Annotated in this window: 53 protein-coding genes (2 of these 53 running past the window's edge); 33 read left to right on the forward strand and 20 right to left on the reverse strand. The window is 46.3% G+C overall.

Going from position 1 to position 57,671, the window contains the following annotated elements; genetic code table 11:
* The 4 genes in view from QUE60_RS07480 to QUE60_RS07495 are tightly spaced (at most 57 nt apart) and all read left to right on the forward strand, a layout consistent with a single transcriptional unit that may run on beyond the window.
* Window positions 1-4,079, forward strand: partial view of a YhdP family protein gene (locus QUE60_RS07480; RefSeq protein WP_286226587.1) — the 3' portion only. The gene continues 76 nt to the left of window position 1, outside the view; only the last 4,079 of its 4,155 coding nucleotides appear in the window; the start codon falls outside the window, past its left edge; it ends in the stop codon at window positions 4,077-4,079.
* A 26-nt stretch (window positions 4,080-4,105) separates the two neighbouring features.
* Window positions 4,106-4,927, forward strand: coding sequence for a carbon-nitrogen hydrolase family protein (locus tag QUE60_RS07485; protein WP_286226588.1), 822 nt, complete (start codon window positions 4,106-4,108; stop codon window positions 4,925-4,927).
* Between the two features lie 7 nt (window positions 4,928-4,934).
* Window positions 4,935-6,422, forward strand: a complete 1,488-nt coding sequence (gene tldD / locus QUE60_RS07490) for a metalloprotease TldD (RefSeq protein ID WP_286226589.1) — start codon at window positions 4,935-4,937, stop codon at window positions 6,420-6,422.
* A 57-nt stretch (window positions 6,423-6,479) separates the two neighbouring features.
* Window positions 6,480-7,601: a 3-deoxy-7-phosphoheptulonate synthase gene (locus tag QUE60_RS07495; protein WP_286223452.1), complete on the forward strand. Its 1,122-nt coding sequence runs from the start codon at window positions 6,480-6,482 to the stop codon at window positions 7,599-7,601.
* 48 nt (window positions 7,602-7,649) lie between these two features.
* On the opposite strand, the gene QUE60_RS07500 is transcribed toward QUE60_RS07495, so the two are convergent.
* Complete coding sequence (locus tag QUE60_RS07500; protein ID WP_286226590.1) at window positions 7,650-8,222, reverse strand: cob(I)yrinic acid a,c-diamide adenosyltransferase; 573 nt, start codon at window positions 8,220-8,222, stop codon at window positions 7,650-7,652.
* 34 nt (window positions 8,223-8,256) lie between these two features.
* Here QUE60_RS07500 and QUE60_RS07505 point away from each other — a divergent pair, with 34 nt between their 5' ends.
* Genes QUE60_RS07505 through proC form a run of 5 tightly spaced genes read left to right on the forward strand, consistent with a single transcriptional unit; the run spans window position 8,257 to window position 13,721 of the window.
* Window positions 8,257-9,753 carry an FAD-linked oxidase C-terminal domain-containing protein gene (locus QUE60_RS07505; protein WP_286223454.1) on the forward strand — a complete coding sequence of 499 codons (1,497 nt, stop codon included), beginning with the start codon at window positions 8,257-8,259 and terminating at the stop codon, window positions 9,751-9,753.
* 2 nt (window positions 9,754-9,755) lie between these two features.
* Window positions 9,756-10,889, forward strand: coding sequence for a glycolate oxidase subunit GlcE (gene glcE / locus QUE60_RS07510; RefSeq protein ID WP_286226591.1), 1,134 nt, complete (start codon window positions 9,756-9,758; stop codon window positions 10,887-10,889).
* A 2-nt stretch (window positions 10,890-10,891) separates the two neighbouring features.
* Complete coding sequence (gene glcF / locus QUE60_RS07515; RefSeq protein ID WP_286226592.1) at window positions 10,892-12,145, forward strand: glycolate oxidase subunit GlcF; 1,254 nt, start codon at window positions 10,892-10,894, stop codon at window positions 12,143-12,145.
* A complete protein-coding gene (locus tag QUE60_RS07520; protein ID WP_286223458.1) occupies window positions 12,142-12,876 on the forward strand; it encodes a YggS family pyridoxal phosphate-dependent enzyme in 735 nt (244 codons plus the stop codon). The genes glcF and QUE60_RS07520 overlap by 4 nt, the downstream gene beginning before the upstream one ends.
* Window positions 12,873-13,721 carry a pyrroline-5-carboxylate reductase gene (gene proC, locus QUE60_RS07525; protein WP_286226593.1) on the forward strand — a complete coding sequence of 283 codons (849 nt, stop codon included), beginning with the start codon at window positions 12,873-12,875 and terminating at the stop codon, window positions 13,719-13,721. The genes QUE60_RS07520 and proC overlap by 4 nt, the downstream gene beginning before the upstream one ends.
* 1 nt (window position 13,722) lies before the next feature.
* Here the strand turns inward: proC and ubiA are convergent, their stop codons facing one another.
* The 3 genes from ubiA to recG are packed head-to-tail and all read right to left on the reverse strand — an operon-like array spanning window position 13,723 to window position 17,628.
* Window positions 13,723-14,583 (reverse strand): 4-hydroxybenzoate octaprenyltransferase, encoded by an 861-nt coding sequence (gene ubiA / locus QUE60_RS07530; RefSeq protein ID WP_353506051.1) that lies wholly within the window; start codon window positions 14,581-14,583, stop codon window positions 13,723-13,725.
* Window positions 14,583-15,509: a LysR substrate-binding domain-containing protein gene (locus tag QUE60_RS07535; RefSeq protein ID WP_286226595.1), complete on the reverse strand. Its 927-nt coding sequence runs from the start codon at window positions 15,507-15,509 to the stop codon at window positions 14,583-14,585. Before QUE60_RS07535 ends, ubiA begins: the two co-directional genes overlap by 1 nt.
* A 10-nt stretch (window positions 15,510-15,519) precedes the next feature.
* Window positions 15,520-17,628: an ATP-dependent DNA helicase RecG gene (gene recG / locus QUE60_RS07540; RefSeq protein ID WP_286223462.1), complete on the reverse strand. Its 2,109-nt coding sequence runs from the start codon at window positions 17,626-17,628 to the stop codon at window positions 15,520-15,522.
* Between the two features lie 30 nt (window positions 17,629-17,658).
* Here recG and queA point away from each other — a divergent pair, with 30 nt between their 5' ends.
* From queA to secF, 5 genes are all read left to right on the forward strand, one after another.
* The gene (gene queA, locus QUE60_RS07545) at window positions 17,659-18,720 is read left to right on the forward strand and encodes a tRNA preQ1(34) S-adenosylmethionine ribosyltransferase-isomerase QueA (RefSeq protein ID WP_286223463.1); all 1,062 of its coding nucleotides are present in this window, start codon (window positions 17,659-17,661) and stop codon (window positions 18,718-18,720) included.
* 12 nt (window positions 18,721-18,732) lie between these two features.
* Window positions 18,733-19,887, forward strand: a complete 1,155-nt coding sequence (gene tgt / locus QUE60_RS07550) for a tRNA guanosine(34) transglycosylase Tgt (RefSeq protein WP_286223464.1) — start codon at window positions 18,733-18,735, stop codon at window positions 19,885-19,887.
* Between the two features lie 88 nt (window positions 19,888-19,975).
* Window positions 19,976-20,305 carry a preprotein translocase subunit YajC gene (yajC, locus tag QUE60_RS07555; protein ID WP_108508995.1) on the forward strand — a complete coding sequence of 110 codons (330 nt, stop codon included), beginning with the start codon at window positions 19,976-19,978 and terminating at the stop codon, window positions 20,303-20,305.
* 40 nt (window positions 20,306-20,345) lie between these two features.
* On the forward strand, window positions 20,346-22,205 hold the full coding sequence (gene secD / locus QUE60_RS07560) for a protein translocase subunit SecD (protein WP_286226596.1): 1,860 nt from the start codon (window positions 20,346-20,348) through the stop codon (window positions 22,203-22,205).
* 3 nt (window positions 22,206-22,208) lie between these two features.
* Entirely contained in the window at window positions 22,209-23,183 is a 975-nt protein-coding gene (gene secF / locus QUE60_RS07565) for a protein translocase subunit SecF (protein WP_286226598.1), read from the forward strand.
* Here the strand turns inward: secF and QUE60_RS07570 are convergent.
* Window positions 23,161-24,537, reverse strand: a complete 1,377-nt coding sequence (locus QUE60_RS07570) for a 3-deoxy-D-manno-octulosonic acid transferase (RefSeq protein WP_286226599.1) — start codon at window positions 24,535-24,537, stop codon at window positions 23,161-23,163. The two genes, secF and QUE60_RS07570, sit on opposite strands and share 23 nt — an antisense overlap.
* The gene (gene purB, locus QUE60_RS07575; RefSeq protein WP_286226600.1) at window positions 24,534-25,919 is read right to left on the reverse strand and encodes an adenylosuccinate lyase; all 1,386 of its coding nucleotides are present in this window, start codon (window positions 25,917-25,919) and stop codon (window positions 24,534-24,536) included. Before purB ends, QUE60_RS07570 begins: the two co-directional genes overlap by 4 nt.
* An 80-nt stretch (window positions 25,920-25,999) precedes the next feature.
* Here purB and QUE60_RS07580 point away from each other — a divergent pair, with 80 nt between their 5' ends.
* Window positions 26,000-26,614 carry a glutathione S-transferase family protein gene (locus QUE60_RS07580; protein WP_286226601.1) on the forward strand — a complete coding sequence of 205 codons (615 nt, stop codon included), beginning with the start codon at window positions 26,000-26,002 and terminating at the stop codon, window positions 26,612-26,614.
* 7 nt (window positions 26,615-26,621) lie between these two features.
* On the opposite strand, the gene mnmA is transcribed toward QUE60_RS07580, so the two are convergent.
* Window positions 26,622-27,731 carry a tRNA 2-thiouridine(34) synthase MnmA gene (gene mnmA, locus QUE60_RS07585; RefSeq protein ID WP_286226602.1) on the reverse strand — a complete coding sequence of 370 codons (1,110 nt, stop codon included), beginning with the start codon at window positions 27,729-27,731 and terminating at the stop codon, window positions 26,622-26,624.
* A 200-nt stretch (window positions 27,732-27,931) separates the two neighbouring features.
* Here mnmA and QUE60_RS07590 point away from each other — a divergent pair, with 200 nt between their 5' ends.
* The 9 genes from QUE60_RS07590 to QUE60_RS07625 all read left to right on the forward strand — a co-directional run bounded on the left by QUE60_RS07590 (window position 27,932) and on the right by QUE60_RS07625 (window position 35,939).
* Window positions 27,932-29,068, forward strand: coding sequence for a Re/Si-specific NAD(P)(+) transhydrogenase subunit alpha (locus tag QUE60_RS07590; protein WP_286226603.1), 1,137 nt, complete (start codon window positions 27,932-27,934; stop codon window positions 29,066-29,068).
* A gap of 17 nt (window positions 29,069-29,085) precedes the next feature.
* On the forward strand, window positions 29,086-29,421 hold the full coding sequence (locus QUE60_RS07595) for a proton-translocating transhydrogenase family protein (protein WP_286226604.1): 336 nt from the start codon (window positions 29,086-29,088) through the stop codon (window positions 29,419-29,421).
* A 14-nt stretch (window positions 29,422-29,435) separates the two neighbouring features.
* Window positions 29,436-30,800 carry an NAD(P)(+) transhydrogenase (Re/Si-specific) subunit beta gene (locus QUE60_RS07600; RefSeq protein WP_286226605.1) on the forward strand — a complete coding sequence of 455 codons (1,365 nt, stop codon included), beginning with the start codon at window positions 29,436-29,438 and terminating at the stop codon, window positions 30,798-30,800.
* Window positions 30,801-30,882: 82 nt separating this feature from the next.
* Entirely contained in the window at window positions 30,883-31,869 is a 987-nt protein-coding gene (locus tag QUE60_RS07605) for a site-specific integrase (RefSeq protein WP_286226606.1), read from the forward strand.
* Between the two features lie 223 nt (window positions 31,870-32,092).
* On the forward strand, window positions 32,093-34,132 hold the full coding sequence (locus QUE60_RS07610) for an AAA family ATPase (RefSeq protein WP_286226607.1): 2,040 nt from the start codon (window positions 32,093-32,095) through the stop codon (window positions 34,130-34,132).
* A 252-nt stretch (window positions 34,133-34,384) separates the two neighbouring features.
* Window positions 34,385-34,744 (forward strand): hypothetical protein, encoded by a 360-nt coding sequence (locus QUE60_RS07615; protein WP_286226608.1) that lies wholly within the window; start codon window positions 34,385-34,387, stop codon window positions 34,742-34,744.
* A 17-nt stretch (window positions 34,745-34,761) separates the two neighbouring features.
* Window positions 34,762-35,298 carry a hypothetical protein gene (locus QUE60_RS07620; protein ID WP_286226609.1) on the forward strand — a complete coding sequence of 179 codons (537 nt, stop codon included), beginning with the start codon at window positions 34,762-34,764 and terminating at the stop codon, window positions 35,296-35,298.
* 231 nt (window positions 35,299-35,529) lie between these two features.
* Window positions 35,530-35,703 carry a sigma factor-like helix-turn-helix DNA-binding protein gene (locus QUE60_RS09190; RefSeq protein ID WP_353506034.1) on the forward strand — a complete coding sequence of 58 codons (174 nt, stop codon included), beginning with the start codon at window positions 35,530-35,532 and terminating at the stop codon, window positions 35,701-35,703.
* A 29-nt stretch (window positions 35,704-35,732) separates the two neighbouring features.
* The gene (locus tag QUE60_RS07625) at window positions 35,733-35,939 is read left to right on the forward strand and encodes a hypothetical protein (RefSeq protein WP_286226610.1); all 207 of its coding nucleotides are present in this window, start codon (window positions 35,733-35,735) and stop codon (window positions 35,937-35,939) included.
* Here the strand turns inward: QUE60_RS07625 and QUE60_RS07630 are convergent.
* A complete protein-coding gene (locus QUE60_RS07630) occupies window positions 35,936-36,181 on the reverse strand; it encodes a helix-turn-helix domain-containing protein (protein WP_286226611.1) in 246 nt (81 codons plus the stop codon). The genes QUE60_RS07625 and QUE60_RS07630 overlap by 4 nt on opposite strands.
* A 75-nt stretch (window positions 36,182-36,256) precedes the next feature.
* Between QUE60_RS07630 and QUE60_RS07635 the strand changes: the two genes are divergently transcribed.
* Window positions 36,257-36,499, forward strand: a complete 243-nt coding sequence (locus QUE60_RS07635) for a hypothetical protein (protein WP_286226612.1) — start codon at window positions 36,257-36,259, stop codon at window positions 36,497-36,499.
* A complete protein-coding gene (locus tag QUE60_RS07640) occupies window positions 36,500-36,856 on the forward strand; it encodes a hypothetical protein (protein ID WP_286226614.1) in 357 nt (118 codons plus the stop codon).
* A 654-nt stretch (window positions 36,857-37,510) separates the two neighbouring features.
* On the opposite strand, the gene QUE60_RS07645 is transcribed toward QUE60_RS07640, so the two are convergent.
* Genes QUE60_RS07645 through QUE60_RS07660 form a run of 4 tightly spaced genes read right to left on the reverse strand, consistent with a single transcriptional unit; the run spans window position 37,511 to window position 41,231 of the window.
* Window positions 37,511-38,485 carry a Bug family tripartite tricarboxylate transporter substrate binding protein gene (locus QUE60_RS07645; RefSeq protein WP_286226615.1) on the reverse strand — a complete coding sequence of 325 codons (975 nt, stop codon included), beginning with the start codon at window positions 38,483-38,485 and terminating at the stop codon, window positions 37,511-37,513.
* A gap of 22 nt (window positions 38,486-38,507) precedes the next feature.
* Entirely contained in the window at window positions 38,508-39,563 is a 1,056-nt protein-coding gene (locus QUE60_RS07650; protein ID WP_286226616.1) for an Ldh family oxidoreductase, read from the reverse strand.
* Window positions 39,560-40,318, reverse strand: a complete 759-nt coding sequence (locus tag QUE60_RS07655) for a GntR family transcriptional regulator (protein WP_353506036.1) — start codon at window positions 40,316-40,318, stop codon at window positions 39,560-39,562. Before QUE60_RS07655 ends, QUE60_RS07650 begins: the two co-directional genes overlap by 4 nt.
* Window positions 40,305-41,231, reverse strand: coding sequence for an SMP-30/gluconolactonase/LRE family protein (locus QUE60_RS07660; RefSeq protein WP_286226619.1), 927 nt, complete (start codon window positions 41,229-41,231; stop codon window positions 40,305-40,307). Before QUE60_RS07660 ends, QUE60_RS07655 begins: the two co-directional genes overlap by 14 nt.
* Before the next feature lie 156 nt (window positions 41,232-41,387).
* Here QUE60_RS07660 and QUE60_RS07665 point away from each other — a divergent pair, with 156 nt between their 5' ends.
* Window positions 41,388-42,323, forward strand: a complete 936-nt coding sequence (locus QUE60_RS07665) for a 3-hydroxyacyl-CoA dehydrogenase family protein (RefSeq protein ID WP_286226620.1) — start codon at window positions 41,388-41,390, stop codon at window positions 42,321-42,323.
* Here QUE60_RS07665 and QUE60_RS07670 read toward each other — a convergent pair.
* The gene (locus QUE60_RS07670) at window positions 42,310-43,461 is read right to left on the reverse strand and encodes a mandelate racemase/muconate lactonizing enzyme family protein (RefSeq protein WP_286226622.1); all 1,152 of its coding nucleotides are present in this window, start codon (window positions 43,459-43,461) and stop codon (window positions 42,310-42,312) included. The genes QUE60_RS07665 and QUE60_RS07670 overlap by 14 nt on opposite strands.
* 31 nt (window positions 43,462-43,492) lie before the next feature.
* On the opposite strand from QUE60_RS07670, the gene QUE60_RS07675 reads away from it, so the two are divergent.
* Together QUE60_RS07675 and QUE60_RS07680 are read left to right on the forward strand one after the other, a co-directional pair.
* The gene (locus tag QUE60_RS07675; RefSeq protein ID WP_286226623.1) at window positions 43,493-44,455 is read left to right on the forward strand and encodes a Bug family tripartite tricarboxylate transporter substrate binding protein; all 963 of its coding nucleotides are present in this window, start codon (window positions 43,493-43,495) and stop codon (window positions 44,453-44,455) included.
* A gap of 25 nt (window positions 44,456-44,480) precedes the next feature.
* Window positions 44,481-46,028, forward strand: coding sequence for a UxaA family hydrolase (locus QUE60_RS07680; RefSeq protein ID WP_286226624.1), 1,548 nt, complete (start codon window positions 44,481-44,483; stop codon window positions 46,026-46,028).
* 69 nt (window positions 46,029-46,097) lie between these two features.
* On the opposite strand, the gene groL is transcribed toward QUE60_RS07680, so the two are convergent.
* Window positions 46,098-47,753: a chaperonin GroEL gene (gene groL / locus QUE60_RS07685; RefSeq protein WP_286226625.1), complete on the reverse strand. Its 1,656-nt coding sequence runs from the start codon at window positions 47,751-47,753 to the stop codon at window positions 46,098-46,100.
* A gap of 26 nt (window positions 47,754-47,779) precedes the next feature.
* The gene (gene groES, locus QUE60_RS07690) at window positions 47,780-48,070 is read right to left on the reverse strand and encodes a co-chaperone GroES (RefSeq protein ID WP_108509006.1); all 291 of its coding nucleotides are present in this window, start codon (window positions 48,068-48,070) and stop codon (window positions 47,780-47,782) included.
* A gap of 330 nt (window positions 48,071-48,400) precedes the next feature.
* Here groES and QUE60_RS07695 point away from each other — a divergent pair, with 330 nt between their 5' ends.
* Genes QUE60_RS07695 through QUE60_RS07705 form a run of 3 tightly spaced genes read left to right on the forward strand, consistent with a single transcriptional unit; the run spans window position 48,401 to window position 52,244 of the window.
* Window positions 48,401-49,237 (forward strand): diguanylate phosphodiesterase, encoded by an 837-nt coding sequence (locus QUE60_RS07695; protein WP_286226626.1) that lies wholly within the window; start codon window positions 48,401-48,403, stop codon window positions 49,235-49,237.
* Window positions 49,238-49,260: 23 nt separating this feature from the next.
* Entirely contained in the window at window positions 49,261-49,884 is a 624-nt protein-coding gene (locus QUE60_RS07700; RefSeq protein ID WP_108509008.1) for a response regulator transcription factor, read from the forward strand.
* Between the two features lie 17 nt (window positions 49,885-49,901).
* Complete coding sequence (locus QUE60_RS07705; RefSeq protein ID WP_286226627.1) at window positions 49,902-52,244, forward strand: ATP-binding protein; 2,343 nt, start codon at window positions 49,902-49,904, stop codon at window positions 52,242-52,244.
* Between the two features lie 44 nt (window positions 52,245-52,288).
* On the opposite strand, the gene QUE60_RS07710 is transcribed toward QUE60_RS07705, so the two are convergent.
* Entirely contained in the window at window positions 52,289-52,567 is a 279-nt protein-coding gene (locus tag QUE60_RS07710; RefSeq protein ID WP_108509010.1) for an HU family DNA-binding protein, read from the reverse strand.
* 143 nt (window positions 52,568-52,710) lie between these two features.
* On the opposite strand from QUE60_RS07710, the gene dacB reads away from it, so the two are divergent.
* Window positions 52,711-54,279, forward strand: coding sequence for a D-alanyl-D-alanine carboxypeptidase/D-alanyl-D-alanine endopeptidase (gene dacB, locus QUE60_RS07715; protein WP_286226628.1), 1,569 nt, complete (start codon window positions 52,711-52,713; stop codon window positions 54,277-54,279).
* Here dacB and QUE60_RS07720 read toward each other — a convergent pair.
* The 4 genes in view from QUE60_RS07720 to QUE60_RS07735 are tightly spaced (at most 60 nt apart) and all read right to left on the reverse strand, a layout consistent with a single transcriptional unit that may run on beyond the window.
* Window positions 54,225-55,301, reverse strand: a complete 1,077-nt coding sequence (locus tag QUE60_RS07720; RefSeq protein WP_286226629.1) for an L-threonylcarbamoyladenylate synthase — start codon at window positions 55,299-55,301, stop codon at window positions 54,225-54,227. The two genes, dacB and QUE60_RS07720, sit on opposite strands and share 55 nt — an antisense overlap.
* A gap of 8 nt (window positions 55,302-55,309) precedes the next feature.
* Complete coding sequence (locus tag QUE60_RS07725) at window positions 55,310-56,509, reverse strand: 5-(carboxyamino)imidazole ribonucleotide synthase (RefSeq protein ID WP_286226630.1); 1,200 nt, start codon at window positions 56,507-56,509, stop codon at window positions 55,310-55,312.
* A gap of 21 nt (window positions 56,510-56,530) precedes the next feature.
* Entirely contained in the window at window positions 56,531-57,019 is a 489-nt protein-coding gene (gene purE / locus QUE60_RS07730) for a 5-(carboxyamino)imidazole ribonucleotide mutase (RefSeq protein ID WP_286226631.1), read from the reverse strand.
* Window positions 57,020-57,079: 60 nt separating this feature from the next.
* On the reverse strand, window positions 57,080-57,671 hold the 3' portion of the coding sequence (locus tag QUE60_RS07735; protein ID WP_286227510.1) for a phosphoribosylaminoimidazolesuccinocarboxamide synthase. Its footprint extends 305 nt past the window's final position; only the last 592 of its 897 coding nucleotides appear in the window; its start codon lies off the right edge, out of view; it ends in the stop codon at window positions 57,080-57,082.

The following is a 57,671-nucleotide window of genomic DNA, read 5'->3' on the forward strand; positions in this document are numbered from 1 at the left end:
GGTCGCGCCGTCTGGTAATTTTGACTCTCGTTACAGTCGGACTCATGATTCTTGGACATCTGGTAATCCGTTTCATCATTTGGCCCCAACTCGAAACCTCAAAACCCGCTGTCGAAAAGTTACTGTCACAACGCATTGGCGTTGAGGTCAAAATCAATGAACTCAATGTCTACTGGCAAGGGATCCGTCCAGTCTTTGATATTCGCGACCTAGAATTTGTGGTCGATTCCAAACGCAATCCGACGACGATTGCAGATGCACCTCCTCTAAAGATCGCTGACATCCGAGGAGAACTCAGTTGGTCATCGTTTTATCACCTCAAACCCTATTTCACAAAATTACATGCCAGCAATGCAGTGATTCAAGTAACACGTGACTCACAAAAACGTTTGTATGTCGCTGGCATTCTTGCGGGTGATGGCGGCGATGATTTCCATCTCGAAAATTGGTTGTTTAAACAGGGTGATTTAAAGATTTCTGATATCAATATTCTTTGGAAGGATTTCTCAAAGTCCAAAGCAGATGCCGCAGATCTACGCATCGAGTCCATGCAACTACGAAATGGAATTCGGCAGCATGAACTTGATGCCGCTATTTATAGCCCATGGCATCAAGGCACCCTAACTCTCTCGGGAAAATTTTCTCACCGTCTTGGTGGGCAAGCGGGTCATTGGCGTGATTGGATTGGCGACTTTCAGTGGAAGGTCGCACAACTCAATCTCGGCCAATTTAGTCGTGATTTTGAAATCCCTTTTAAACAACTCAGTGGGGTGCTGGACTCATCAGGGTCGATTGCCTTAAATAAAGGCATCCCCGATGGTGGACAGTTCAAACTAGCAATCGAGCAACCCGTCTTTCAACAATTAAAGAGCAATCAGGCGCTTGAGTTTGGACGTTTGGAAATGGAAGCGAAGCAATTCACCTCTGGAAAGTTCATTTCGCTTGGGGTGCAGCAATTTGCCTGGTTAAACAAGAATCAAAAACCAGGAACCCCCATGGAATCTCTGGCACCCATGACTTTTGGCTGGCAGGCGCCCAAAGGCGATGGGGAGCTTGAGAGGTTTGCATTCTCTTCGGCAAAAATTAGTCTTGAGAACCTCAGTCTGTTTGCATTGAACCTGCCCATTCCCAATCGAATCCGCCAGGTTTTAGAACAAACCGAACCTCGTGGTGAACTGATCGATGTTGATATCACATGGGCCGAACCAAAATCCAATATTCCCCTGATCGGTGGCCTCTTAAGTGGCCAAGGACCTAAATTTACTATTACCGGCACCCTCAATCAGGTGGGCATCAAGGCTTACCGGGACACTATCCCAAGCATTGCCAATTTAAGCGGCACGATTACCACCAATCAAAACCAAGGCAGCATCAAACTCAACTCACAAAATTTGCGATTAGTAATTGCCGACTTTTTAGCAGAGCCACGCCTGCAGTTCGATAGTGCAAGTGGAGCGCTTAGTTGGTCATTAAAAAATAAACAATGGCAAATCGGCTTTAACCAGCTCTCCGTTAACAATCCGGATATCGCATTAATTGCTGATGGTAATTACCTAATTGGTAAAGAAAAGGCACCGGATACTTTAGATCTAACCATTCAGTTTCCTAGAGCAAAGGCACAAACAATCTACCGCTACCTCCCTGCAGAAATGTCAAAGGACGCGCGTGCCTATATTGAAAAGGCATTCATTGGGGGCGAGATTAATAATGGGCGCCTCAGAATGAAGGGGGATCCTAATTTGGCCCCTTATGATGCTCCAGGAAGCAGCGAATTTGCATTAAATCTACCGATTTCTCAAACGGTTTTTCGACCAGCCCCCTTGTTTCCATCCACAAAAGGCAGCTGGCCTGAATTCACGGAAGTAAATGGTGTCGTTTCTATGCAGCAAGCCAAGCTGATGGTGGCTATCAAAGATGCTCGCTACCAAGGTCTTCAAATTCAAAATGTCAATGCAGAAATTCCAAATGTTTCTAGCGCAAAGCCTGTCCTCAATCTCAAAGGAAACATCACTGGCCCGATGAATGACATGATGGACTATCTCAGGACAACACCAATTCTTCTCACGCGTCCAGAATTAGCAAAGAATCTGAAGTTATCAGGCCCAGCAAAACTTGATCTAGATCTCCTTTTGCCCCTACAAAATACAGATGACGTTAAATTAAATGCTTTGCTGAACTTAGATAACAATGTTGTCGTTTGGTCTGATCTTGCTCCTTTTAATCAAGTACGAGGCAGCATTCGCATTACCGAAGATCTACCTCGCTTTGAACAGGTAAGCGCTGAATTCTTTGGTGGCACGATCAATATTCGACAAAACACGGCGCAATCGCAAACCAAACAAGATCTTTATGATCTCAATGGAACAATTGATCTTGAACGCCTTGAACGTCACTATGCCAATCAAGTAGGTCGCCAATCTCAGCAACTCTTAAAGGCACTGGATGGTAAGGCTGCATTTAAAGGCAAACTAGGTATTACTAGTAACACCACAGATCTCAATCTCGACTTAGATTTCAATGCTCTAAGCACCACCCTTCCTGAACCCCTCAGTATCAAGAAGGGCAACAAACTAAACGGGATTTTTCGTTATCAGTCCAACGCCAGCGAGGGAGCGCCCAAGCGAATTGCACAATGGTCCGCACAAATTGGGAAATCAATCACCCTACAAGGAAAGCAAGGTCCAGATGGGATTGTGGCGCAAGGAATTGGAATTGGTGCCCCAGCCATCATCCCTGAGCGTGGCTTGGGTCTCAATTTGCAAGCAAGCGATCTCAATATTGATGCCTGGCACCGCCTTTTATTTTCGAACGATGGGGTAAATAACAAACCCGAGGCTGCCAATATGGCTAGCTCTACAGATGGTGTCAATGGCCTTCAAGTATTTACAGCACGCGTCAATCAAGCGATTGCCATGAATCGCTCCTGGCCCAATCTTGCCGTAAGCGCCAAATTAGGGGGTGATACTTGGCAGCTGAATTTGAAATCTCCCAATCTTGAGGGTGACATTCAGTATCAGGAAAGAAAAAATTCCGATCTTCTCAAAGGCAAATTGCTTCGTTTGCATATTCCTCCAAGATTACAAAATCTGACAAATTCAAGCGCATCCGCTGACAAAGAGGTATCACTTAATGCGATTCCTGAACTGGATCTAAGTATTGATGACTTTAATTTCAATCAATACAAACCAGGCGCGATCGCAATCAAGACACGTAATAGTACAAATCGCATCACGATTGAAAGTCTCAAAATTAACAATCCAAGTTCGTCATCAACGGTCACTGGCGAATGGACAAGCGATGCCCAAGGCAATAATGAGCGCGTCATCATCGATACGACATCACAGGTTAAGGATCTGGGAACCGTGGTTGCCTATTGGGGCAATCCCAAAGCAGTTGAAGGCGGGAAGGGAACAATCAACGCCAAATTGGATTGGAGCGGTCCTCCCTACAATCCCTCCTTTGATACCCTGGCTGGCAATGTCAAGATCAATCTAGAAAATGGTCGCTTACTTCAAGTGGACTCCGGTTTTGCCAAAATTATTGGGGTGTTCAGTTTGCAAAGCTTATTAAAGTTTGCAACCTTTGATATTCAAGGTAGCCTTGGTAGTGTAGTTACCTCGGGAACCGCTTTCAACACTCTTTCTGGTGATTTTGTTTTGCGCAACGGTGTCGCCCGAACACAAAATTTCACGATGCAACTCAATCAAGCTCGCGTTGCCACTAGCGGTCTCGTGAATATTCCCAAGCAAACCCAAGACTTACGAATCACCATCTTCCCAACGATTGATGCAACAGCAGGCGCTCTTGCGCTCTTCGCAGTCAATCCGATTGTTGGCGCTAGCGCTCTGATTGGGCAATATTTAATCAGCAATCAACTAAACCGCACACTTCAGACCGATTACCTAGTTCAGGGAAGCTGGGATAAACCTGATGTAATCCCGCTGGACCAAAATGGCCAGCCTTTAGATCCAAAAGTGCTTGAGACCATCCGCTCTCGAAATTTATTGCGTGAGCAAAAGATGCCGCCAGCACCAAGCCCATCAAAGCCAGTCCCCACCACCCCAGCGCCTGCCAATTAACTACTAAAGCTTTAGTATTTAGTGGTATGGCAAATAAATTAACAGTAGCAGCAATTCAGATGATTTCATCTGCGAATTTGGCAGACAATCTGAGCACTGCTGAACGTCTAATCAAAAACGCGTCTGACCAAGGTGCAGTAGTGCTTGCGCTACCTGAGTATTTTTGCCTAATGGGCCTTGCGGATACCGACAAGGTCAAAGTGCGGGAGACCTTTGGTCGTGGTCCGATTCAAGACGCGCTTCAAGGCTTTGCTCAAAAGTATCAGATCTTCTTAATTGCAGGAACCATTCCCCTCGAGGCGAGTGATCCCCAAAAGGTGCTAAATGCGAGCTTAGTATTTAATCCTGATGGTCAGTGCATTGCCCGTTACGACAAGATCCATCTATTTGGTTTTCAGACGTCTAATGAGCGCTACCAAGAATCTGAAACGATTGAGGCGGGCAACCAACCTACAACGGTTCGCATTTTGTATGAGGGCAAGGAGTGGGTGTTTGGTTTAAGCATTTGCTACGATCTTCGTTTTCCGGAACTCTATCGACAGCAGGCTGGAGTTGACTGCCAAGTGATTCCAGCTGCATTTACCCACACCACAGGCAAGGATCATTGGGAGATTTTGCTCCGTGCCCGGGCTATTGAAAACCAGTGCTATTTTTTAGCATCTGCCCAAGGTGGGCTTCATCAAAATCAACGTCGTACTTGGGGTCAATCCATGCTGGTCGACCCCTGGGGCAATATTGTTTCTGAACTCGCCACTGGCGAAGGCTGCGTGCTTGGTGAGCTAGACTCAACTGCACTCGAAGAGGTGCGCTCTAAGCTACCCGCCCTAAACCATCGTAAGCTTATTTAAAAGAACCATGAACTCACTCGCTATCCCAAACCTTGCAACAACTGCAAGCCCACAAGAGGCTCTCGACATTGCCCATTCTTTTTTACTCAAGCCCAATGGCCTCAGTCCTTCTGATCTTGATCAACTGTTTGGGGTGATGCATGCGCATCGCTTAGATGATGCGGATTTATATTTTCAGCACACACGTAGCGAACAATGGAGTTTAGAGGAAGGGATTGTCAAATCCGGTAGTTTCAATATTGATCAAGGTGTTGGTATTCGTGCGATTTCGGGGGATAAAACGGCATTTGCTTACTCGGATGTGATTAGCTCTGAAGCTTTATTAAAGGCTGCCCATGCTACTCGTGTGATTGGCCCCAAGGGTGGCAAGATTAAAGTCCGCGCCCCACTTTCTGCATCGACCCATACCAATTCAACTCTATACAGCGCCCACAACCCTCTGGACTCATTAACGCCCCCAGAAAAAATTGCGCTCTTAGAGGGGATTGAGCGGCGCGCGAAGGCACGTGACCCACGCATCATTCAGGTGATGGCTAGTCTTGCGGGTGAGTTTGATGTCGTCATGGTAGCTCGCTCGAATGGCTTATTAGCTGCCGATATTCGCCCGCTTGTACGAGTATCCATCCATGTCATTGCCGAGCAAAATGGTCGTCGAGAATCCGGCTCTGCCGGCGGTGGAGCACGCGCCGACTACGGTTTTTTTGATACCCAGCGTATCGATCAGTGGGTCGACGAAGCAGTTGATCAGGCCCTCCTAAATCTCGATTCCCGTCCAGCACCTGCAGGTCCAATGACCGTTGTGATGGGGCCGGGATGGCCCGGTGTACTGCTGCATGAAGCCATTGGTCACGGCCTCGAAGGAGACTTTAATCGCAAAGGATCTTCTGCGTTCTCTGGACGCATTGGTCAGCGTGTAGCCGCTAAGGGTGTCACGGTGGTTGATGATGGAACACTCAGCGGACGTCGCGGCTCTCTCAATATGGATGATGAGGGTACACCCACGCAATGCACCACCCTGATTGAAGACGGTGTTTTAAAGGGCTATATTCAAGATAGTCTGAATGCACGCTTGATGGGAATGCCACTAACAGGCAATGGACGGCGTGAGAGCTTTGCCTCGCTGCCCCTACCCCGTATGACCAATACCTACATGCTATCTGGTCAATATGACCCAGAAGAGATTGTGGCCAGCATTGATCGAGGTCTCTATGCTGTGAACTTTGGTGGTGGGCAAGTTGATATCACGAGTGGCAAATTTGTATTCTCTGCCTCGGTGGCGTATTGGGTGGAAAAAGGCAAGATCCAATACCCCGTCAAAGGCGCAACCATTATTGGCAACGGCCCAGAATCTCTCAAGCAAGTGAGCATGATCGGCAACGACCTTCGTCTAGATAGCGGGGTGGGCGTATGCGGCAAAGAAGGGCAAAGCGTCCCGGTTGGTGTGGGTCAGCCAACCTTGCGCATTGATGAGATGACCGTTGGGGGCACGGCTTGATTTGCATGCGTTTGTATTGGATCGCACCGACCTCTATGAGGCTTTAGAATAGAGGGTATGAGTACAAAACCCCATACCCCCCAAGAAAACTGGTACGCAAGCTTAGATAAAACCTCTGCGACCGATGATCAACGTGTCGGCAACATTACTGTTTTGCCGCCTCCCGAGCATTTAATTCGGTTTTTTCCAATCGTAGGTACTCCAACTGAAAAATTAATCGGGCGTACTCGGGACAAAATACGGAACCTAATTCATGGCAAGGATGATCGCCTCCTAGTAATCATTGGTCCTTGCTCGATCCATGATCCTTCCGCAGCATTGGAATATTGCCAACGCCTCATGAAAGAGCGTACTCGCTTAGCAGACGATCTAGAAATTGTCATGCGCGTCTATTTTGAGAAACCCCGCACGACAGTTGGTTGGAAGGGACTCATCAACGACCCCTATCTCGATGAGAGTTTTAAGATTGAAGAAGGCCTGCGTATTGCGCGCCAAGTACTCATGGAAATTAATCGCTTGGGCATGCCAGCCGGCAGCGAGTTCCTGGATGTGATCTCGCCTCAATACATTGCCGATCTAATTTCATGGGGTGCAATCGGCGCCAGAACGACAGAGAGTCAAGTTCATCGCGAACTGAGTTCTGGATTATCTGCGCCAATCGGATTTAAAAACGGTACTGATGGCAATATCAAAATTGCAACCGATGCGATTCAAGCGGCGCATCGGCCACATCATTTTTTATCGGTACATAAAAATGGTCAGGTTGCAATCGTTGAAACTAAGGGCAATAAAGACTGTCACGTGATTCTGCGCGGTGGCAAAGAACCCAATTACGAAGCAAAGTATGTTGAGGCAGCGTGTGCTGAACTAGAAGCTGCAAAGTTACCAGCCTCTTTGATGGTTGATCTATCGCATGCCAATTCAAGTAAACAGCATCAACGGCAAATCGATGTTGCTAATAATGTTGCTGAACAAATCGAGCGTGGATCCCGTAAGATTTTTGGGGTGATGATTGAAAGCCATCTAAACGCCGGCGCTCAGAAGTTCACACCCGGCAAGGATGATCCAAAACAGCTGGAATATGGCAAGAGTATTACCGATGCCTGCATTAACTGGGATGATTCTGTGAAGGTGCTTGAACGTCTTGCCCAAGCGGTTCGCAAGCGGCGGCGCGCCTAGTTATGTTTTATTTATTAGGAACGCGGCTTTAGGCCGCGTTTTTTCTTTCTAGTTGTCTTGTGCTTTATTTTGATTCTTCCACAGTACGTCTTGACCACCAGCGGCTTGGTTTAAAACCCGGGCAATCACAAATAGAAGGTCGGATAAGCGATTCACGTATTGACGCGGCGAGTCCGCAATTGGGTCAACCCAACCCAACTTAACAATCGAGCGTTCAGCGCGTCGACAAACCGTTCGACAGACATGCGCTTGAGCTGCTGCACGGCTTCCTCCTGGCAAGATAAATTCTTTTAGCGGAGGCAGATTGGCGTTGTAGTAAGCTAACCAAGTATCGAGCTGTTCGACTTGCTCAATTTTTAATAGGGTGTAATTAGGAATACAAAGCTCTCCACCCAAGTCGAATAAATCATGCTGGACTCGCAGGAGTAATGCCTGAAGATCAGAAGCAATTGATGGAGGGAGATCTTCGGTCATCAAAACCCCAATTTGGGAGTTGAGCTCATCCACATCGCCCATCGCACAGATGCGTAAATGATCTTTTTCAACTCGGCTACCGTCACCAAGGCCAGTCATACCGGCATCACCAGTTCGGGTTGCAATTTTTGATAGTCGATTTCCCATGAACAGATTATAGGTAAATGGCTAAAATAGACGAATGAATGCCCCCGCTTCTTCTGCTGAAATCCAATCTCTACAGGCCAAACAGGCTATCTTGGTCGATGCCTTACGGCCATTTCTAGGGGATGATGCCCTGCTTTGGCAGCCCGAGGACACCATTCCCTATGAATGCGATGGCTTGGCGGCTTATCGCAAAATGCCCCTAGCAGTAGCGCTTCCTGAGAATGAAGAGCAAGTGGTGAATATTCTGAAGGTCTGCAAAGCCCTGGGGGTTCCTGTAGTACCCCGCGGCTCGGGCACCGGTCTCTCAGGTGGTGCAATGCCAATTGAACAAGGCTTGGTTTTATCGTTAGCCAAGTTCAAAAAGATTTTGCAGGTCGATCCCTTTACACGCACTGCGGTCGTACAACCAGGTGTCCGTAACCTGGCAATCTCAGAAGCGGTCGCAAAGCATGGTTTGTACTATGCGCCTGATCCATCCTCGCAAATTGCTTGCTCGATTGGCGGAAATGTCAATGAGAACTCAGGTGGCGTGCACTGCTTAAAGTATGGCTTGACGCTTCACAATGTATTGCGAGTCCGTGCCGTCCTCATGAATGGTGATGTGGTGGAATTTGGCAGTATGGCACCAGATTCACCAGGTTTGGATTTGTTAGCTGTATTGATTGGTAGCGAAGGAATGCTCGGTATCGTCACAGAAATTACTGTGAAGCTCGTACCAAAACCAAAATTAGCACGCGTCATTATGGCCAGCTTTGATGATATTGAAAAAGGTGGTAATGCAGTCGCCGCCATCATTGCTGCGGGGATTATTCCAGCTGGTTTAGAGATGATGGATAAACCAACCACGCGTGCTGTTGAGGAGTTTGTGCATGCTGGTTATGACCTCAACGCAGAAGCAATCTTATTATGCGAATCGGATGGAACCCCCGAAGAAGTCGAAGAAGAAATCGCACGCATGAATGCCGTGTTAGAAAAGCAAGGGGCTAGTCGCATTCAAGTGTCTGAAAGTGAGGCAGAACGTTTGCGCTTTTGGAGTGGACGCAAGAATGCCTTCCCCGCCGCTGGTCGGATTGCGGCAGATTATTACTGCATGGATGGAACCATTCCAAGGCGTCATATTGCAACTCTACTCAAGCGCATCAAAGGCATGGAGGCCAAATATGGTCTGGGCTGTCTCAATGTCTTTCATGCGGGAGATGGCAATATGCACCCCCTCATTTTGTTTAATGGTGCCGATCTGGATGAGTGGCATCGGGCTGAAGAGTTTGGTACTGAAATCCTTGAGGCCTGTGTTGAGCTCGGGGGCACCATCACCGGTGAACATGGTGTGGGGATCGAGAAGATTAATTCCATGTGTGTTCAATTTGGCGAACAAGAGCGTGAGCGTTTTTGGGGGGTTAAAGCAGCATTTGATCCAGATCGTCTTTTAAATCCTGATAAAGCCATTCCAACTCTTAATCGCTGTGCCGAATATGGACGGATGCGTGTCAGCGGTGGTGTATTGCCCCACCCCGAATTGGAGCGCTTCTAGGCATGAACGAAACCGTACTATCCCAGTTTCGTGAGCAAATTATTGAGGCTGGTAAACAGAATCAGGTGCTATCGATTCAAGGTGGTAATACAAAATCATGGTACGGCAACCCAAACCAGTCTCCCATTTTGAGTACGAAACCGTATCAGGGGATATTAGATTACCAACCTGAGGAGTTAGTAATCACGGCGTGCGCTGGCACACCGATTGCAGAAATCGAGTCAACCTTGGCCAAAAATAATCAGATTCTGCCGTTTGAGCCGCCCCACTTTGGAGAAGATGCGACTTTTGGGGGTGTGATTGCTGCGGGCCTCGCTGGCCCTGCTCGCATTAGCTCCGGAAATTTACGGGACTTTGTTTTGGGAACTCGACTCATGGATGGTCGCGGTGAAGACCTATCCTTTGGCGGCAAGGTCATGAAAAACGTCGCCGGTTACGATGTCTCGCGCCTGCTACCGGGTTCACTAGGAACGCTCGCTCTGCTTTTGGAGGCCTCTGTAAAAGTACTGCCAAAGCCCGCTGCCACTGCGAGTCTACGCTGCAAGACGGGCGCTGCCAATGCATTAAAAGTACTCAATGAATGGGCTGGACAACCTTTACCGCTCAACGCCAGCGTATGGATCGGTCATGCAGGTGATGAAGGCGAGCTAACGATTCGATTGGCAGGCGCTAAGGCGGCGGCCACCTCTGCTAGTCAAATGATACAAGATCGACTTGGCGCTACCGTACTCGATGATTTAGAGGCTGATCTATTTTGGCGTAATCTTCGTGAGCAGCAGCTTTCTTGGTTTACTCAAATGCCAAATCATCATGCACTTTGGCGACTCTCCTTGCCTGCCAACTGCCCAGTGCTGGAGATACCTAAGGATTGCTCACCAGCAATCATGATGGAGTGGCATGGACAAGAGCGTTGGATTCAAGGTCCTGCTAATCAATCAACGGCGAACGTGTTACAAAAACTCGCACTACAGCATGGCGGGCATGCGACCTGCTTTCGATCCTTGAATGCCGATGGGTTTGAACGCTTTACATGTTTGGAATCCAATCCACTAACTGCCGGATTAGAGGCTGTACAAAAACGCTTGCGCCATTCCTTTGATCCCTTTGGCGTATTTACCACTGGGCGCCTACCTTAAGTATGGAAACAAAATTAGCTCCTGAGTTCATCAATACTGTTGATGGTATTGAAGCAAAACGTATATTAGGCAAATGCGTACATTGCGGGTTTTGTACAGCAACTTGTCCAACCTATCAACTTTTGGGTGATGAGTTGGATGGGCCTCGTGGTCGCATTTATTTGATCAAACAAATTGCTGAAGGTCAGACTCCCACGGAAAAGACCCGAACCCATTTGGATCGTTGTTTAACGTGTCGAAATTGCGAAAGCACCTGTCCCAGCGGTGTGGAGTATGGCAAGTTAGTTGATATTGGCCGTAAGTGGGCCGAAGAAAAGACAGCCCCTCGCCCCGTTGGGCAGAAGTTAACGCGTTGGCTATTAAAAGAAGGGTTAACTAACAAACCTTTATTTGATTCAGCGATGCGCATTGGTCGCATCATGCGTCCACTGATGCCCGCCTCCCTGGCTCGTAAGGTTCCCAATGGCTTGCCAGCAGGTCCAAAGCCCAATCAACAGCACAACCGCAAAATGCTCATGCTCGATGGCTGTGTTCAGCCTGGCATGCTACCTAACATTAACCATGCCACACTACGGGTGTTTGATGCTTTAGGTGTTCAGTTAATTAGTGCCCCCAAAGCGGGTTGCTGTGGTGCGCTACGGTATCACCTCAATGATCAAGTCGGCGGTCTGGCGGATGCGAAACGCAATATCGATGCGTGGTGGCCATTCATTGAGAATGGCAAGGACTCAGTAGAAGCGATTGTGATGAATGCGTCGGGCTGCGGAGTGATGGTCAAAGACTATGGTCATTTATTGGCGGATGATCCTGTCTATGCAAACAAAGCAGAGCGTGTCTCGCAATTATGTAAAGATGTTTCGGAGCTCTTACCTGAGTTTAAAGACGCATTAATTAGTCGAATTGGCGCACATCCAAAACCTGGTGTGGTTTACCATCCTCCATGCACATTGCAGCATGGTCAACAAATTCGCGGGAAGGTAGAAGGTCTTCTCGAAAGTCTGGGGATTTCAGTGCATTTATGTGCTGACAGCCATCTATGCTGCGGCTCAGCGGGTACATACTCGATTTTGCAAGCCAATCTTTCTGAGCAATTACGGGCTCAGAAACTTCAAAATCTTGAGGCCGCCTGTACGCAATCAGGATCTAAAACAATCGTCTCTGGCAATATTGGCTGCATTAGTCATTTACATCAAGATGATCTACCTGTGCGCCATTGGATTGAAATCATCGATCAATTGTTGCCAAAAAACCCATGAGTCGGATTACTGATCGCCTGATGGCTGTTCGGCATCGCATTGATGCAGCCGCTGAACACTGTGGTCGGGATCCTGAGTTAATTGAATTAATTGCTGTTAGCAAAACCTTTCCGGCGAGCGCGATTGAGGAAGCGATGCATGCTGGTCAAAAAGCCTTTGGTGAAAATTATGTCCAGGAGGCAGTCGAAAAGATTCAACGACTCGATCAACTGCGTCCATGGCTGGAGTGGCATTTTATTGGTCCGCTGCAAAGTAATAAAACATCGGATATCGCCCAACACTTTGATTGGATTCACACCATTGATCGCGAGAAAATTGCGCAACGGCTCTCGGATCAACGACAAGCCCATAGTCGTCTGGGCCCCCTTCAGGCATGCGTTCAGGTCAATATCAGTCAAGAAGAAAGTAAGTCGGGTGTAATGCCAAGCGATACCTTGCAACTGTGTAAGGTGGTAGCTTCGCTTCCGGGCTTGGTATTGCGAGGTCTTATGGCTATCCCAGCTCCCAGTTCCAATGAGGCCGAGCAGCATGAAGCTTTTGCAGCAATGCGGCACTTGTTTGAGGATATTCGGATGCAAACTCAAAGAGTGGCTGGTTTTGAAGACTTTGATACCCTTTCCATGGGAATGTCCGACGATCTTGAGGCGGCGATTGCTGAGGGTGCCACGATGGTGCGCGTTGGTAGTGCAATTTTTGGAGAGCGCAAACAAAGCGCTAAGATAGAGTCATGACAAATATCCAACCGATGAATACCGTATTTATTGGTGGTGGCAATATGGCCAGAGCGATTATTGGTGGTCTCTTGCAGCAAGGGGCCAACTCAAAGTCCATTTGCGTGATTGAACCTCAAGCACAAACTGCCAAACTGCTTGAGAATGATTTTTTGATTCCAACCTATGCGGCTGTAAGCGATGCGCGTCAGAAAATTGATACAGCACACATCATTGTTTTAGCCATCAAGCCCCAAGACTTTAAGACCGCAGCCACTGAACTAAGTAAGTATTTGCAAGCTGTTGCTCATGGCCCCGTGATCCTGAGCATTGCAGCCGGAATCCAAATTGCTGATATGTCACGCTGGCTTGAATACTCCGCATGCATTCGTGCCATGCCCAATACCCCTGCCCTGATTAATCAAGGGATCACCGGTTTATTTGCACCAGCTTGCGTCAGTGAGCAGCAACGCAAATACGCTCAAATGATTGGCTCCGCTGTTGGTAAAGTCATTTGGGTCTCTGATGAATCCCAAATGGATGCGGTGACCGCCTTATCAGGAAGCGGCCCGGCATATGTATTTGCTTTTTTAGAAGCCCTTCAAGCTGGGGGGGAGAAGATGGGGCTTGCGCCAGAGATCGCTCGTGAGTTGGCTAATCAAACTCTGATGGGCGCGACCACCCTTGCTCTCCAGTCTTCCGAATCCCCCGCGAGTCTTCGTCAAAAAGTAACCTCCAAAGGTGGAACTACTGCTGCTGCACTTGATGTCCTTGATCAACGGCAGTGGGCAGCGATTTTGCAAGACGCCCTACTGGCTGCTCAAAAACGTGGGGCGGCCATGGCGAAAGAATTTGGGCAATCCTAGACTACGAGCGCAGCGCTAGCCCAAGCACAATTCCTAAAAAGAGCGCAGCCCCCAACCAATTGTTGTGTAAGAAGGCTTTAAAGCATGCTTCGCGCTGCCGGGTGGCGACTAATCGCAGTTCGTAAATAGCGCAACCGAGCGCTAAGAACCAGCCCACATAGAACCAAGAACTCAGGTCAATCATCTCGGCCACCCAAATTTGGGAGGCCAACAAGAGCCCATAACAAATCGAGATTGCCGTTACATCAAACCGCCCAAAGGTAATGGCAGACGTTTTAAGTCCCAAGCGTAGATCATCATCGCGATCGACCATGGCATAGGCAGTATCGTAGGCAATCGCCCAAAAAACATTGCCAGCAAATAAAATCCAGGCCTCTAGCGGTATGTGATTTTGTACTGCCGCAAACGCCATGGGAATACCAAAACCAAATGCCAGGCCAAGGATTGCTTGAGGGATTGAAAAAAAGCGTTTCGTAAAGGGATAAATGGCTGCTAAGAGAACTGCCACAACCGATAACTGCTTGGTCAAGCCATTTAAAGGCTGAATCAATCCAAATGAGATCAATGCCAAAATCACGGCGATTGCAATTGCCTCGTACTTAGATATTTTTCCACTGGTAAGTGGGCGATGCTGTGTGCGTTCTACGTGCTTATCAAAATGACGGTCAGCATAGTCATTAATCGCGCAACCAGCACTGCGCATCAAGACCGTTCCCAAGCAAAAGATCAATAGGATGATTGGGTTTGGAAAGCCATCGCTTGCAATCCAAAGGCCCCAAAGTGTTGGCCACAGTAGTAAAAGAATGCCGATGGGCTTATTCAAGCGCACCAGATGAATATACGACTGCAAACGCCCAGAAATCAGAGCAACCTCGCTCCAGGTAAGTCGCACGCTCGAATGGTCCGAGCAATCGCCTTCATAGCCTCAACCCTGGGATAGCCTTTACGCCAGACCAAACTAACGCGCCGCGTTGGCTCAGGTGATTCAAATGGGATGTAGAGGATCAATCCTTCACGATCATTTGGATTACTGACTGAGGTGCGCGGCAAGACCGTAATTCCGATTCCGCCGGCGACCATTTGTCGGATGGTCTCTAGCGAGGATCCCTCAAAACTACGATGCTCCCCAAGCGTTAGGCCTGTGCCAAATCGATTGAGTTCTGGGCAAACGCCCAGCACATGATCCCGAAAGCAATGGCCTGCCCCTAGCAAGAGTGTATTTTGTTCCTTCAGTTCTTTTTGGCCAATCGATGTTCGGTCTGACCATTCATGCCCTTTAGGGATCGCCACCAAGAAAGGTTCTTCATAGAGATCAACAAAATCCAAGCCAGCACTTGGAAATGGGTCCGCCAAAATGGCACAGTCAAGCTCTCCTTGACGCAACATCTCGATTAAACGGACCGTAAAGTTTTCTTCCAAAAATAATGGGGCCTTCGGTAAGGTGTCGCGTGCTACACGAACGAGACTGGGTAGCAAATAAGGAGCGACGGTATAAATTGCACCAAGTCGCAACGGTCCAGATAGGGGATCCTGCCCATGCTTTGCAAGATGCTTGAGTGCGTTGGCTTCCTCGAGTACCCGTTGTGCCTGCTGAATAATCACGGCACCAAGGGTTGTGAGAGCCACGTCTGAACTGGTGCGCTCAAATATTTGGGTTTGCAATTCTTCTTCTAACTTTTTAATCGCAACCGATAAAGTGGGTTGCGATACATGACAGGCTTCAGCGGCACGTCCAAAATGGCGCTCACGAGCAACTGCAACGATGTAACGAAGTTCAGTTAAGGTCATATGCTTATTATCAGGCCTTTAGAAAATCTGTGCGCGAACCCAGCCAGCGTCCCAAATGCGCTTCAACCAGCTCTGGGTAGGCGCGTAACCAATGCTCAGCAAGCTCTTGTGCAACCTGAATTAACCAGGCATCGCGCTGTAAATCGACAAAGCGCAACATGGCTTCACCCGACTGCCTTGCTCCCAAAAGCTCGCCAGGACCACGCAAAGCAAGATCGCGCTCCGCAATTACAAATCCATCAGAAACCTCGCGTAGGGTCTGCAAACGTTCTTTAGCAGCCAAGGATAGAGGCTCGGAATACATCAAGATGCAGGCTGACTGATTAGAGCCCCTGCCAACACGACCTCGCAATTGATGGATCTGTGCATAACCAAAGCGTTCAGCATGCTCGATCACCATTAGTGCAGCATTGGGAACATCTACTCCAACCTCAATCACCGTGGTTGCCACCAATACGTCAATCTGACCGGCTTTGAAGGCGGCCATAATGGCCGCTTTCTCATCCGCTTTCAGACGCCCATGAATCAAAGCTAGCTTGTATTCGGATAAATATTCAGATAACTCAGCATGACTAGCAACTGCTGTTTGTAATTGCAAGGCTTCTGACTCTTCAATCAGCGGGCAAACCCAATAGGCCTGAAGACCCTTTTGCAACCACTGCTTCAAACCCTCAATCACCTCGTGGCGCCTAGCATCTTTAACCAATTTGGTGGTAATTGCTTGTCGTCCCGGTGGTAACTCGTCGATGACCGAGACATCGAGATCGGCATAATAGGTCATTGCCAGGGTTCGCGGGATCGGGGTAGCAGACATCATGAGTTGGTGGCAGTAGTAAGTTTCTGAACCAATACGCTGAGTGATCTCCAGGCGCTGACGAACCCCAAAACGATGTTGCTCATCAATCACTGCCAATCCCAGTGCGGCGAATTGAACGGCATCCTGAATGAGCGCATGCGTTCCCACAATGATTTGAGCTGTACCCGATGCAATCATTTCTTGTGCATGTTTTTTTTCTTTCCCTTTCATGCCACCTGATAACCAAACCACACAAATGCCGAGTGGCTCAAACCACTCCTTAAATTTCCAGTAATGCTGTTCTGCCAAAATTTCAGTAGGCGCCATGATGGCCGCCTGAAATGAGCGCTCCACTATCTGTGCGCTGGCTAGAGCTGCGATGATGGTTTTACCGCTCCCAACATCACCTTGCAAAAGACGATTCATGGGAAATGGTTCGGATAGATCATGGGTAATCTCCGACCATACTCGTTGCTGTGCATTGGTGAGCTCGAACGCCAGGGAGCGCATCAGTTGTAAAGGAAGGTTTTCTAATTTCTTTGGTGAGCTCGATTGTTTTGGCGGCGCAGGACGCGCTCTGCGAGTAGCATGCGCTCGCTTTAAAGAAATTTGTTGCGCAAGGAGTTCTTCCAATTGCACCCGACGCCAAGCGGGATGGGTTCGCTCAATGATGGATTGAGTATCAGCATCAACCGGTGGCTGATGTAAGTAATAGATGGAATCTCGTAGGCTCCACTTCATCACGCTTTGTGCGGCAGGGCTTAAAGCGCTCTGCGGAATTGTTTCTGCCAACCAGGCTTCTAAGCCGGGATCCTTCAAGGCATTGAGTACTGCCTTACGAATTTTGGCCTGACTCACTCCCGCAATCACCGAATACACCGGGGTTAGGCTTTTGGGCAAGGGTGTATCAGGCGATACAACGCGCACCGTCGGGTGGACGATTTCTGGGCCGAAATAACCATCCCGAATATCACCCCGAACCCGTACATGGACCCCAACTGCCATTTGTTTTTGTTGACTGGGGTAAAAATTTAACCAACGAAGGTTTAAGCTACCTGTAGCGTCCTCGATCGTCACTAAAAGCTGGCGACGGGGTCGATAAACGACTTGACTACGAATCACTCGCCCTTGGGTTTGAACGGGACCTTGGAATGAAGATGCACAGGCCTCGTCAATCGTCCACAGCTCGGTTTCATCCTCGTAACGAATAGGCAAATGAAGAGCCAATGCGGCAGGCGTAGTCAGCCCCATTTTCTCGAGTAGATTAGGAGACCCCTCACGGCTCGGTGTTTTAGGTGCTTTTGTGTTGGACTTGGCTCTCATGGTTAGAATCCCAACACCGATAGTAATGCCATGCAATTATCCGACTTCAACTACGACCTCCCGCCTGAGCTAATCGCTCAGCATCCTCTTCCACAACGATCCGCCAGCCGGCTCTTGGAGCTAGCGCAGACTGCGGATGGGAGACCTGAGTGCATTGATCGTTCATTTACCGATATTGTCCAATTAATTGGTCCAAACGATCTCCTTATTTTTAATGACACCCGAGTTATTCCAGCCCGCCTGTTTGGCCAAAAGGAAACCGGTGGACAGGTTGAGGTTTTGATTGAACGCATCACGGGGCCCAATCAAGCGATTGCTCAAATTCGTGCATCCAAGGTCCCAAAACCTGGTGGAAAAATTCGGCTGCGTGCCTATTCGGACATAGTCGCGCCTGAGACCGCCCCAGAACTCGTGGTGAATGGTCGAGTCAATATTGGTGGCAATAGTGATTTCTACGAAATTTTATTTCCTGAGAATGCAATGTCTGTATTAGAGAGCTATGGTGAACTCCCATTACCTCCCTACATTAGCCACACACCCGATGAGGAAGATGCCAATCGATACCAAACGGTGATGGCTCAAAAACCCGGAGCGGTAGCCGCTCCAACCGCGGGCTTGCATTTTGATGAGGCTCTACTCAAGCGCCTACGGGATCATGGGGTACAACAAGCAGCTATTACCTTGCACGTTGGCGCAGGGACATTTACCCCAGTCCGGCATGAGGACTTGGCGCTCCATCAAATGCACTACGAGTGGTACTCGATCCCGAAAAATACGATAGAGGCAATTGAACGTACCAAACAAAATCAGGGCAAGGTGATTGCTGTGGGCACTACAAGCATTCGAACACTGGAAAGTTATGCCATCACCGGTCAACTTGAAGGTGAAACGAATTTATTTATTACGCCTGGCTTTGAGTTCAAAATCGTCGACGCACTCATCACGAATTTTCATTTACCAAAGTCAACACTTCTCATGCTTGTTAGTGCCTTTGCTGGAGTCGATGCGATTCGCTACGCCTATGCACATGCTATTCGCGAGCGCTACCGTTTCTTTAGCTATGGTGACGCGATGTTCCTACGGCGAACCTGAGACAATGCGGGTATGAGCCCACTCGAATTCACATGCATTAAAGAGGACGCCGATAGCCACGCGCGTCTTGGGAAAATGCGCCTACCCCATGGTGAGGTTCAAACTCCTATTTTTATGCCAGTAGGCACCTACGGTACCGTAAAAGCCGTTACCCCTCGTGACCTACACGAAATGCAAGCCCAAATTATCTTGGGCAATACCTTTCACTTATGGCTGCGTCCTGGCTTGGATGTCATTCGTAAACATGGCGGCCTGCATCGATTTATGGGCTGGGATAAACCGATCCTAACTGACTCAGGAGGCTTTCAGGTATTTAGCTTGGGCGCTCTTCGCAAAATTACCGAGGATGGCGTCACCTTCTCTTCGCCGATTAATGGCGATAAATTATTTATGTCGCCAGAAGTATCCATGGAGATTCAGGCAACGCTCAATAGCGATATTGCAATGCAATTTGATGAATGCACACCCTATGAAACTCAAGGGCAGCCCACTTCCGAAAAATCCGCGAGTGAATCTCTGCAACTGTCACTACGTTGGGGCGAGCGCTCGATCAAGCGCTTTCGAGAACTCGAAACCGGTAATGCCCTATTTGGAATTGTTCAGGGTGGCATGTATGAAACACTTCGAGACGAATCACTCGCGGGTGTAGCCACTCAAGGCTTTGATGGGATTGCGATTGGGGGTCTATCGGTTGGCGAACCCAAGCCTGAATTTGAGCGCATCTTGAGTCATACGGGGCCGCGCCTACCCAAACACTTACCGCATTACCTGATGGGGGTTGGAACCCCTGAAGATTTAGTGCTTGGGGTCAGCATGGGGATTGATATGTTTGATTGCGTGATGCCAACGCGTAACGCCCGAAACGGTTGGCTATTTACCCGCTTTGGGGATCTCAAACTTCGCAATGCCGGCTACCGTGACGATGATCGACCGATTGATATGCAATGCGCCTGCTATACCTGCCGACACTTTACCCGCTCGTATCTGCATCACCTCCAAAAAGCCAATGAAATCCTCGGGGCTCAGTTAAATACGATCCATAATCTTCACTACTACCTTGAGCTCATGGAAGGCATTCGCTCTGCTCTTAAAGAGGGGGTTTTCTCGCAATTTAAAGCCCTGTTTCATCGCCAACGCCAACGCGGCATTGAGCCCCACCAAGACTAAGGCTTTAGGGTTAGTCTCAAAATCCCGGCTGAGCGCCAGTCGGTTTAGAATTGCGGCTTATGTGTCGTAATTAATTGGAGGCCCCAAGATGTTGATTAGCAATGCTTTTGCGCAAAGCGCGCCTGCTGCAGGTGGTGATGCTGGTGGATTAATGAGTTTTATTCCCTTAATCCTTATGTTCGTGGTGCTTTATTTCATCATGATTCGTCCACAGATGAAGCGGCAGAAAGAGACCAAAGCGATGCTCGAGGCACTAGCAGCTGGCGATGAGGTCATTACTGCCGGTGGTATTTTGGGGAAAGTCACTGCTGTTAAAGATCAGTACGTAACCCTTGAGCTAGTTCCAGGTACCGAAGTGCAGATGCAAAAGAATGCAGTAACGAGCGTTCTACCCAAAGGTACGATTAAATCCGTTTAATAAATCAGGGCGCTTTATTGGCGCTCACTAAGCCAGCACTATGAATCGCTACCCCCTTTGGAAATACCTTGTTATTGGGGTAGCTCTCGTCATTGGTTTTTTGTATGCCTTACCCAATATCTTTGGTGAGGCACCCGCAGTTCAAATCTCCGCAGCCAAACCTACGATAAAGGTCGACCTCACTACCCAATCTCGGATTGAGTCACTGCTGAACGAGTCAAATATTCAAAACACGGGGATTTTCTTTGAGCGCACTGGGAATGTCGGTAGCATCAAGATTCGCTTTGAAAATACCGATACACAACTCAAAGCACGGGATTTAATTAATCAGAAGCTCAATGTGGATCCCAAAGAGCCCAACTATATTGTGGCGCTCAATCTTCTCTCCAATACACCCAATTGGCTTAGCTCAATTAATGCTCTTCCTATGCCTTTGGGTCTTGACCTGCGTGGTGGTGTGTATTTCTTATTGCAAGTCGATATGCAAGGAGCAGTCCAGAAGAAACTGACTTCCTTGGCGACTGATATTCGTGGACAACTGCGTGATAAAGGGATTCGTCATCAAGGCATTGAGCGCGCAGGCGACGCCATTACGATTCGCTTTGGATCGACTACAGAAGCAGATGCTGCCCGCGCGGCACTAGCAGGCCCTCAAGCTGATCTAGAGTGGCTTCTGGAGAAATCAGCCGATGGCGCCAAACTGGTTGGGCGATTTAAGGCTAGTGCACTGAAAGAAGTTCAAGAGAATGCTGTCAAGCAAAACATCATCACCCTCAATAAACGCGTCAATGAATTAGCGGTCAAAGAGCCGGTGATTCAACAACAAGGGGCGGAGCGCATTGTGGTGCAACTTCCAGGCGTTCAAGATACTGCGCGCGCCAAAGATATTATTGGTCGTACTGCAACCCTTGAATCCCGCCTAGCGGATCCAGTCGCTTCAACGATTGGCCTCAATGAAACCCCGCCACCCGGTACCGATGTATTTCGTTTTGGCGAGAATCGCCTCGGGGTTTTTAAAAAATCCGTGATCTTTACTGGCGATCGCATCACGGATGCGAGCGCTGGCTTTGATCAGAACCAACGTCCCTCTGTCAACATCTCACTTGATGCCGCTGGTGGACGAGTGATGCAAGAGGTGACGCGTGAGAACATTGGTAAGCCCATGGGCATGATTCTGTTTGAGAAGGGTAAGGGTGAGGTGCTCACCATTGCGACGATTCAAAGTGAGTTTGGCTCCAAGTTCCAGATTACTGGCCAACCCACCACTGAAAGCGCCAATGATCTTGCACTCCTTCTGCGCGCTGGATCCTTAGCCGCCCCCATGGAAATTATTGAAGAACGCACCATTGGCCCCAGCCTTGGTCTTGAGAACATTGAGAAAGGATTTAAATCCTTGATTTATGGATTCGCAGCCATCGCGATTTTCATGATTGCCTACTATCTTCTATTTGGCCTATTTTCGGTCATTGCCTTGGGCGTCAATATTGTTTTACTCATTTCTTTACTTTCGATGCTGCAAGCCACTCTTTCCCTTCCAGGCATTGCCGCGATGGCTTTGGCGATTGGTATGGCGATTGACTCTAACGTTCTCATCAATGAGCGGATTCGAGAAGAACTCCGCAATGGTGCAGCTCCCCACACCGCAATTGCAATTGGCTTTGATAAAGCATGGGCGACTATTTTGGACTCCAATATCACTACCTTGATTGCTGGAATCGCCTTGCTTGCTTTTGGCTCTGGGCCGGTTAAAGGCTTTGCAGTGGTCCATTGCCTCGGCATTTTGACCTCCATGTTCTCCGCGGTCTTTTTTGCCCGGGGCGTCGTCAATCTTTGGTACGGACGACAAAAGAAATTGCAATCCATTTCAATTGGCCAAGTTTGGCGACCACAGGGGAAATAAGTTATGGAATTTTTCCGTATCCGCAAAGACATTCCCTTCATGCGCCATGCATTGCTACTCAATGCATTCTCATTCATTACCTTCCTGGCGGCAGTATTTTTTATCTGGCAAAAGGGCTTGCATCTCTCGATCGAGTTTACGGGTGGTACTGTGATGGAGATAACCTATCCTCAAACTGCCCCGCTTGACACAATTCGTGATCAGATCGCAAAAATTGGATACACGGATACCCAAATTCAGAACTTTGGGAGCTCACGCGATGTCATGATTCGATTACCGCTCCAACGGGATCAAACGGGTCAAGTCATTCCATCCGCACAGCAAAGCAGCGCAGTCATGCAAGTTCTCGAAGCAAATAATTCGGGTGCTAAATTACAACGAGTGGAGTATGTTGGTCCTCAGGTTGGCAAAGAGCTTGCAGTTGATGGGGTGAAGGCTCTCATCTTTGTTGTGATTGGCATCATGATTTATCTCGCATTTCGTTTTGAGTGGAAATTTGCGGTTGCAGGTATTTTGGCCAATCTGCATGACGTAGTTATTATTCTCGGATTTTTTGCTTTCTTCCAATGGGAATTCTCGCTCTCCGTTTTAGCTGCTGTGTTGGCGGTTCTTGGCTACTCGGTTAATGAATCAGTGGTGATCTTTGATCGAATTCGTGAAAATTTTCGCAAGCAACGTAAAATGAATACGCGTGAAATTATTGATAGTGCGATCACGGGCACGATCAGTCGAACGGTTATTACGCACGGTAGCACCGAAATGATGGTTATCGCCATGTTGATTTTTGGTGGCCCAACCTTGTTTTATTTTGCTCTAGCTCTAACGATTGGCATCTTATTTGGAATCTATTCCTCGGTATTCGTTGCTGCTGCTATTGCGATGTGGCTTGGAATTAAACGCGAAGACCTGATCAAAGCCGATCGCAAACCGAACGAAAACAATCGCCCTGATGATCCTAACTTTGGAGCGCAGGTCTAAGCTGTTCTAAGATTCGTTGAGTTGCGCCTTGATGTTCTGCAGCAAAACGAAGTGCCTTGCCCGAACGATCTTGACGCTCTCCAGTATTAATAAGAAGCGATTCAATGGTTTTCGCTAGGGCATCCACCAATTCGGGATTACTATCACCGGTTACTCGGATCGCCGCACCGCAAACAATTGCGTCTTCACTGGCCTTCTGAAAATTGTAGGTATGTGGGCCCAAAATCACTGGGCAACCATTTGCACACGCTTCAATTAAATTTTGTCCACCGGTTGGCAAAAGACTGCCGCCCATCACTACAAAATTACTCGCTGCGTAATAAGCCGCCATCTCGCCCATCGAGTCGCCTAGCAGAACATCAATCTTTGCCCAATGTAAGGATGGGTCCATTTCTTCACTAGAACGTGGATCACTAAAACTCGAGCGTCGCTCAAAGGCCAATCCCGTTTGATAAATAAGATCGGCAACCTCAGAGAATCGATCAGGATGACGTGGCACCATGATCAGTAATGGCGGATGAGGCCAAGTGTTGGTCTTCAGAATATGCTTCCAGGCATCCAAAATGATCGATTCTTCGCCAGCTCGGGTACTGGCTGCGCAAACCACAAGGCGTCCCTGGGCTTGAACAACATTTTTCCAATGCGTTCCTAGGGCGATTGTTTCGGGTTGGCTGGCAATATCAAACTTCATATTTCCAACAATCCGCACGCTCTCAACACCAAGGGCTTGATAATGCTTCGCATCATGGGCTGACTGCGCCAAAATAGCCGTGAATGACTGGAATAGTGCTTGCCCCGCTCTCCCAAAACTCTGTACCCGCTTAAAACTACGTTCGGATAAGCGAGCGTTGATCAGAAAAAGGGGGATCCCTAGTTGGCGCGCCCGAAATACAAAACCAGGCCAGGCCTCGGTTTCCATGAGAAGGCCCAATCGGGGCTGAAAATGCTTCAAAAAGCGTTCGATCGCCCAACAAATATCGTAAGGTAAGTAGACTTGTACAAGTCGACCCTGTTGAATCGCTCTCCAATATATCTTGCTGCCAGCCTCACGTCCCGTGGGAGTCATGTGGGTCAAAAGAATCGAGTGGCCCTCATGGAGCAGTGTCTCGATTAAGGCTTGTGTGGCATGCGTTTCGCCTACCGAGACCGCATGAATCCATATCGGCCGACTCTGAAATTTCTTCGTTTGATTGAATCCAAAGCGCTCGGCTATATGATGACGGTAACCACGATGGTGACGACTGCGCCACAAGAGCCGACCGATGACAACGGGTATTAAGAGATGCCAAATTGCCTCATACAAAAAATAGAGGCCAAAGGGGTAATGCGCAGCTGGGCGATTGGATCGACTCAACGCTTACTTGGCTTCAATCGCGATGCCAACTCTGCGGCTTTGCCCGTATATGAAGCAGGGGTCATTTTTAGTAAACGCTTCTTCTCTGGCTCAGGAATCGCAAGGGTTTTAATAAAACGCTGCAAGATATCGCGTGTAATGGCCTTACCGCGAGTTAAATCCTTTAATTGCTCGTAGGGGTTTTCAATCCCATAGCGGCGCATCACGGTTTGAATAGGCTCAGCGAGAACTTCCCAACAATCATTTAAATCGGATGCAATCGCCGCAACATTGACCTCTAATTTAGAGAGTCCGCGTAAGGCGCTGTCATAAGCCAATACGCTATGGCCAAATGCTGGACCCAAATTACGTAAAACGGTAGAGTCAGTAAGGTCACGCTGCCATCTTGAAATCGGAAGCTTTTCGGCTAAATGACGCAGGAGTGCGTTCGCAATCCCAAGATTACCTTCAGAGTTCTCAAAATCAATTGGATTGACTTTATGCGGCATAGTAGAAGAACCAATCTCGCCTGCCTTCGTTTTTTGCTTAAAGTAACCCAGAGAAATATAGGCCCAGAAATCACGATCGATATCTAGCAAAATTGTATTGGCACGAGCAATGGCATCAAATAACTCAGCCATGCCATCATGGGGCTCAATCTGAATCGTATAGGGATTAAATTCCAAACCAAGACGCTTTTCGACAACCCCTCTAGCAAACTGCTCCCAGTCAAAGTCTGGATATGCTGCTAGGTGAGCGTTGTAATTACCGACCGCACCATTCATCTTGCCAAGTAGCGCGACATTGCTAATCGCCTGAATCGCTCGCTCTAGGCGTTTTGCCATATTGGCAATTTCCTTACCCAAAGTGGTTGGTGAGGCTGGCTGACCATGGGTTCTAGAGAGCATTGGAATGGTGGCATTCTGAACCGCGAGCTCATTTAAAGCCTTCAAAACTAAACGCAGTTGCGGGATTAATACATGATCACGTGCACCTCGCAACATCAGACCATGTGAGGTGTTATTAATATCCTCCGAAGTACACGCAAAGTGGATGAACTCGCTTGCCTTAAGTAATTTTGGACGTTTTGCTACTTTTTCTTTTAACCAATACTCAACCGCCTTGACATCGTGGTTGGTGATTGCCTCAATCTCTTTGATACGCTGTGCATCTGCTTCCGAAAAATCACTGGCCAGCTTTAAGAGAAATGCTTCATCGGCTGCATCAATCTTAGGAATATTCGCTAACTTTGCTTCGCTCAGGGCCAAAAGCCACTGGATTTCGACCACCACCCGCTGTTGCATAAATGCTGCCTCAGATAGCCAAGGACGCAGGGCATCGAGTTTTTTCGCATACCGGCCATCGAGTGGTGATAGTGCTGTTAAGGAAGATAGCGTGGACAAGGGGTTCTCATTACAAAGTGATCAAAACTTGATTTTAATGGGTTTATGGCTGACCTCATAGATTGCTATACTGCGCCCTTATGAAAATTATTGGATCTTTAACTAGCCCCTTTGTTCGCAAAGTGCGCATCGTCATGGCGGAAAAAAAGATTGATGCCGAACTGGTCCTTGAGAATGTATGGAACTCAGAGACCACCATTGCAGAATTTAATCCCTTAAGTAAGATTCCGTGCCTTCTCATGGATGATGGTGGTGCCATGTTTGATTCGCGAGTGATTGCTGAATACATTGACACCCTAAGTCCAGTTGGCAAGCTCATCCCTGCCACTGGGCGGGAACGTGCTGCGGTTAAAACTTGGGAAGCCCTAGCCGATGGCGTAATTGATGCTGGTATTTTGGCGCGCCTAGAAAAAACCTTTCGAAATGATGGCGAGCAAAGCGAAAAGTGGCTTGAGCGTCAAATGCATAAAGTGCATCAAGGCATGGAGACCATGTCAAAGAGTTTAGGTAACTCAAAATGGTGCCATGGCAATCAATTTAGCCTTGCTGACATTGCCTTGGGATGTGCGCTTGGCTGGTTTGAATTACGCTTTCCTGAGCTCAACTGGAAAACTCAATATCCAAACCTTGCCACACATTTTGCACTACTATCGGATCGCCCCTCATTCAAAAAGACTGCGCCGCCTGCGCAGTAATCAATCCTTAGCGAACGATAATTCCACCGCCCAAGCAAACATCTCCTTGATAGAGAACGGCGGACTGGCCTGGCGTCACTGCCCACTGAGCCGCCGCAAATTGCAACTCGAAGGAATCGCCTTGCTCCGCAGTGATTGCGCAGAGGGCATCTTCTTGCCGATAACGGGTTTTTGCGCTGTATTGGCCCAGCGGCGGTTCATGACCCGAGATCCATGAGGCATCCATTGCGGCCAAGGTTTCGCTCAATAACCACGGATGATCGTGGCCTTGTGCGACATAGAGCGTGTTATTCGCAAGGTCTTTGCGGGCCACATACCAAGCATCACCGGTTCCATCTTGGCTGCCACCCAAACCAATTCCTTTGCGCTGCCCCAGTGTAAAGAATGCCAAGCCCATATGCTCGCCCAATTTCTTGCCATCGACACTGAGGATGGGACCTGGGGTTCTCGGCAAATAGCGGTTTAGGAATTCTCGAAATGGGCGCTCCCCAATAAAACAAATCCCGGTTGAATCTTTCTTACGAGCGTTAGGCAAACCCAAATCTGCAGCAATCTCACGAACCTCTTTTTTGGTGATTTCACCCAAGGGGAACAAGACTTTTGATAATTGAGCTTGAGTTAAGCGATGCAAGAAATAGCTTTGATCTTTCGTCAGATCCCGGGCTTTCAGTAGTTGCACATGATCAGCATGACGCTCAACTCGGGCATAGTGCCCAGTGGCAATCAAATCAGCCCCCAAATGCATTGCGTGATCTAAAAATGCTTTGAATTTAATCTCGGCATTGCAAAGCACATCCGGATTTGGTGTGCGACCTGCTGCATACTCTCTCAAAAAATCAGCAAACACACGTTCACGATACTCTTGGGCAAAGTTCACTGCTTCAACATCGATCCCCAAAAGATCAGCAACAGATACAACATCAATCCAATCTTGCCGTGCAGAACAATACTCATCTTGATCATCGTCTTCCCAATTTTTCATGAAAAGACCAAGCACCTCATAGCCCTGTTCTTTCAGTAACCAGGCGGCCACCGAGGAATCAACGCCCCCAGACATGCCTACCACCACCTTTGGTCTGCCAGAGGGTGTAATTTTTTGGGATTCTGTGGCGATCATGGATGAAAAATAGAAATATTAGGGGAAACCATTAAAAAGTGCGAAAATACGGAAATTGTTTCAAGCTCACATATTGTAAAAGTCTCGGTCAAGCTCTGGCCAAAGGGATATACAGGAGACTGGGCGGGCTAGCTCACAAGGCATGGCTAATTAATTAAAATGGTTCCTTTTTTAAAAATTCTTGCTTTTGGAGATACGCCATGCGCATTGGAGTGCCGCTGGAAACCAGACCCGGAGAGACCCGGGTTGCCGCGACCGCTGAGACCGTTAAAAAGCTAATAAGCCAAGGTCATCAAGTCATTATTCAATCAGGTGCAGGGGTTGGCGCCAGCCTTCCCGATGGTGCCTATCAGGCCGTAGGGGCTAGCATTGGGTCTGCAGCCGATGCATTTGCCTGTGAGATTGTTCTCAAGGTTCGTGCGCCTCAGGCTGATGAGCTAAAGCAGATTAAGGCGGGATCCGTCCTGATTGGTATGCTCGATCCCTTTGATAATGCAGGAATTTCTGCCATGGCAGCTCAGGGAATCACCGCTTTTGCCCTCGAAGCCGCGCCACGGACCACCCGTGCGCAAAGCATGGACGTCCTTTCCTCCCAAGCCAATATTGCCGGTTACAAGGCCGTGATGTTGGCCGCTAATGAATATCAGCGCTTTATGCCCATGCTGATGACAGCTGCAGGAACCGTAAAAGCTGCCCGCATCCTCATCTTGGGTGCTGGAGTTGCCGGTTTGCAAGCTATTGCGACCGCTAAGCGCCTAGGCTCAGTGATTGAGGCCTCTGACGTACGCCCTGCTGCCAAAGAGCAAATTGAATCGCTTGGCGCCAAATTTGTCGATGTACCTTATGAAACTGATGAGGAACGCGAGATTGCTCAAGGGGTTGGTGGTTATGCTCGCCCCATGCCGGAGGCATGGATGAAGCGCCAAGCGGCACTGGTGGCTGAGCGTGCAGCCCAAGCAGACATTGTGATCACCACTGCATTAATTCCGGGGCGCAAACCCCCTGTTCTCTTGCATACCGATACCGTTGAGAAGATGAAAGCTGGCTCTGTGGTGATCGATATTGCCGCTGGGCGCGGTGAGAACGGTTCGGGGAACTGTCCACTGACTCGTGCAGACCAGGTGATCAATCACAACGGCGTAAAGATCGTTGGTTATACCAATTTACCAAGCATGGTGGCTGCCGACGCCTCAGCCCTCTATGCCAGAAACTTGCTTGATTTCATGAAGCTCATCATTAACAAGGAAGGGCAACTTGCCATTCCAGCTGCAGCCGATGACGATATTGTTGCCGCCTGCTTGATGTGCCGTGATGGCCAAGCCATTCGCACCAATTAATTATTGAGGGAACCAAAATGGATGCTGCTGCTATTCAAAGTCTATTAACCGTCCAGAACATCACAGTTTTTGTGTTGGCTATTTTTGTTGGCTACCACGTGGTGTGGAATGTCACACCTGCTTTGCATACCCCGCTGATGTCGGTCACGAATGCCATTTCAGGGATCATCATTGTGGGTGCAATGTTGCAAACGGAAGTCATCAACGGTGATGAAATCACCCTAACGAGCTTGATTGGAGCGCTGGCTATTTTCCTAGCGTCCATCAATATCTTTGGTGGTTTTATGGTCACTCGGCGAATGCTTGAGATGTTCAAGAAAAAAGCTCCGAAGAACGAATCGGCTGGTCACTAATAAGAGAGCACATCATGTCAAACTTCACAGCCATTTCTTATCTCGTTTCGTCCGTGCTATTCATTTTGGCACTGAAAGGACTCTCATCCCCAACCACCTCGCGCCAAGGCAATGTCTATGGCATGGTTGGGATGGCACTTGCGGTAGTTACTACCTTCCTCATTCCAAGCTTTAAGCCGGTATATTGGTTAATTGGTGGAGCAATCATTGCTGGTGCCATCATCGGTTCGATTGCAGCACAGCGAGTGCAAATGACCAAGATGCCTGAGCTTGTCGCTTTAATGCACTCCTTTGTGGGTTTATCAGCGGTATTAATTGCGATTGCTGCAGTCTTTAATCCTGCCCAAGCTCATAGTGGTGCCCAGAAGATTGAGTTATTTATTGGGGCCTTTATTGGTGCAATTACCTTCACCGCATCCGTCATTGCTTTTGGAAAACTCTCTGGAAAGGTAAGCGGCAAACCAGTGAGCTTTTCGGGGCAACATTTGCTCAACTTAATCATGGCGATATTGATGGTCGCTGCTGGCATTGCGTACTTCCTCACCGACAGTCACGCCGCATTCTTGATCATGTGTGCAATTGCTTTGGTGCTCGGTATCACCTTGATTATTCCGATTGGTGGCGCTGATATGCCAGTGGTGGTATCGATGCTCAACAGCTACTCTGGCTGGGCAGCGGCTGGTATTGGCTTTACTCTCAACAACCCAGTGTTAATCATTGCGGGTGCTTGCGTTGGATCCTCTGGTGCGATTTTGTCCTACATTATGTGCAAGGCAATGAACCGCTCAATTACCGCTGTCTTGCTCGGCGGCTTTGGTGCTGAAGCCGCTGCTGGTGGCGACGATGGCGGCCCCAAGAACTACAAAACAGGTTCTGCTGAGGACGCGGCTTTCTTAATGACTAACGCGGATACAGTAATTATCGTTCCAGGTTATGGTCTTGCAGTAGCGCGTGCTCAGCATGCCCTTAAAGAGCTCACCGAGAAGTTAATTCATCATGGTGTTACTGTGAAGTACGCGATCCATCCTGTTGCTGGTCGTATGCCAGGACATATGAACGTACTGTTAGCCGAGGCAGAAGTTCCTTACGATCAAGTGTTTGAGATGGAAGACATTAATAGTGACTTTGGGCAGGCAGATGTGGTTCTCGTTTTGGGTGCCAATGACGTGGTAAATCCTGCAGCACGCACGCCCGGTAGCCCAATTTTCGGTATGCCCATTTTGGAAGCGTTCAAAGCCAAAACCATCATCGTCAACAAACGCTCGATGGCAGCTGGCTACGCCGGCCTCGACAATGAGCTTTTCTACATGGACAAAACCATGATGGTCTTTGGTGATGCCAAGAAGGTGGTTGAGGACATGGTCAAAGCGGTGGATTGAGTCTGGATAGCCTTACCCAGTAAGGCTTGAAAGCAAAAAAGAATATGGAAGGCCTAAATCTGTCCTAATTGGGGGGCAGAAAATGGCAACATTCAGAAATAGACACGGGAAGTGGCAAGCCCGTGTTCAACGCAAAGGGCAGCAGCCCGTCAGTAAATCATTTCAATCCAAAGAAGATGCCCAGAGATGGGCTAGGCAAATCGAGGCCGAGATTGATAAAGGCAGCTATACCAACATAGCGCTAGCTGAAAGAACTCTGTTTAAAGACGTTATAGAGCGCTATATCCAAGAAGTAACCCTCAAAACTCGCAGTATGCGAGAGGACACTTACCGCCTCAAAGCGCTAGCAAGGCATCCCGTAGCGAAATTACGTATGACCGCCCTAACCCCCATCAAGGTTGCCGAGTATCGTGACGAGCGATTAAAGCTTGTATCGAATGGAGCGGTGATTCGGGAGCTATCTTACTTTTCCAGCATCATTAATCACGCTAGGCGTGAATGGGGAATCAATATGATCAACCCGTTACCTTTAGTGAAGAAGCCAGCCAGCCCCCAAGGGAGAAACCGAATACTCACAGAAGAAGAGCTGGGTCGGCTATACGCAGCACTCACACCAAGAGTAAAAAATGCAAACCATTGGATATTGCCCTTAACTAAGTTTGCTCTTGAAACTGCCATGAGGCGGGGTGAAATCTTGGGGCTACGTTGGGAAGACATCGACCTACAGAAACGCACCGCTTTTATTCCGCTGACTAAAAATGGCATGTCTAGGCTGGTACCACTTAGCACTGCAGCCCTAGAAATACTACTAGCACTGCCAAGAAATTTAGATGGCCGAGTATTTCCAGTTACACCATTCACCCTATCTGCTGCAATTGATAGAGCGAGAATCAAAGCCAAGCTTGAGGACTTTCATTTTCATGATCTCAGACGCATGGCAATTACCAGACTGGCCGAAAAATTACCAAACTTGATTGAATTAAGTGCAGTAAGTGGGCATAAGAGCTTGGCTATGCTTAAAAGGTACTATCACCCCGACCCTGAAAAACTTGCAAAAAAACTAGGTTAATTAAATAAAAAACATGTGTACAGCTTAATTATGGCGAGATCTTAAATTTTTCAATAGAATCCAAAAATCAATCCAAGGTGTGGCTACCGACAATAGATGAACAGCCAGCATCGTCGTAGGCAGTGGGCTATACGACCGCTACAAAAAGATTGATCTCATTGATATTGGAGATCTTCTATTTCGTAGCCTGATCTCCATTTTTTAAAAATTTTGGAGTCATTAAATGAATAAGCAAGTTGTTGTAATCGCCCCTAATCTAGAGAAAATCCCAGCTTTATTAAAACAAAAGTCAAATTGGTTATGCTGGAAACGGGCAGAATTAAAGCCAAATGGCAGATACGGAAAACTTCCTACAAATGTTCATGGGAGGGTAATTAATGCCCACGATACAAAGCACCATGTATTGATTGAATCAGCATTCGATAGTTATCTTTCTGATAAGGCTTCACTTGATGGAATTGCCCTTGACCTACCTGTCGACCCTCAAATATACGGCCATACTGATGATGGACAACCTCTTTATTTAATTGGTGGGGATATCGATGAATGCATAACGTATGAGGGCAATAAACCCGTGATGAGTGATCAAGCCAGGAGTGATTTAAAAGCACTGGGCACTCCTTATTGGGAACTCTCTCCATCCGGGACTGGAATTAGATGGTTTGGCTTACATACAAAACCGCTTAAGGGTGGCAATAAAAATGGTCGAGAAATGTATTCAAGCGGGAGGTTTTTGACTGTTACCGGAAAAAGTAAGGGTGGAGAAATTAAGATACTGCCCCCAAATATTGAACTTCTTGAGCGAGAGTGGTTTGGATCTACCAAGATAAACAATACCAATGCCGATCTACTGGCGCACCCATCAACCTCTTACTATCAATTACCTGAAAAGATTAATGATGGAGAGGGTCGTAATTCTGGACTACTTCGCTATGCAGGTCACCTTCGAGCTAAAGGCTTATCCCAAGAAGAAATTGAATTAAGCTGTATTGGATTTAATCAAGTAAAAATTAATCCGCCTCTACCAATAGAGAAAGTATTGGATATAGCTAGGCGATACGAGAATCAAACTGCATTTCCCCATGAAACATTTCACAAAGATGCATCCAAAGTTAAAGAATCTGGTTTTGCTCTTAATTTAGATACTGGCTTAATTAAACTTGTAGCCTCATCGCCTAAAAGACCATTTATTGCTGGTGATGACATCATCCCTTTGGGAACATATAGTGCGCTAGCTGGTTGGGGTGGTGTCGGTAAAACCAACGCTGTGATTTCTTTAGCGACACAAGCTTCTATTGGAGGGGTATTTGCTGGTCGGGATTGCAAAGAAACATGTGTATTAATGCTTGCCTGCGAAGATAGTGAAGCTGAAATTAACGCTAGGTTTTGTGCTGCTATTGAAAATCTTCCTAAAGAGAGGCATGAAGATGCCCTGAAAAATATAAGGGTATTTAGCCTTGTTGGTCAGGATATCCAAATGGTCAGGATGAGTGGCAGAAATGCTGTACCAACGGGTAAATCTGAGACTCTCATTAATGCAATACATACTCTTAAACAGCAGACTGGAATTGATAGGTGCCTTGTCATCATTGATCATGCGCGGATGATTGCCAGCGTTGATTGGAATGATTCTGCTCAAGCCACTGTTTTTACTAGGGAAATGCAGCACATCGCTTCTGAAACTGGTGCTGGCTTAGTCGTTTTGACACATACCAATAAAAATTCTATGAAAGCTGATCATGCCGCTAGTCAAGGCGATATATCGGGCTCAACCGCAATTGTTGATAACGCACGGTGGGTTGCTTTGGTGCACGGTATGAATGATGCAGATGCCAAATCTCTCGGGATCGGAATGGAGATGAGACAAAACTACGTTTCGATGGAAATTGTTAAAAGTAATTATTGCGCAATCGGCAGAATTGGGTGGTTTATTAAACGCACCATTAATCATCATTCAACATCGACTATTGAACATATTGAATTAGTAAAGCCGATCCTGACCAAACCGGGAGATAACGCACTTGAGAAGCGCTTAATCGATTTCATAACGAGTCATTCTGGCCTGACCATCAATAAGATTAAAGGCTTTTCTGGCACTAAAGGTGTGCTGAGGGCTAGTGAAAAAGCGGTGGTCTCTGCAATTCAAGAATTAATTGATAAAGGTATGGTGAAACTAGAAACCCCCTCGGATGAGCAACTTAAAACGCTGGGGTTACCCAAAAATACTTCCGGGATTCTACTTGTGCCAGAGGGGGTTAAATGACATCTCATAACACCACCCAAGTAAAGCAACCGTCAGGCTCAACATGGGACAAAACTCAAAAACTAGGCGCAAACCTAAGCTGGATATACGTTTGCGTCAGATTTTTACCCCCAGGTAAATTGGGCACCTCAAAACTGGGCGCAAGGGCCATGAAATATAAGGGTTTGCGCCGGGTAATTTTCTCCTACGTCCTTACGGACGGTGCGTGGCCTTACTCACACGCCACCGATCCTTTGTCAAAAGGGACTTTCCATGCAACCTGACAACATGCAGCCACCACTCATTAAGGAACCCTTATATCTCCAAATCCAGCGTCTAAGGGAGGAGGCTGCTGCAAGGACCTTAAATACGAATCGCCTAAAAATCGATGCTCAGGGCACATACACACCAGAGGAAAAATTGATTCTGTGGATTGAATCATTAACACCGGAGCAATTAAAAAGACCGTATAAAACATCTGAAGTTATCAAACTAGCATCACTTACGGGCAAATACCGTGACTACCCAGCACTACAAGAGGTAGCACAAATACTCCGTAAGCATGGATTTGAGCATAAGCGTAACTGGACTAAAGCCAGTAGAAATCAACGATATTGGAAATTTAAAAAATAAAAATGATCTCTGTTTCAATGAGAATTCGTAATGAAATTACTGCACACAGAGTTGCCGCAAGAATAGCTGGTATAACGATTCATAATCTGCCATTTAATCAATCATATGATCACCAAGAGGGGGTAGATAGCGGTGATCTATATTCTTATCAAATAGATTATTTACCAATTGAAGCTCAAGTACTTCTTGCAGAACATCAATTGATTAAAACCCAGAACAAGATCAGAGCTTGGCAATGTCAAGAATCTGAAAACGGGATAAATAAGACAGTCGGAATTAATGACAAAGAAAGATATCGGATCTTTAAAAACGCCCCGGCTTATGTGGGGAGCCAAATGAATGCGGCAATCAAGGTCTTAGAAAGGATAGATCCAATCATTGGGGCTGCATGGCAACATAGAAATTCGAAGTTTTATTCAAATGTTAAGCAAATAGAGCATCAATGCCCGAGCGCAACTGGTTGTAACAGGAAGCGAATGGATTTACTTACCCCTATTCTGACCGCTTATCTAGACGATATAAATATGTTTATTGAGGTTTTGATTTATAAGTAACAGACACGGTCCCATGCGGCCCCTTTTCGGTACTTAAATATCCCATCGCAAGAAACTTATTAAGTCAATTTATGCGTAAAAAGCCTCGAAATCTTCACTGCTCCTCTCTAAAGCTAAAAATATCCGTTTAACTTGGGTTAATTTATCCTTTTATTTCATATAGTGGAATCAAAATAGCGTATGCTGGTTATAGGGCCATTTTTTATAAGCACTTAGGAAACTGCCTAGAACATGGAACACCAAATCAAACCCACATCGCCATCCAATGGCTTAACACTCAAAGAAGTTGCGGATGTTATTGGTGCCACTTGCGAACAAGTTCGGAAAATAGAGGCCAAGGCACTCATCAATTTACAAAAGCAATTAGACCTTCGAAATCTGAAGCAGATAAATCAAATTATCTGACCTCAATACAACCATCATAGGAAAAATACATGAATAGTCCTTACCCAACTGAAAATGACTCAGAGCATATTGAAGATGTACCGACCCTCTCAGCAAGATTTAAAGCTACTAGAGCCATATTAAATGCTATTACCCGGGCAAAAATTACAGACGGAACATACAAGCCACAGAAAATTATTTGTAGATTTACGCCTAACGAGTCGGTAAGTAAATGGCTTAGTAAAACCGCTGATTAAAGTTTTGCGGCTGCAAGCAACTGACTAAGTGGAAATCTAAGAGCTTTAGAAATTTTAAGGAGATTCATCAAGGCAAGGTTATGCTCACCCCGCTCAATTCCACCCATATAGCTTCGATCAATCCCCACCTCATCAGCAAAAGCCTCCTGTGAAAGCCCTAAATCTTTTCGCATTTGCCTTATTGCTTTGCCCAAGGCCTTTAGCTCTTTTGATCCAGCATAACTAGGAGAAGGTTTTGCCATAGGCAGCATATTTGCCTATTGACTTGTTTAAAACCACGGGAGATGATACCCAATTTATTATCAGAAAGATAACTGATGAATGAAAAACAATTAAAAGTAATAAAGATAGCGGCAGCAATTATTGGATTGATGCTAATTTATCCTCCATATCGGATTTATGGATATGGCACAAATAGCAACGGCATTGTGGACACTGGGTATGAATTTATATTTTCCCTCCCTGATAGAGCAGTTGTTGATATCCTCACTCTCCTAATTCAATGGATTGGTGTGGCCATAGTTGCATTTGCAATTATTCAAATTAATCGAAACAAATAAATGTTTACAAATTTCATTAGAGATGTCAGAAAATTAAATCGTGTGAAAAATACATGGGGAATTATTTATAAAGAATATCGATTTTCGCCATCATCCGGCCTAATGAAGCATGCACAAAAAGCACTTTTTTCTATGGCTGATTTCATGGATGAGCATAATTTAGCAGTGTATTTTTTGGGAATCTATGGAGAAAGCATTGACACCGGAACACCGGGATCTAAAGAACAGTTTGAAAGATTTAAGGAAAAAATTAAAAATCAAATTAATCTTGGATTAGTCGAGGATAAGACTGCTCTAGAGGAATTTATTTCTCAAGCCGAACGCTTTGATGTAAATTGCGAGGAGCTAAAAACATAAAAATATTTTACCTATCAATTGTCATTCTGATAAGTACTGGTTGTGCTCAAACTCCTAAAACTGTAATAACCTCGAATGGAACGGAGGCCCTGCAACTACGCTGCGGTGGATCAACAAATACATGGAACACTGGTTACGCAAAAGCAAAGGAATACTGCTCTTCTGGATTTTCAGTCATCGATCAAGAGCAATTCATGCTAGATCTTGATCTTCCAATCAGAATTCTAACTTTTCGCTGCAAATAGTCTCAGACGTAAAACGTGTGTATATCCAATCGTGTAAAGGGCGCTATATGCAGGTTACTTAAACCCACCCGACACCCCACATCCCCATTGTCCATCCCCTACCCCACTGCACGGCTTGCCATAAGTATCTAGATTTCATACAGGTACGGCCTCGAGTCAATGCATTCAATAAGTTCTGGCCTAATTTAGGCCTAATAAGAGTATGATTTTTATCTTTAACAAAACAGATTTAGTCTTTAAGTTCTTTTGAGTGCGTCTAAGTCGCTGATTCCACTACACTCGCAAAATGTTGATATGTCTTTGGTGATGCCAAGAAGGTGGTTGAGGATATGGTCAAAGCAGTGGATTAATAAGGCCCCCATTGGGGACTAAAAAATGGGGCAAATGTGCCCCATTTTTTTTATTCAATTTAATTAAGTTGAATTTTTGATTTCTCTATTACAGATTTCCAACGAACAATATCTGAGTTGTATAGATCAGTAAATTGCTGAGTATTCATTGGTGCAATTTGAACTCCTGCTTTAATAAAACGATCTTTCAATTCTGGCGTATCCAACAATCTCATAATTGTGCTATTGAGTAAATTAATAATTTCTTTAGAAGTGCCAGCCGGAACAAATAATCCCTGCCATAGGGCCATCTCGTAGCCCTTAACACCAGCCTCTTGCATCGTTAGCAGTTCAGGGGCGCCACTAAAACGGTTTTTACTCGTAACCGCTAATGCTCTGACTTTTTCACCTTTATAGAGAGGCAAACCCACCGGCATGCCTGCAAAGTAAAAATCAATCTGACCACCTAAAACATCGGTTGCTGCTGGTGAGCCGCCTTTGTATGGAACATGGATAGCCTGTAAACCAGTAGTGGCTAGAAATAACTCGCCAGCCATGTGATCAGAATTACCGATGCCCGAGGATGCAAAGCTTAATTTACCGGGGTTTGCTTTTAGTGCAGCGATTAAATCTGCAACACTCCTCACCTTTGAGTTATTGTTCACAATCAAAATATGCGGGGTTGCGGCCACCCCCACAACTGGAATTAAATCTTTTTGACCGTTAAATGGTAATTTAGGATTAGCGGCTACATTGATAGCTAAACCATTTTGGGCAAATAATACGGTGTAGCCATCTGGAGCACTTTTAGCAACCGCGTCCGCAGCCAGACTTCCAGCCGCACCCCCACGATTCTCAACAATAACAGGCTGTTTCAACGCAAGACTCAAGTCATTAGCAATGATACGCCCAACAATATCAGTGGAACTGCCTGGCGCATAACCGATTAGCATTTTGATTGGCTTATCAGGATATGCTGCCGATGCAGGTTGAATCAAAACTCCCAAAAACACTACAAAAACTGTTGTTATAAATCCTTTTTCAAACCATTTCATTTTTGTCTCCTGTATTTAATAACTACAAATTTAAAGTTGATACTCCACTTTCAGATGCGCACTTATTTAGTGCACTTAATAATTCTTGGCTAATGGGTATTCCAAATTTAAGTCGTTGCTCCATTACTCTAGCAGCACCCTCTCCAGGAATTCGTATTTCATTCACCCCTGGCAATTTGCTTGATTTTTTAATATCCATTACCACCGTAGTGACACGTTTAATGAAATCTTCTGGGTTACCAAATGCCGCCGGATCAACTGCAATCATTGCTTGGCCGGTGTTAGTGATCAAGTCATGATGCGCATTGAAGTCGATAGTCTCTTTTCCAACTGCAGCACCATTGAGAGACCCGGCTAGAAGGCCAATCATAAGAGCCAACCCATATCCTTTGTAGCCACCAATCGGCAATAACGAACCTTCTGCAGCAGAGCTTGGATTTGTAATGGGGCTTCCCTTTTTATCAATCATCCAACCAACTGGAATTGACTCTCCTTTTTGGGCTGCAAGTTTGATCTTTCCATAAGCTGCCACTGTTGTTGCAATATCCAGTAAAACGATTGGATGATCTTTTGCAGGAACGGCGATCGCAATCGGATTAGTTGACAATAAAAGATCAATGCCGCCCCAGGGAGCCATATGGTTAGCATTACCGACAGCCATATAAATCCCAACTAAGCCCGCCTCAGCAATTTTGCGAACATAAACTGAAGCTGCACCCGAGTGATTTCCATGGTGGCTACCAGTCCACGCCACACCAAAATTTTTTGCTTTTTCAATCGTATGTTCAACCGATCTTGCCATGACCAAATGGCCCAATGCATTGTCACCGTTAATTAAGGTAACGGCTCCGCGATCTCTCTCAACGTGAATATTGGGTCGTAAGTTAATCCCGCCGGCACGAATACGCTTGATGTATGCAGGTAGGCGAAAAATTCCATGCCCATCAGCCCCCACCAGGTCCGATTGAATCATCAGATCTGCCACCAAAAGTGCATCCGCATAAGGTATTTGATTAGCTATCAGGGCATTCGAGATAAATTCTTGGGCTTTACCCACTGGCAAAAATAAGCTGGTCATAAAATTGAACGATTTCGAGTATCTTTAAATTCCATGTTGTAAATGTAACGATTCTCTGGATGATAAGTGACGGTGGCCTCAAATAACTCATCATGGGCGTTGTAATAGCGCCGAATAATGACAAGGCATGGTTCACCTATTTTGACCTTTAATTTTTTTGCTACTTGAGCTGCCGCTCCTGTTGCATAAACATTCACTTCGGCACGATCAATTCTGGTTCCGTATTTACTCTCAATTTGTTCAAAAACCATGGACTGCGTATGATCTGGTTCGGATGTCAATGCAGCAAATTGAGGGAGTATGTAAATATCGGTCCATGCAATGATTTGCTCAGAATCCTTTTGCTTTCGAATCGCCCCAATGTGATACCACGAGGAGCCCGCTGCTGCTCCGACTAACTTGCTTTGGATTGGATCTAGCTCAATAAACTCCTCTACCAAATTTTTGCGATATGTATCATCGGGGTAGCACAAAATGTCAACCGGGGAATTGAAACTTTGTGTAAATTTTCTGGGTATTTGTCGAGAAATAACTTGGGTAGGGGCGCCCTGCCGCCTGAGAATGAGGCCATTTGCCTCTAAGGTTTGTAATGCATGTCGAAGCGTGTGACGGCTTGCATTATGGGTTCGACAGAGAGAGCTCTCTGATGGCAAATTTGATCCAACCGTCCAAACACCCTTTTGGATTTTAGCCATCAGGGTATTTGCGAGGGATTGATAAAGAGGTGTTCGCTTTGACAAATTATGTAAGACCAAACATCTTTTTACCAGCGACTGGTAGTCGAGCTTTCAATATGTCACCTGATAACGATTCTGTAATGTACAGATCCTTTCCATCCGGCCCACCAAAGCATAAGTTCGCAAGATGGTGATGATGGGGATTTTCAGAGTAAATCAAATGTGTCGGCAGCATATTGCTATCAAAACGCCAAATGCCAATTCCCAAATGGCACACCAATAGTCCGTTTTCAGAATCCATCTCGATACCATCGGGACCGGCAACTCCCCCCGTTAGCTGAACTGCAACTCCTGTCTTAGAAACTGAACCATCCGCCATTAATGGCAAACGCCATATTTGTTGCGAGCGCGTTGCGGCAACGAATACATGTTTTTCTTGCGTATTTAAAGTGATCCCATTCGGGCTGGGAACATTCAGTGCCAAGCGATCTAATTGACCATTTGCACGCAAACGAAATACCCTACCCGTTGGATCGGCAATTCCTGTTTGTCCCTGATCTGTAAAGTAAAGATCGCCATTAGCTGCGAAATGCAAATCATTTAATCCCTTAAATGCCTCGCTATACATCGAGCCTAATACCGTCTCTAACTTACCAGTTTTGGGATCCAATGCCAAAAGACCCATCTTGTAATCACAAATAAATGCACGGCCATCCTTGTGGAATTTCAAGCCGTTGGGCCAGCCGTCATATTGGGTAATTAGCTCCCAGTCCCCCTTTGGCGTAATTCTAAAGATTCGACCGAATGGAATGTCGACAAACCAGAGATTCCCCTCTCGATCAAAGGACGGTCCCTCCAAAAAGCACTCCACCTCAGCATTTTGTCGATTGGGGTCTGACCAACCTGTTCTTGATTTTTTTCTAAATTTAGCGGGCATCGACATGAATACTTCTGTCTTGATTTTTTCCACAGGCTGGAAGGGGTTATGCATCGTCATCCAAAGACTCCCAAAAAGTTATACGTATAAGTTTAAATTACAGTTCTTGCAACAACATGGATATTTAACCATAAACAGTGATAAGCTTTCTCCTATACATTTTGATTTACATCTTTTATCACAACTTATACGTATAAGTATTGGAAACACATGAAAAGTATTGTTGTAATTGGCACAGGGACAATGGCCTCAGGAATTGCGGCAGGATTCATTTCACAAAGCGTACCTGTCATCATTTTGGGTCGTAGCAAAGAAAAAGCAGACTCTTGCTTACAAAAAGCGTTGGAATTAAGCCAAAAAATTGGCTTTTCTGGCAATTACGATGGTCAATCCATGGGGGCTATCAAAAATCTTCAATCCTCAGAGAAGCTGGATGATTGGAACCAATGGGGTCAGTCTCAATGGGTCGTAGAAACAATTACTGAAGATCTGTTCATCAAACAGGAGCTCTTCAAAAAGCTTGACCACCTTGTCCCTGAGCACATCCCAATTGGCAGCAATAGTTCAGGCTTTCCAATAACAAAAATAAGCAAAGGCTTAAAAACTGCGAATCGCATGTTTGGTGCACACTACTTTATGCCGGCAGAAATTGTGCCCTTAGTCGAAATTGTCTTAGGTGAGCGCTCGGACGAAAAAATGGCTCAGCAAGTCGTTACGCTATATCGCGATATCAAGAAAAAGCCTGTTCTAGTCAAAAAAGATATCCCGGGATTTCTAGCAAACCGTATTCAACATGCTCTTATGAGAGAAGCATTATCACTGGTGGACTCGGGCATTGCAACCCCTGAGGATATCGATGATGCCGTTCGATTTAGCTTTGGATTTCGCTACGCTGCTGTTGGCCCAATGACGCAAAAAGAAATATCAGGTTGGGATGGAATGGCAAATGCCGCCAAAGAAATTTATCCTTCGCTATCTAATATTGATTCGTTACCAAAAACCTTACAAACCTTAATGAATCAGGGCAAAACAGGGATGAAGGCTGGTGAGGGATTCAGGAAATGGGGTGCACCTGAAATAAAAGAGGTAATGGATTCGTATGGGAAGAGACTCAAAGCTGCTTTTGATGTTCTCAACATGAAATGACAGAGTACTCTTTGGCGATTGCTGATTTCAAAAGCATAATGTCTGGATCAATTCCTATTCCAGGCGCATTTAATTTCGAACTATCTAGCAATCCATTTTCTGCGACCAGTGGTACTTTGCATACATCAAAGCTCAGGTACTGATTTGACATGCTATATCCCCAAGGAAGCCGCCCTAAAGCAAATCCTATTGCAGCAGTTGCTGCGGCACTAATTGATGTTTCTGCAACCTTACAAGCCAAGTTAATCTTTAAGTTATTATTTTCTAACATCAAGGCGCACTCCATTGCCTCAATCAATCCGCCTGTCTTGATTAATTTAAGGCTTGCCCCATCAAATGCCTTTAACTCAATAAATTGTTCGACTTCACGAAGTCCATGGATTGACTCGTCCAATCCAATTGCAATTTTTGATTCATTTTTAAGACGACAAAAATCAAATGTAGATGAATTGCTAGTAATTAATTGTTCAGCAAATGCTAATCGCCCAACCTTATCTGATTGTGTAAAACGTATTGCATCCTCTATATTCATAGCGCCGTTTGCATCGACTGAGACAGTATCTTCCCCCAATAAATTTAACAACGTTTCGACACGTTTGATATCCTGCTCCAAGGGTAGCAAGCCGACCTTTATCTTCCAATGTCGATATCCCTGTCGACGCAAGGATTCGGCATCCATTTGCTCTTTTTCAATACTTCCCCCAAGCATCCGGAGTATTGGGATAGGCAATGGTTTATCTAAGTCGTTTTTTTTAAAAAGCGTCCTCAAGAATTTCCATAAAACGACATTCTCTTTTTGTGTATATATGTCTAGAAGTGCCATTTGCAAACAGGACTTAGCGGATGAATTCCCATACAAGACCTTATTAAGCTCAGCCGTTAAATTTCGTGGGTCCTCCCAGCTTATCCCTCGAACCTTTTGCACGAGATACCGAAGATTAGCCAATAAACTATCTAGAGTCTCTCCGGTCATGAGGGGCGCAACTGATGCCTCCCCCCATCCCGAATACCCCTTTTCATCAACGAGTTGTAAAACTACTGTTTTGGCATCAAAAACTGTTTCCCCGGACATTTTGATTGGATCACTTAATGGTATAGATAGGGGATATATCCGGGCATGAGCAATTTTCATTGGCATTTTTATAAATAATTATTCACAGGAGATCAGTATGCGTAATTTTATTTTGGCATTATCTGCGATCGGCGTATTTTTTTCATCAACGTCACAGGCTCAATCTTATCCAAATCAACCAATTAAACTAATCATTCCATTTGCTGCAGGTGGTCCATCTGATGTTTTAGCAAGAGGCTTCAGTCAAAAATTGGGCGAGACCCTTGGTCAGCCAATCATTATTGATAATAAGCCTGGTGCGGGAACAAATCTTGCAGCGGATCTTGTATCCAAATCAAAAGCGGATGGCTATACACTTTTTCTAATGATGGTTGGCACACAGGCGATTAATGAATCGCTCTACAAAAAGCTGCCTTACAACACTATTAAAGATTTTGCACCCATATCGTTGGTTGCCTCTTCCTCCCTAATGTTAGTAGCCAATCCTGGGGTTCCAGTCAAAAATGTGACTGAGTTAATCGCATACGCAAAAGCGAATCCGGGTAAAGTTAATTTCGGCTCTTCAGGTACTGGAACTCCATTGCATCTTGGTGGCGAACTGTTTAACGTTCAGGCGGGGGTCAATTTAGTTCACGTTCCTTATAAAGGTGCCGCACCCGCACTTACCGATGTTTTAGGCGGGCAAATACAAACTGCAATGGTCGGCACTCCCGCAGCGCTTCCGTATGTTAAAACTGGTAAGTTAACTGCAATTGGCGTAACCAGTCTTAAGCGATCTCCTAATGCTCCTGAAATTCCAGCAATTTCTGAAACGCTACCTAAATTTGAGGTTGAGTTGGTCTATGCAATGGTCGCACCTGCAGGCACTCCAAAAGACATCATAAGCAAGCTAAACACCAGTCTAATTTCAGTGCTTAATAACCCCGAAATTAAGTCTCAACTTAATTCGAAAGGATTTGATGTTGTTACAAGCACTCCAGATCAGCTTGGTGACTATATAAAGTCAGAAATTGCAAAATGGGCGCCGATTGTAAAAAAATCTGGTGCAACTGCGGATTAAAGTTTGGCACTGAAGAAATAACAACATGATTGAACTTACAAATAAAAAAATAATTGGGCCAGTAATTCGCCTGCACCCCAATGACAATGTCGTTGTGGCACGGATTGATGCCTCTATCGGAATGAGCGTTCCTGAAGAGCACTTCACAATACGAAGCCAAGTTCCCGCTGGTTACAAAATTGCTTCACGAAAAATTTTAAAGGGTGACCCAATTTTTAAATACAACGTCATTGTTGGATTTGCAAGAACAGATATCGAGGTTGGCTCGATGGTGCATTCCCACAATACTGAGTTTCGTGAATTTGATAGGGACTATGCCTATTCAAGTGAATACAAACCCGTTGACTATATTCCAACCGAACAAAGAGCCACCTTTCAGGGAATTATTCGCGAAGATGGCATGGTAGCAACTCGTAACTATATTGGCATCCTATCGACAGTAAATTGTTCCGCTACCGTTGTCAAAAAAATTGCAGAATACTTTACTGCTGAGCGATTGGCTAACTATCCAAATATTGACGGGGTAGTTGCTTTCTCACACTCCATTGGTTGCGGAATGGAAATGACTGGTGAGCCAATGCAGCTCTTAAGAAGGACGATGGCAGGTTATGCACGCCATCCAAACCTTGCGGCAGCTCTAATCATTGGTCTGGGCTGTGAACGCAACCAACTAAAAGGTCTCCTGGAGCAAGAAGGTCTTAATCCGAACTCGCGTTTACATACATTCATCATGCAAGAAGAAGGTGGCACCCGAAAGACCATTGAGGCTGGAATTGAAGCAGTCAAAAAACTATTACCAGAGGCTAATTTATATAAAAGATCAACTGTATCGGCCAGTCACCTATGTGTAGGCTTGCAATGCGGAGGGTCGGATGGGTTTTCATCTATCACTGCAAACCCCGCATTAGGCGCGGCGGTTGATTTATTAGTACGTCATGGAGGGACCGGTGTCCTATCTGAAACTCCAGAAATTTATGGTGTGGAACACACCCTAACCCGAAGAGCAGCATCAGAAGAGGTTGGGAAAAAGTTAATTGAGAGGATCCGCTGGTGGAAAGATGAATACTCAGTTAATCGTGATGTTCAAATTAATGGAAATGTTAGCCCCGGTAATCAAGTAGGTGGGCTGGCAAATATTTTTGAAAAATCACTTGGTTCCTCGATGAAGGGTGGCACAGGCCCATTAATGGATGTTTATAAATATGCTGAACCAGTTAAAAGTAAAGGTTTTGTCTTCATGGATACACCAGGTTTTGATCCAGTTTCTGCGACTGGACAAATTGCCGGGGGAGCAAATTTGATTGCCTTTACAACTGGTCGTGGCTCGATGTTTGGCTCAAAGCCTGCACCCTGCATTAAATTAGCTACCAATACCCCGATGTTTATGCGACTTCAAGATGATATGGATATCAACTGTGGTGAAATTTTAGATGGCACTGTTTCCGTGCAAGAAATGGGTCAACACATTTTTGAACTCTTTTTACGTATCGCATCTGGCGAAAAAACAAAGAGTGAGCTGCTTGGCTTAGGGGATCATGAGTTTGTTCCATGGCAAATTGGAATTATGAGTTAAACAAATCTAAAGTTTAAGAAAATAAAAAGGGCAGCCTAGGCTGCCCTTTCGTTTGGACCGAAGTCTTAATTACATCATTCCGTCCATACCACCCATACCGCCCATGCCGCCCATGCCGCCTGGCATACCGCCGCCAGCAGCTTCCTCTTTTGGAGACTCTGCAATTGCGCAGTCAGTGGTTAGCAATAACGCAGCAACGGATGCAGCGTTTACTAATGCGGTTTTGGTTACCTTGGTTGGATCAATCACACCTTGAGCAACTAAGTCACCATACTCGCCCGTGGCAGCGTTGTAACCATGATTACCTTTACCAGCGGCAACTGAATTCACTACCACGCTAGCCTCATCACCCGCATTGGAAACGATGATGCGCAATGGCTCTTCCATCGCACGCAACACAATGCTAATACCAGCGTTTTGATCGGGATTATCACCCTTGAGTCCAGCAATGCCTTGCTTCGCACGAATCAATGCAACGCCACCGCCTGGAACAATGCCCTCTTCAACCGCTGCACGGGTTGCATGCAATGCATCATCAACGCGCGCTTTCTTCTCTTTCATTTCTACTTCGGTTGCGGCACCGACACGGATCACAGCAACACCACCAGCCAATTTAGCGACACGCTCTTGTAATTTCTCACGGTCATAGTCGCTGGTGGCTTCGTCGATCTGCACCCGAATATTCTTAACGCGGGCTTCGATCGATTTCGCATCGCCTGCACCATCAATAATGGTAGTGTTCTCTTTGCCAATCTCAACACGCTTGGCTTGTCCAAGATGCTCAAGAGTGGTCTTTTCCAGGGTTAGGCCGACTTCCTCAGCAATCACTTGACCACCGGTCAAGATTGCAATATCTTCCAACATCGCTTTACGACGATCACCAAAACCAGGAGCCTTCACAGCGCAGGTCTTTAAGATGCCACGAATGTTATTTACTACCAAGGTTGCCAAGGCTTCACCCTCAACATCTTCAGCAACAATCATCAATGGACGACCTGACTTAGCAACTTGCTCGAGAACTGGCAAAAGATCACGGATATTGCTGATCTTCTTATCAAACAAGAGAATATAAGGGTTCTCCAATACAGCAGTTTGCTTCTCAGGTTGATTAATGAAGTATGGGGACAAGTAGCCACGGTCAAACTGCATACCCTCTACTACTTCTAACTCGTCTTCTAGAGACTTACCATCTTCAACGGTAATCACACCCTCTTTACCAACTTTCTCCATCGCTTCAGCAATACGCTTACCAATGCTCTCATCGCTATTGGCTGAAATTGAACCAACTTGTGCAATTTCTTTGGTGGTAGTGCAAGGTTTGCTGATTTTTTTGAGTTCTTCAATCGCAGCAGTTACCGCTTTATCAATACCGCGCTTGAGATCCATGGGATTGTGACCAGCAACTACGTATTTCATACCTTCACGAACGATTGACTGAGCTAGTACAGTTGCAGTTGTCGTGCCGTCACCCGCGATATCGGCGGTCTTCGAAGCAACTTCCTTCACCATCTGAGCACCCATATTCTGGAGCTTGTCTTTGAGCTCAATCTCTTTAGCCACTGACACACCGTCTTTGGTGATGGTTGGGCCACCAAAGGAGCGCTCGATCACCACATTACGGCCTTTGGGTCCAAGAGTTACCTTAACTGCATTTGCAAGGATGTTGACACCCTCAACCATCTTGACACGGGCGTTATCGCCAAACACTACATCTTTTGCTGCCATGATTAAATTCCTTTCTAGTTGCCTAATTACTTCTGAACAACGGCCATGATGTCTTCTTCGCGCATGACAAGAAGCTCGTCGCCATCAACTTTTACGGTCTGACCTGCATACTTTCCAAATAGAACGCGATCGCCAACTTTGACATCGGGGGCATTTAATTTGCCACTGTCATCCCGCTTGCCGGGGCCAACGGCCAATACCTCGCCCTGATCAGGCTTTTCTGCTGCGTTATCTGGAATCACGATTCCAGAGGCGGTTTTTGTTTCTTGATCTAAGCGCTTAATAATCACGCGATCGTGTAAAGGACGTAGATTCATTCCCTCTCCTATGTTAGTAAATATTAACTAATAAAATTTATTGCCTCATAATCTCTGCACTTAAAGCTAACTATATGATTTATATAAATATTTTCAATTAGATGAAATAATTTATAATCATTATTAGCACTCTAGTGTAGTGAGTGCTGATTATATAGGTGTTCATTCGCCGTTTTCAAGAGCCTGCTCCCTCAACGCCAATATGGGTTTTGGATGATGCATTACATGGTCAGGCAGCCGTAGGAAATTTCCTACATATAAATCATCTTTATGCCCTTACTTAAAACAGTTGGCATGCATAGACTCGTTGATATTCGATTGGAGAAAAGCATGAGCCCTAAATCACGGCTTTATAACTTGGTGATGGCATGGAAGAACAAGCCCTTCCGTGAATTGCGTGACATTGAGCGGCCATATTGGGAAAGCCCAAAAGATAAAGAAGAATTTACTCATCGCCTACCCAGAAACTCCGTTGATGAACTTACGTATCGGGGAATTGATTTTGAACCCATCTTCAATCGCTCGGGAAGTGCCCTAAAGGGGGTTTTATTTCGGCCCCTATTAACAGCAAGCTCATCCGAGGTTTTGCGCTTTTGCATGGAAGGGATTGATGCTATTCATTACTGGCAATGCAGCAATCGCATCATCCCCCTCATTCTTCCAATCAATGTATCCAATCTAAAGATTGCATCATGCCTTGATGGGCTATGCGATCTGATTTTAAATTCAAGGCTGCCCATTGGTCTGATTAATATTGGCTTTACAAATCACCAAGCGATCGATAGCGAATTAAGCGCTGCCATCACAAAGCTCAGGCGATTGGGAGTGCTATTCCATGCCCTTCAGTTTGATGGAAACCCGAATACCATCAAATTAATTAGCCAGTTTCAGTTTGAAGCCGTTCATTTCGATGCGTCGCACATCCGTGAGACAAACTCTTCGAGCGGCACTCAGTTAATTGATCAAATCCACCTATTTAAGAAGTGGTCCTGCAAAACCTATTTTAGTAACGTGACTTTTGTCCGCGATAACGAACTTGCCTATCAACTGGGCATCGATTATTGCTACGGCAGTCTAATGCTCTCACCCGTCAATCGACATCAAATTATTCATATTCAAGATAGTCGCATTGGTAAGGCACTTTTTTCCATTCAAACATCAAAATAACTTTAACCACAAGGAGACCTGTAATGCGTAATAAAGTGATGTTGATTGATGATCATCCGGCCATGTTGATGGCGTTGAAGTCCATGCTGTTGAACCAAGTGCCATTTGAGGTGGTGGCTCAAGCCCAAAGCGGTGAAGAGTGCCTCAGTGTTTTAAAAAATGTCCAACCCGATATTGTGATTTTGGATTTGGATATGCCCAAAACCGATGGCTTTGATGTCATCCGAAAAATTGGGATCTCTTACCCCAACATTCGTATCCTAATCCTATCGAGCCTTGATGAGCAGGTATATGGAGGACGAGTACGCTCTTTGGGTGCCCATGGCTTTGTGAACAAAACAGCTAGCGCCAATATTATTTTGGCAGCCTGCGTTGCCGTTTCACAAGGCTATACCTTCTTCTCAACGGGGCGTAATGGCCATGCGGCCCTATCGGATAGCGAGAAAATGGCATCTATTTCTGACCGAGAATTACAGGTCATGAAATACCTTGGCAAAGGGAAATCCAATGCAGAAATATCGGACCACCTCAATATCAGCAGCAAAACAGTTGCAACCTACAAACATCGTTTATTTGATAAGTTAGGGATCTCCAATATCGCTGATCTGGTTCTCTTTTGTCGCAACAACCACATCATTGAGGGCTAGGATTGGGGCATAGCGCGATGCATTCCTTATTTGGCTGGGTATTTAGCCTAAGCATCGCGCTTTGCTTCCAATGCGCTCACGCTCAAGGAGGCTTTCCCCAATTTACCCTAGCGGAACAAGAATGGATCAAAGCCCATCCAATCGTTCAATTTAGCATTCATGAGAAGTATCGCCCCTACTGGGATAGCGGCATTTATCCCAAACTACTATCAAAGTTAAAAGATTGTTCAGGCCTCGAATTTTCACCAAAGTGGCGCAGTTCTGATGAGGCTGGCATTCATCAAGTTCGTAATGGCGAAGTAAGTCTTGTAATTGATCCCAATCGGAAACTGGAATCGGCAGTTCCTGGCCGACTTACAGAGCCAATCTTTTGGGGACAAGATGTGATGATGGCAACGCAATCGAATATCACGTCTTCATTAAATCCCAAGGTTGAAAAGACCGTCTTTTTTGATCGTGGCTATGACTTTACAGGACCAACGAATCAAGCGCGCCTTATCAATTCACTAGAATTAATCGCTCAAGAGCTATTAACTGGAGAGGCACACTTTGCAGTGATGCCACTGCGCTTGGCGCTATATCTTAGCGAACAGCTCAATCTTCAAAACATACAAATTCGGCCTTTAGGCCACAAGCCATTTGCTTATCGATGGCTGATTGCAGAACAAGATCGCATCCTGCACTCGATTGTGCAAAAATCATTACATGAAGCAGATCCCATCTTCATGGGTGAGCTATTAGCGATTCCATCCTTAGCGCCAAATCGATCGGGATATCTGGCAAATTGGCTCTGGTTTGGCATCGCCGGCTCCTTTGCATTGATTGCATTTCTGATTGGGCACCATATTTGGCAACGTAAGAGGCAATTCCGAACGGAATCCGACCTATTAAACATTGCTCAAGAGGCTAAAGATGCGAGCGATGCTAAATCCGCATTCTTGGCTACCGTTAGTCATGAAATTCGTACACCGATGAATGCGGTCATTGGCGCCCAGGAACTATTGCTGAAGAATAGTTCATTGAACCCACATCAACGCGAGTTATTGCAAAGTGCCCACACGTCGGCAGCCTCTTTATTGGGAATGCTCAATCAAGTACTCGACATGGCCAAAATTGAAGCGGGAAAATTTACCGTCGAGCATGAGCCTGTTGATTTAAAGCAAATACTCTCTGAAATTAATCAAACTTTCTTTGGGTATGCGAAGAATAAAGGCCTTCACCTTGCCAGCTTTATTGATCCTAATATTGCCGATGTATTACTGCTCGATCCCCTACGGATTCGTCAAATTCTTCACAATCTCCTCAGTAATGCCATTAAATTTACAGAGCAAGGTCTCGTGTTTTTTGAAGTTCGGATATTGGCTAATGACCATGCAGGCCAATTATTGGAGTTTCGGGTAATTGACCAAGGTATTGGCATGGCCAAACAGGATATTGACCGGGTAAAGATGCCTTTTGAGCAAATTCGTTCTCACCCCTCAACGAACAGCGAGTCTGGCTCGGGCACCGGGCTTGGGCTGAGCATCACCAATCATCTCATTGAGCTGATGCAGAGCCAATTAATCATTGAGAGTGCGCCCAGTTTGGGAACAAGCATTCATTTTGTCATGGCATTTTCTAGAACTTGTCACCCGATTGAGAATGTTCAACGCTCTCTGAATTCAGCAGGCCATCCTTTGCTTAAAAACAGCAGGGCGCTGATTGTCGAAGATCATCCCGCTAGCCGACAAATCCTTTATTTGCAATTACAAAGCCTTGGTGTTCATGTTGACCAATGTGCTAACGCTAGGGAAGCCCTTGAATGCCTTCATGAGGATGTCTATGACGTGATTCTCACGGATCACTCAATGCCCGGAATACATGGTACGGATTTGGCTCGCATGATTCGCTCGATGGGTTATCGCGATATTGTGATTATTGGCATTACAGCCGATATCTATGCTCAGACTTCACAGGACAAACTCATGCAATCCGGTATGAATGGTGTTCTGATTAAACCAATCCGCCTAGAATGCCTTGAGTCTGAATTACTGAAACAGTTACATTCCCGCCCCACAAAAACACCCATTAAATCTTCAGATACCTCTCTACAGATGAATCACTTGATTCTGGAGGAGGTTTATAAAGTTCAACTTGAAACGCTAGAGACTCTTCAGGGGAAAATTGATCGTAGCTCGCTCATGAGCTTGATTCATAAAATCAAGGGGGGCTCATTACTCAGCGAAGATCAATTACTCTATGATCAATGCGTTCATTTAGAAAAATCAGATGCTGAGCTGAAGGCACTACAGCAATCATTCCAAGAAAGTCTTACCGCTAGCAATCATCGCCTAGACAAACAGATCAATGCGCCTGGTTAATCCAAACGAGCTCATCCGCTAATCTAGGTCTTTTAGCATCAGGGCTAGCGTTTATTCACCGCATCTTTAAAGGACTTGCCTGCAGAAAATTTGACCGTTTTTGACGCTGCAATCTTTATCGCCTCACCGGTCTTTGGGTTGCGCCCCATGCGGGCTGCGCGCGAACCTAAGGAAAAACTCCCAAACCCCACCAATTGCATCGTATTGCCTTTAGCAACACTCGCCTTGATCGCATCGAGAGCTAAATTAAGCACCTCCTCCGCTTTGGTTTTACTTAAATCCGCCCCATCTGCAATCACATCCACTAAGTCTGCTTTTGTCATGATCTTTTTCCTTTAATTGGGAGTTATTTATCGAGAAGCGAATTGCCATTATTTGGCTAAACTGGATCTCCACGTTTATCCTAGCAAAGATATGCAGAAAATCTGTAAATACTTTTAGACAAAGTAAAAAAATAATGGGATTTATGAACTTTAGTCCGCTAAGTTATATTTTTTTAACCCGAATTCTAGGGTTAGTACTAACGCTTACTTGCCTCACTGCTTTTCTTGGTCAAGCTGCTGTGGCTCAATCCTCGCTTCCCAGCGGGGTTGAGCAGGCAATTAAACGAAGTGGTATCCCAAAAGATTCGATCAGTATTGCGGTTAGCGAAATTCCATCGGCAGCCAATCCAAAACCTGGTTCACGCACGATCTTGAACTGGCGTGATGAAGTAGCAATGAACCCAGCCTCCACCATTAAATTACTCACTACCCTGGTTGCGCTCGATATCTTGGGGCCAAAGTACCGATGGAAAACTGAACTCTTCACCGATGGTGCGATCAAAAATGGGATCCTAAAAGGCAACATCTATTTTGTGGGTCATGGTGATCCCAAATGGATCCCAGAAGAGCTTGATCGCTTAACGAAACAATTGCGCGCTCTTGGCATCCAACGAATTGATGGTGATTTGGTTTTTGACCGAAGCGCGTACGCCAAGCAAGTGATGGAAGAGGTCACGATTGATGGCGAAATCTTACGTGCCTATAACGTTCCGCCAGATCCTTTGTTGTATGCCTTTCGCACCCTCTCTTTTCAGATTAATCCGAATAAGAATGGTGACGGCTTTCAGATTAGTTATACCCCGAAGTTAGCCAGACTCTCGGTCCAAAACGACATTTTGATGAGCTCGGCTCCATGCGATGGGGCAAAGCGTAATCTCCGCCTTGAAATGCTTCCCAACCCATTGGAGATTGCAAACTCTCAAGTAAAGAATAAATCGACAATCCAGTGGCAAGCTATTTTTACTGGCGAACTACCTCAGAACTGTCGCGGGATTACATTCAATGTGGTGAAGTTTGATCCGGATACCTTTCTAACCCTCGGATTTACTGCGGCATGGGAAGAAGCTGGGGGACTTTGGGTTCGACCGCCTCGCGGTCAAGCAGGATCAGTGCCCGTGTATGCTCGCCCTCTTCTAAGTATTGAAGGCTTAAGTCTTTTGGAAGCCTCCGAGGATATTAATAAGTTCTCAAACAATGTGATGGCTCGACAGGTTTTTTTAACTCTAGCCCTTGAAAAAATTGGTAAACCTGCTGATATTGAATCAGCAAAAGGTGTGGTCCAAGCTTGGCTGAACCAGCGCGGATTGAATTTTCCAGAGCTCGTGATTGAGAATGGTTCAGGCCTATCCCGCAATGAAGCGATCTCTGCGCGCAACCTGAATAGCCTCTTGATTTCAGCTCAAAACCTACCGATTGCTGAGACCTTTGCCGCTACCTTGCCGGCCGCAGGATCCGAGGGAACTATGCGAAACCGCTTGATTACTCAACTGCGTAAATTTTTACACCTCAAGAAAAAGCCAGAGGCCCGCATCAAAACAGGCTCTCTAAACAATGTTCGTACTATCTCGGGTTATGTCTATAGCAAATCAGGTCGGATCTATGTAGTGACCTCGTTCATCAATGATCCCAAAGCCAATCGAGGCCAAGAGGTTCACGATCAATTGCTTACATGGTTATTGGAGGACGGCCCAGATCCAAAAGATGCGCGCTGAAGCCGATCACGAACTGCATCCCACGCCTCAGTCTTTGGAGGGCTTGGGATCAAAATACCTTGGTATTGGCCTTGATCAAGATCTCTTAAGAGGCGATAGAGTTGCTTTGCAAGTAAAGCCGGATCCATCGCTATTGCTATGAATGTTAGATTGTTGAGATAGGCTTTGAGCTCAGTCTCATAGGGTGAGTGCTCCTGCTCCCAGAAGAGTAGTGCAAATTTGGCTTTAGGTAGCTCATGAATCAAGGAATCCAGTTGCGATGCTAGGTCAGAAGCTGAATACAAATACAGAGCTGTATGGGGTGCGTAATGAGCCAGATGGGTGCCAGATACTCGGGGCTGGTTTACAGCATTTCCGCGACTCACCACATCAATTCCGGTGCTTGCCTTAATCATGGATGGGCTAATTGATCCTGGACGAAGTAATTTGGGTGGCCCTTCGCCAGAGACATCCAAAATGGTTGACTCAATCCCATGCTCACAAGGACCGCCATCCAAAATTAATAAATCCGGATTATTTGGAAACTCAGCCTCAACGTCGGCAGCCGAAGTTGGTGAGATGCGCCCATAACGATTAGCCGACGGTGCGGCAATGCCGCCCCCGAAACGCTGCAATAGCTCTTGGGTCAATGGATGAGCCGGTGAGCGAATCGCCACGGTGGCCTGTCCTCCGGTGACAGAATCCAAAACCGATTTACTTTTTTCAAAGACCAAGGTTAGAGGTCCCGGCCAAAAGTGCTTGATCAAAATCAGTGCGCTCTCTGGAATATGACGAGTCCAGGGGCTTAGGATAGTCAGCCACTCTTGTTCAAGATCTTTGCTGCCGCTTGGTGGCGCCTGAACATGAACAATCAAAGGATGATCGGTAGGTCTTCTCTTGAGTTGGTAAATTTTTTGGATTGCATCGCGATTACTCGCATCAGCACCTAAACCATATACGGTCTCGGTAGGAATAGCTACAAGTTTACCGGTCCGAATTGCATCAAGAGCACAATCGATTAAGGACGAATTCGGCTTGGTCATTACCAAATTTAAGGATCAATCCCCAAATGAGTGGCAACTTCCGCACACGCTTGCTTTGCTTCCTCAATGGTATGACCTAAGCAATTGATATGACCCATTTTGCGACCAGGCTTGGGGCTTGCTTTGCCATATAAATGCAATTTAGCACTGGGATGATCGAGCACTCGATTCCAGGCAGGCTCTTGCATTGTCCCAGAACCAAACCACGCATCCCCCAAAATATTGAGCATGGAGACATTGGTCAGCAAACGTACATCCCCTAAGGGTAGACGAGCCATGGCTCGCACTTGTTGCTCAAACTGACTAGTTACACAAGCGTCCATGGTGTAGTGCCCTGAATTATGGGGCCTTGGCGCAATCTCGTTCGCGATCACGGTTTGATCTGCCAACACAAAGTACTCGACACACAAAACGCCGACATAGCCCATTTCTTCTGCAATCAACTGACTAGCGCGAATGATTTTGGGAACTAAACCCACTGGAAGGGATGGAGATGGAACGGTACTAGTATGCAAAATCCCGTTTCGATGAACATTCTCCGAAATCGGATACGCAACAGATTGTCCATCGTGACCGCGTACCACCAATGCTGAAACTTCAAATGCCAGTGGCATCCGTTTTTCAAGTACGCAAGCCACGCGACCTAATTCATGCCAAGCCTTCGCTAAATCATGATGTTGATGAACAGTGACCTGTCCTTTGCCGTCATAACCCAAGCGCGATGTCTTTAAGATCCCTGGAAACAAATGAGCTGGCAGCTGTGCAAGATCACTTTCTGAACGAATCACTGCATGAGGAGCTGGGCCAATCCCAGAGAGGCGTTGGCATTGTTCTAAAAACTGCTTTTCCTCAATTCGGTCTTGCGCAATTGAAACACAAGCACCGCGAGGAGCAACAAAAATCCCTTGTTCTTCAAAATAGTCCAAGGTCTTTGCAGGAACGTTCTCAAACTCGGTACTAATGGTCGCACAAAGTGCTGCCATTTCTTTCAATGCGCTTACATCGTCATAATTGGCGCAAAGATGCTTCTCCGCAACAGCGCCTCCAGGGCTCAAGGGGTCAGGATCCAAAACACAAACCTTATAGCCCAGCGATTGAGCCTCGTGCACAAACATGCGTCCTAATTGACCGCCACCCAAAATACCAAGCCATGCCGGCGGAAGAATTGCGGATTGATGTTTCAAATTAGTACTATGCGATGAACTCATTATGCGTTTGGATTGGGTAACTTAAGGCAACTTCATTGCGCGGGCAGCTTGAGTTTGCTCCGCACGAAACGCATGCAATTTTTTTGCTAGCTCCGGATCCGAATGCGCTAGCATGCCAACGATATGCAAGGCTGCATTTGCTGCGCCTGCCTCGCCAATCGCAAACGTTGCTACTGGAATACCTTTGGGCATCTGCGCGATCGAATACAAGGAATCCTCTCCTCGTAAATACTTGCTAGGAACGGGAACTCCCCATACCGGCACAATCGTTTTAGATGCCAACATTCCTGGCAAATGAGCCGCCCCGCCTGCCCCAGCAATAATGGCTCTCAAACCCCGCCCCTGCGCAGATTCAGCGTAGGCAAACATTTCATCGGGCATGCGATGGGCAGACAGCACTTGTTTTTCATAGGCAATCCCAAAATGCTCAAGCATCTGGACTGCGTGCTGCATCGTATCCCAATCGGAATTGGATCCCATTACCACGCCTACGATGACCGGACTCGTCATGAATACTCCAAGAATCTCAAAGTTGTATTATCGCAGTCTTTATTGGGGTCTAGGCACCCATCACTGGGTTAGGCGTTGCCAGGCCTCACGGTATTTCTCAGCGGTTTTACGAATAATCTCATCGGGTAAATGGGGGGCGGGTGCCGTCTTGTTCCAAGGCTTATCTTCAATCCTGACAGACTCGAGCCAATCGCGTAAAAATTGCTTATCAAATGAGGGTGGATTGGATCCGACCTGATAGGTGTCTGCGGGCCAAAACCGCGAAGAGTCGGCCGTTAGGATCTCATCCATTAATACCAGCTGTCCTGCAGCATCTAATCCAAACTCAAATTTTGTATCCGCAATGATGATTCCGCGCCGACGCGCGTAGTCTGCCGCTTCGGTATACAACTGAATACTGGTATCTTTAATTTTTTTAGCTAACTCAACCCCAATGCGTTGTTCAACCTCTGCATAAGAAATGTTTTCGTCGTGGTGACCCATCTCCGCTTTAGCAGCAGGAGTAAAAATAGGCTCCGGTAGTGCTTGCGCATTTTGCATACCACTTGGTAGCGTAATTCCACAAACAGAACCGGTCTCTTGATAGTCTTTCCAACCACTGCCTGCCAAATAGCCTCTAACAACGGCCTCAACCAAAATGGGTTTTAAGCGC

This window comes from Polynucleobacter sp. HIN11 (genome assembly GCF_030297675.1).
Lineage (GTDB): Bacteria > Pseudomonadota > Gammaproteobacteria > Burkholderiales > Burkholderiaceae > Polynucleobacter.

Bases quoted from the DNA above. Each gene is read 5' to 3' on its own strand.
- QUE60_RS07580 (WP_286226601.1), top strand. From the start codon at position 26,000: ATGAAAATTATTGGATCTTTAACTAGCCCCTTTGTTCGCAAAGTGCGC.
- QUE60_RS07625 (WP_286226610.1), top strand. From the start codon at position 35,733: ATGAATAGTCCTTACCCAACTGAAAATGACTCAGAGCATATTGAAGAT.
- QUE60_RS07485 (WP_286226588.1), top strand. From the start codon at position 4,106: ATGGCAAATAAATTAACAGTAGCAGCAATTCAGATGATTTCATCTGCG.
- QUE60_RS07725 (WP_286226630.1), bottom strand. From the start codon at position 56,509: ATGAGTTCATCGCATAGTACTAATTTGAAACATCAATCCGCAATTCTT.
- QUE60_RS07720 (WP_286226629.1), bottom strand. From the start codon at position 55,301: ATGACCAAGCCGAATTCGTCCTTAATCGATTGTGCTCTTGATGCAATT.
- QUE60_RS09190 (WP_353506034.1), top strand. From the start codon at position 35,530: ATGGAACACCAAATCAAACCCACATCGCCATCCAATGGCTTAACACTC.
- QUE60_RS07700 (WP_108509008.1), top strand. From the start codon at position 49,261: ATGCGTAATAAAGTGATGTTGATTGATGATCATCCGGCCATGTTGATG.
- QUE60_RS07520 (WP_286223458.1), top strand. From the start codon at position 12,142: ATGAGTCGGATTACTGATCGCCTGATGGCTGTTCGGCATCGCATTGAT.
- yajC (WP_108508995.1), top strand. From the start codon at position 19,976: ATGTTGATTAGCAATGCTTTTGCGCAAAGCGCGCCTGCTGCAGGTGGT.
- QUE60_RS07605 (WP_286226606.1), top strand. From the start codon at position 30,883: ATGGCAACATTCAGAAATAGACACGGGAAGTGGCAAGCCCGTGTTCAA.
- QUE60_RS07615 (WP_286226608.1), top strand. From the start codon at position 34,385: ATGCAACCTGACAACATGCAGCCACCACTCATTAAGGAACCCTTATAT.
- proC (WP_286226593.1), top strand. From the start codon at position 12,873: ATGACAAATATCCAACCGATGAATACCGTATTTATTGGTGGTGGCAAT.
- QUE60_RS07640 (WP_286226614.1), top strand. From the start codon at position 36,500: ATGTTTACAAATTTCATTAGAGATGTCAGAAAATTAAATCGTGTGAAA.
- QUE60_RS07500 (WP_286226590.1), bottom strand. From the start codon at position 8,222: ATGGGAAATCGACTATCAAAAATTGCAACCCGAACTGGTGATGCCGGT.
- recG (WP_286223462.1), bottom strand. From the start codon at position 17,628: ATGAGAGCCAAGTCCAACACAAAAGCACCTAAAACACCGAGCCGTGAG.
- QUE60_RS07635 (WP_286226612.1), top strand. From the start codon at position 36,257: ATGAATGAAAAACAATTAAAAGTAATAAAGATAGCGGCAGCAATTATT.
- QUE60_RS07710 (WP_108509010.1), bottom strand. From the start codon at position 52,567: ATGACAAAAGCAGACTTAGTGGATGTGATTGCAGATGGGGCGGATTTA.
- QUE60_RS07680 (WP_286226624.1), top strand. From the start codon at position 44,481: ATGATTGAACTTACAAATAAAAAAATAATTGGGCCAGTAATTCGCCTG.
- QUE60_RS07705 (WP_286226627.1), top strand. From the start codon at position 49,902: ATGCATTCCTTATTTGGCTGGGTATTTAGCCTAAGCATCGCGCTTTGC.
- queA (WP_286223463.1), top strand. From the start codon at position 17,659: ATGCAATTATCCGACTTCAACTACGACCTCCCGCCTGAGCTAATCGCT.
- QUE60_RS07595 (WP_286226604.1), top strand. From the start codon at position 29,086: ATGGATGCTGCTGCTATTCAAAGTCTATTAACCGTCCAGAACATCACA.
- mnmA (WP_286226602.1), bottom strand. From the start codon at position 27,731: ATGATCGCCACAGAATCCCAAAAAATTACACCCTCTGGCAGACCAAAG.
- QUE60_RS07610 (WP_286226607.1), top strand. From the start codon at position 32,093: ATGAATAAGCAAGTTGTTGTAATCGCCCCTAATCTAGAGAAAATCCCA.
- groL (WP_286226625.1), bottom strand. From the start codon at position 47,753: ATGGCAGCAAAAGATGTAGTGTTTGGCGATAACGCCCGTGTCAAGATG.
- QUE60_RS07505 (WP_286223454.1), top strand. From the start codon at position 8,257: ATGAATGCCCCCGCTTCTTCTGCTGAAATCCAATCTCTACAGGCCAAA.
- QUE60_RS07645 (WP_286226615.1), bottom strand. From the start codon at position 38,485: ATGAAATGGTTTGAAAAAGGATTTATAACAACAGTTTTTGTAGTGTTT.
- QUE60_RS07660 (WP_286226619.1), bottom strand. From the start codon at position 41,231: ATGCATAACCCCTTCCAGCCTGTGGAAAAAATCAAGACAGAAGTATTC.
- QUE60_RS07630 (WP_286226611.1), bottom strand. From the start codon at position 36,181: ATGGCAAAACCTTCTCCTAGTTATGCTGGATCAAAAGAGCTAAAGGCC.
- QUE60_RS07650 (WP_286226616.1), bottom strand. From the start codon at position 39,563: ATGACCAGCTTATTTTTGCCAGTGGGTAAAGCCCAAGAATTTATCTCG.
- QUE60_RS07535 (WP_286226595.1), bottom strand. From the start codon at position 15,509: ATGACCTTAACTGAACTTCGTTACATCGTTGCAGTTGCTCGTGAGCGC.
- groES (WP_108509006.1), bottom strand. From the start codon at position 48,070: ATGAATCTACGTCCTTTACACGATCGCGTGATTATTAAGCGCTTAGAT.
- QUE60_RS07600 (WP_286226605.1), top strand. From the start codon at position 29,436: ATGTCAAACTTCACAGCCATTTCTTATCTCGTTTCGTCCGTGCTATTC.
- secF (WP_286226598.1), top strand. From the start codon at position 22,209: ATGGAATTTTTCCGTATCCGCAAAGACATTCCCTTCATGCGCCATGCA.
- tgt (WP_286223464.1), top strand. From the start codon at position 18,733: ATGAGCCCACTCGAATTCACATGCATTAAAGAGGACGCCGATAGCCAC.
- QUE60_RS07620 (WP_286226609.1), top strand. From the start codon at position 34,762: ATGAGAATTCGTAATGAAATTACTGCACACAGAGTTGCCGCAAGAATA.
- QUE60_RS07675 (WP_286226623.1), top strand. From the start codon at position 43,493: ATGCGTAATTTTATTTTGGCATTATCTGCGATCGGCGTATTTTTTTCA.
- QUE60_RS07590 (WP_286226603.1), top strand. From the start codon at position 27,932: ATGCGCATTGGAGTGCCGCTGGAAACCAGACCCGGAGAGACCCGGGTT.
- dacB (WP_286226628.1), top strand. From the start codon at position 52,711: ATGAACTTTAGTCCGCTAAGTTATATTTTTTTAACCCGAATTCTAGGG.
- glcF (WP_286226592.1), top strand. From the start codon at position 10,892: ATGGAAACAAAATTAGCTCCTGAGTTCATCAATACTGTTGATGGTATT.
- QUE60_RS07670 (WP_286226622.1), bottom strand. From the start codon at position 43,461: ATGCCAATGAAAATTGCTCATGCCCGGATATATCCCCTATCTATACCA.
- secD (WP_286226596.1), top strand. From the start codon at position 20,346: ATGAATCGCTACCCCCTTTGGAAATACCTTGTTATTGGGGTAGCTCTC.
- tldD (WP_286226589.1), top strand. From the start codon at position 4,935: ATGAACTCACTCGCTATCCCAAACCTTGCAACAACTGCAAGCCCACAA.
- purE (WP_286226631.1), bottom strand. From the start codon at position 57,019: ATGACGAGTCCGGTCATCGTAGGCGTGGTAATGGGATCCAATTCCGAT.
- QUE60_RS07495 (WP_286223452.1), top strand. From the start codon at position 6,480: ATGAGTACAAAACCCCATACCCCCCAAGAAAACTGGTACGCAAGCTTA.
- glcE (WP_286226591.1), top strand. From the start codon at position 9,756: ATGAACGAAACCGTACTATCCCAGTTTCGTGAGCAAATTATTGAGGCT.
- QUE60_RS07695 (WP_286226626.1), top strand. From the start codon at position 48,401: ATGAGCCCTAAATCACGGCTTTATAACTTGGTGATGGCATGGAAGAAC.
- QUE60_RS07665 (WP_286226620.1), top strand. From the start codon at position 41,388: ATGAAAAGTATTGTTGTAATTGGCACAGGGACAATGGCCTCAGGAATT.